51 protein-coding genes and 1 pseudogene (1 of these 52 running past the window's edge) are annotated in these 56888 nt (G+C 62.4%); 26 read left to right on the top strand and 26 right to left on the bottom strand.

Features of this window, described 5'->3' with window-relative positions; all coding sequences use genetic code 11:
* Nucleotides 1–585, top strand: the 3' portion of a protein-coding gene (locus tag E8Q41_RS01685) for a lactonase family protein (RefSeq protein WP_170976321.1). The gene continues 468 nt to the left of window position 1, outside the view; 585 of the gene's 1053 nt are visible here — the last part of the coding sequence; its start codon lies off the left edge, out of view; it ends in the stop codon at nt 583–585.
* Here the strand turns inward: E8Q41_RS01685 and E8Q41_RS01680 are convergent.
* The 7 genes from E8Q41_RS01680 to E8Q41_RS01650 form a co-directional block, all read right to left on the bottom strand.
* Nucleotides 579–1538, bottom strand: coding sequence for a glyoxylate/hydroxypyruvate reductase A (locus E8Q41_RS01680; protein WP_137153763.1), 960 nt, complete (start codon nt 1536–1538; stop codon nt 579–581). The two genes, E8Q41_RS01685 and E8Q41_RS01680, sit on opposite strands and share 7 nt — an antisense overlap.
* A 10-nt stretch (nt 1539–1548) precedes the next feature.
* Entirely contained in the window at nt 1549–3177 is a 1629-nt protein-coding gene (locus E8Q41_RS01675; RefSeq protein WP_137153762.1) for an ABC transporter ATP-binding protein, read from the bottom strand.
* Complete coding sequence (locus tag E8Q41_RS01670; protein WP_137153761.1) at nt 3174–3674, bottom strand: PIN domain-containing protein; 501 nt, start codon at nt 3672–3674, stop codon at nt 3174–3176. Before E8Q41_RS01670 ends, E8Q41_RS01675 begins: the two co-directional genes overlap by 4 nt.
* Nucleotides 3671–3934 (bottom strand): hypothetical protein, encoded by a 264-nt coding sequence (locus tag E8Q41_RS01665; protein WP_137153760.1) that lies wholly within the window; start codon nt 3932–3934, stop codon nt 3671–3673. Before E8Q41_RS01665 ends, E8Q41_RS01670 begins: the two co-directional genes overlap by 4 nt.
* Before the next feature lie 64 nt (nt 3935–3998).
* Nucleotides 3999–5123 carry an ABC transporter permease gene (locus E8Q41_RS01660; protein WP_137153759.1) on the bottom strand — a complete coding sequence of 375 codons (1125 nt, stop codon included), beginning with the start codon at nt 5121–5123 and terminating at the stop codon, nt 3999–4001.
* Nucleotides 5124–5125: 2 nt separating this feature from the next.
* On the bottom strand, nt 5126–6211 hold the full coding sequence (locus E8Q41_RS01655; protein WP_137153758.1) for a microcin C ABC transporter permease YejB: 1086 nt from the start codon (nt 6209–6211) through the stop codon (nt 5126–5128).
* 122 nt (nt 6212–6333) lie between these two features.
* Nucleotides 6334–8172 carry an extracellular solute-binding protein gene (locus E8Q41_RS01650; RefSeq protein WP_137153757.1) on the bottom strand — a complete coding sequence of 613 codons (1839 nt, stop codon included), beginning with the start codon at nt 8170–8172 and terminating at the stop codon, nt 6334–6336.
* A 201-nt stretch (nt 8173–8373) separates the two neighbouring features.
* Here E8Q41_RS01650 and mepA point away from each other — a divergent pair, with 201 nt between their 5' ends.
* The 6 genes from mepA to E8Q41_RS01620 all read left to right on the top strand — a co-directional run bounded on the left by mepA (nt 8374) and on the right by E8Q41_RS01620 (nt 16171).
* Nucleotides 8374–9432, top strand: coding sequence for a penicillin-insensitive murein endopeptidase (gene mepA, locus E8Q41_RS01645; RefSeq protein WP_137153756.1), 1059 nt, complete (start codon nt 8374–8376; stop codon nt 9430–9432).
* Nucleotides 9433–9584: 152 nt separating this feature from the next.
* Complete coding sequence (gene guaB, locus E8Q41_RS01640) at nt 9585–11081, top strand: IMP dehydrogenase (RefSeq protein ID WP_137153755.1); 1497 nt, start codon at nt 9585–9587, stop codon at nt 11079–11081.
* Nucleotides 11082–11296: 215 nt separating this feature from the next.
* On the top strand, nt 11297–13063 hold the full coding sequence (locus E8Q41_RS01635) for a calcium-binding protein (protein ID WP_137153754.1): 1767 nt from the start codon (nt 11297–11299) through the stop codon (nt 13061–13063).
* A 173-nt stretch (nt 13064–13236) separates the two neighbouring features.
* A complete protein-coding gene (locus E8Q41_RS01630; RefSeq protein WP_137153753.1) occupies nt 13237–14349 on the top strand; it encodes a patatin-like phospholipase family protein in 1113 nt (370 codons plus the stop codon).
* A 26-nt stretch (nt 14350–14375) separates the two neighbouring features.
* Nucleotides 14376–15158 carry a 3-hydroxybutyrate dehydrogenase gene (locus E8Q41_RS01625; RefSeq protein ID WP_137153752.1) on the top strand — a complete coding sequence of 261 codons (783 nt, stop codon included), beginning with the start codon at nt 14376–14378 and terminating at the stop codon, nt 15156–15158.
* A gap of 137 nt (nt 15159–15295) precedes the next feature.
* Nucleotides 15296–16171 (top strand): dienelactone hydrolase family protein, encoded by an 876-nt coding sequence (locus E8Q41_RS01620; RefSeq protein WP_137153751.1) that lies wholly within the window; start codon nt 15296–15298, stop codon nt 16169–16171.
* A 5-nt stretch (nt 16172–16176) separates the two neighbouring features.
* On the opposite strand, the gene E8Q41_RS01615 is transcribed toward E8Q41_RS01620, so the two are convergent.
* The 6 genes from E8Q41_RS01615 to E8Q41_RS25450 all read right to left on the bottom strand — a co-directional run bounded on the left by E8Q41_RS01615 (nt 16177) and on the right by E8Q41_RS25450 (nt 21273).
* On the bottom strand, nt 16177–17157 hold the full coding sequence (locus E8Q41_RS01615) for a VOC family protein (RefSeq protein ID WP_137153750.1): 981 nt from the start codon (nt 17155–17157) through the stop codon (nt 16177–16179).
* An 83-nt stretch (nt 17158–17240) separates the two neighbouring features.
* Nucleotides 17241–17477 carry a sulfurtransferase TusA family protein gene (locus E8Q41_RS01610; protein ID WP_137153821.1) on the bottom strand — a complete coding sequence of 79 codons (237 nt, stop codon included), beginning with the start codon at nt 17475–17477 and terminating at the stop codon, nt 17241–17243.
* Complete coding sequence (locus E8Q41_RS01605; protein ID WP_137153749.1) at nt 17477–18976, bottom strand: murein L,D-transpeptidase family protein; 1500 nt, start codon at nt 18974–18976, stop codon at nt 17477–17479. Before E8Q41_RS01605 ends, E8Q41_RS01610 begins: the two co-directional genes overlap by 1 nt.
* A 195-nt stretch (nt 18977–19171) precedes the next feature.
* Nucleotides 19172–20119: an acetyl-CoA carboxylase carboxyltransferase subunit alpha gene (locus tag E8Q41_RS01600; protein ID WP_137153748.1), complete on the bottom strand. Its 948-nt coding sequence runs from the start codon at nt 20117–20119 to the stop codon at nt 19172–19174.
* Nucleotides 20120–20171: 52 nt separating this feature from the next.
* Complete coding sequence (locus E8Q41_RS01595; protein ID WP_137153747.1) at nt 20172–21113, bottom strand: site-specific tyrosine recombinase XerD; 942 nt, start codon at nt 21111–21113, stop codon at nt 20172–20174.
* A gap of 10 nt (nt 21114–21123) precedes the next feature.
* Entirely contained in the window at nt 21124–21273 is a 150-nt protein-coding gene (locus E8Q41_RS25450) for a hypothetical protein (protein ID WP_170976319.1), read from the bottom strand.
* A gap of 179 nt (nt 21274–21452) precedes the next feature.
* Here E8Q41_RS25450 and E8Q41_RS01590 point away from each other — a divergent pair, with 179 nt between their 5' ends.
* The 7 genes and pseudogenes from E8Q41_RS01590 (at nt 21453) to E8Q41_RS01560 (ending at nt 29789) form a co-directional block, all read left to right on the top strand.
* Complete coding sequence (locus tag E8Q41_RS01590) at nt 21453–22049, top strand: shikimate kinase (RefSeq protein ID WP_137153746.1); 597 nt, start codon at nt 21453–21455, stop codon at nt 22047–22049.
* Complete coding sequence (gene aroB, locus E8Q41_RS01585) at nt 22046–23164, top strand: 3-dehydroquinate synthase (protein WP_137153745.1); 1119 nt, start codon at nt 22046–22048, stop codon at nt 23162–23164. The genes E8Q41_RS01590 and aroB overlap by 4 nt, the downstream gene beginning before the upstream one ends.
* A 136-nt stretch (nt 23165–23300) precedes the next feature.
* Nucleotides 23301–24035: pseudogene (locus E8Q41_RS01580) on the top strand (transporter associated domain-containing protein); the annotation flags it as partial.
* 54 nt (nt 24036–24089) lie between these two features.
* The gene (gene pgi, locus E8Q41_RS01575; RefSeq protein ID WP_137153743.1) at nt 24090–25703 is read left to right on the top strand and encodes a glucose-6-phosphate isomerase; all 1614 of its coding nucleotides are present in this window, start codon (nt 24090–24092) and stop codon (nt 25701–25703) included.
* Between the two features lie 52 nt (nt 25704–25755).
* The gene (locus E8Q41_RS01570; RefSeq protein WP_137153742.1) at nt 25756–26634 is read left to right on the top strand and encodes a LysR family transcriptional regulator; all 879 of its coding nucleotides are present in this window, start codon (nt 25756–25758) and stop codon (nt 26632–26634) included.
* A 148-nt stretch (nt 26635–26782) separates the two neighbouring features.
* Complete coding sequence (locus E8Q41_RS01565) at nt 26783–28684, top strand: hypothetical protein (protein WP_246660046.1); 1902 nt, start codon at nt 26783–26785, stop codon at nt 28682–28684.
* Nucleotides 28685–28793: 109 nt separating this feature from the next.
* Nucleotides 28794–29789: an adenosine kinase gene (locus E8Q41_RS01560; RefSeq protein ID WP_137153819.1), complete on the top strand. Its 996-nt coding sequence runs from the start codon at nt 28794–28796 to the stop codon at nt 29787–29789.
* Here E8Q41_RS01560 and E8Q41_RS01555 read toward each other — a convergent pair.
* Nucleotides 29779–30321, bottom strand: coding sequence for an SH3 domain-containing protein (locus E8Q41_RS01555; RefSeq protein ID WP_137153741.1), 543 nt, complete (start codon nt 30319–30321; stop codon nt 29779–29781). The genes E8Q41_RS01560 and E8Q41_RS01555 overlap by 11 nt on opposite strands.
* Before the next feature lie 166 nt (nt 30322–30487).
* On the opposite strand from E8Q41_RS01555, the gene E8Q41_RS01550 reads away from it, so the two are divergent.
* From E8Q41_RS01550 to E8Q41_RS01540, 3 genes are all read left to right on the top strand, one after another.
* A complete protein-coding gene (locus E8Q41_RS01550; RefSeq protein WP_137153740.1) occupies nt 30488–31492 on the top strand; it encodes a D-glycerate dehydrogenase in 1005 nt (334 codons plus the stop codon).
* A gap of 158 nt (nt 31493–31650) precedes the next feature.
* The gene (locus E8Q41_RS01545) at nt 31651–32355 is read left to right on the top strand and encodes a L,D-transpeptidase (RefSeq protein ID WP_137153739.1); all 705 of its coding nucleotides are present in this window, start codon (nt 31651–31653) and stop codon (nt 32353–32355) included.
* Between the two features lie 64 nt (nt 32356–32419).
* On the top strand, nt 32420–33175 hold the full coding sequence (locus E8Q41_RS01540) for an MBL fold metallo-hydrolase (protein ID WP_137153738.1): 756 nt from the start codon (nt 32420–32422) through the stop codon (nt 33173–33175).
* Between the two features lie 6 nt (nt 33176–33181).
* Here the strand turns inward: E8Q41_RS01540 and phaZ are convergent, their stop codons facing one another.
* Nucleotides 33182–34396 carry a polyhydroxyalkanoate depolymerase gene (gene phaZ / locus E8Q41_RS01535; protein WP_137153737.1) on the bottom strand — a complete coding sequence of 405 codons (1215 nt, stop codon included), beginning with the start codon at nt 34394–34396 and terminating at the stop codon, nt 33182–33184.
* 114 nt (nt 34397–34510) lie between these two features.
* Here phaZ and E8Q41_RS01530 point away from each other — a divergent pair, with 114 nt between their 5' ends.
* A complete protein-coding gene (locus E8Q41_RS01530; protein ID WP_137153736.1) occupies nt 34511–35164 on the top strand; it encodes a glutathione S-transferase in 654 nt (217 codons plus the stop codon).
* 32 nt (nt 35165–35196) lie between these two features.
* Here E8Q41_RS01530 and E8Q41_RS01525 read toward each other — a convergent pair whose 3' ends face one another.
* Together E8Q41_RS01525 and rirA are read right to left on the bottom strand one after the other, a co-directional pair.
* Nucleotides 35197–36123, bottom strand: a complete 927-nt coding sequence (locus tag E8Q41_RS01525) for a carbohydrate kinase (RefSeq protein WP_137153735.1) — start codon at nt 36121–36123, stop codon at nt 35197–35199.
* A 113-nt stretch (nt 36124–36236) separates the two neighbouring features.
* Nucleotides 36237–36698 (bottom strand): iron-responsive transcriptional regulator RirA, encoded by a 462-nt coding sequence (rirA, locus tag E8Q41_RS01520; RefSeq protein WP_137153734.1) that lies wholly within the window; start codon nt 36696–36698, stop codon nt 36237–36239.
* 192 nt (nt 36699–36890) lie between these two features.
* On the opposite strand from rirA, the gene E8Q41_RS01515 reads away from it, so the two are divergent.
* Nucleotides 36891–37919, top strand: coding sequence for a Fe(3+) ABC transporter substrate-binding protein (locus E8Q41_RS01515; RefSeq protein WP_137153818.1), 1029 nt, complete (start codon nt 36891–36893; stop codon nt 37917–37919).
* A 43-nt stretch (nt 37920–37962) separates the two neighbouring features.
* Here the strand turns inward: E8Q41_RS01515 and E8Q41_RS01510 are convergent, their stop codons facing one another.
* The 6 genes from E8Q41_RS01510 to E8Q41_RS01485 form a co-directional block, all read right to left on the bottom strand.
* Nucleotides 37963–39018 (bottom strand): M48 family metallopeptidase, encoded by a 1056-nt coding sequence (locus E8Q41_RS01510; RefSeq protein ID WP_137153733.1) that lies wholly within the window; start codon nt 39016–39018, stop codon nt 37963–37965.
* Nucleotides 39008–40099: a DUF898 family protein gene (locus E8Q41_RS01505; RefSeq protein WP_137153732.1), complete on the bottom strand. Its 1092-nt coding sequence runs from the start codon at nt 40097–40099 to the stop codon at nt 39008–39010. Before E8Q41_RS01505 ends, E8Q41_RS01510 begins: the two co-directional genes overlap by 11 nt.
* A 213-nt stretch (nt 40100–40312) precedes the next feature.
* Nucleotides 40313–41809: a CoA-acylating methylmalonate-semialdehyde dehydrogenase gene (locus tag E8Q41_RS01500; RefSeq protein ID WP_137153731.1), complete on the bottom strand. Its 1497-nt coding sequence runs from the start codon at nt 41807–41809 to the stop codon at nt 40313–40315.
* A 104-nt stretch (nt 41810–41913) separates the two neighbouring features.
* Nucleotides 41914–42435: a GNAT family N-acetyltransferase gene (locus E8Q41_RS01495; protein WP_137153730.1), complete on the bottom strand. Its 522-nt coding sequence runs from the start codon at nt 42433–42435 to the stop codon at nt 41914–41916.
* A gap of 10 nt (nt 42436–42445) precedes the next feature.
* A complete protein-coding gene (locus E8Q41_RS01490) occupies nt 42446–43006 on the bottom strand; it encodes an XRE family transcriptional regulator (protein ID WP_137153729.1) in 561 nt (186 codons plus the stop codon).
* 42 nt (nt 43007–43048) lie between these two features.
* Nucleotides 43049–43528 carry a hypothetical protein gene (locus E8Q41_RS01485; protein WP_137153728.1) on the bottom strand — a complete coding sequence of 160 codons (480 nt, stop codon included), beginning with the start codon at nt 43526–43528 and terminating at the stop codon, nt 43049–43051.
* A 145-nt stretch (nt 43529–43673) separates the two neighbouring features.
* Between E8Q41_RS01485 and polA the strand changes: the two genes are divergently transcribed.
* On the top strand, nt 43674–46664 hold the full coding sequence (gene polA / locus E8Q41_RS01480) for a DNA polymerase I (RefSeq protein ID WP_137153727.1): 2991 nt from the start codon (nt 43674–43676) through the stop codon (nt 46662–46664).
* A 13-nt stretch (nt 46665–46677) separates the two neighbouring features.
* Here polA and E8Q41_RS01475 read toward each other — a convergent pair whose 3' ends face one another.
* Nucleotides 46678–48096, bottom strand: a complete 1419-nt coding sequence (locus E8Q41_RS01475; protein WP_137153726.1) for a helix-turn-helix transcriptional regulator — start codon at nt 48094–48096, stop codon at nt 46678–46680.
* A 171-nt stretch (nt 48097–48267) separates the two neighbouring features.
* Here E8Q41_RS01475 and E8Q41_RS01470 point away from each other — a divergent pair, with 171 nt between their 5' ends.
* From E8Q41_RS01470 to E8Q41_RS01455, 4 genes are all read left to right on the top strand, one after another.
* Nucleotides 48268–49800 carry an acyl-CoA carboxylase subunit beta gene (locus E8Q41_RS01470; RefSeq protein ID WP_137153817.1) on the top strand — a complete coding sequence of 511 codons (1533 nt, stop codon included), beginning with the start codon at nt 48268–48270 and terminating at the stop codon, nt 49798–49800.
* Nucleotides 49801–49951: 151 nt separating this feature from the next.
* Nucleotides 49952–50260 carry a hypothetical protein gene (locus tag E8Q41_RS01465; RefSeq protein WP_205910350.1) on the top strand — a complete coding sequence of 103 codons (309 nt, stop codon included), beginning with the start codon at nt 49952–49954 and terminating at the stop codon, nt 50258–50260.
* A gap of 25 nt (nt 50261–50285) precedes the next feature.
* Nucleotides 50286–50630, top strand: a complete 345-nt coding sequence (locus E8Q41_RS01460) for a hypothetical protein (protein ID WP_246660045.1) — start codon at nt 50286–50288, stop codon at nt 50628–50630.
* Complete coding sequence (locus tag E8Q41_RS01455) at nt 50627–52630, top strand: acetyl/propionyl/methylcrotonyl-CoA carboxylase subunit alpha (RefSeq protein ID WP_137153725.1); 2004 nt, start codon at nt 50627–50629, stop codon at nt 52628–52630. The genes E8Q41_RS01460 and E8Q41_RS01455 overlap by 4 nt, the downstream gene beginning before the upstream one ends.
* 121 nt (nt 52631–52751) lie before the next feature.
* On the opposite strand, the gene E8Q41_RS25805 is transcribed toward E8Q41_RS01455, so the two are convergent.
* Nucleotides 52752–53102, bottom strand: coding sequence for a type II toxin-antitoxin system RelE/ParE family toxin (locus E8Q41_RS25805; protein WP_137153724.1), 351 nt, complete (start codon nt 53100–53102; stop codon nt 52752–52754).
* Nucleotides 53092–53361 carry a type II toxin-antitoxin system ParD family antitoxin gene (locus E8Q41_RS01445; protein ID WP_137153815.1) on the bottom strand — a complete coding sequence of 90 codons (270 nt, stop codon included), beginning with the start codon at nt 53359–53361 and terminating at the stop codon, nt 53092–53094. Before E8Q41_RS01445 ends, E8Q41_RS25805 begins: the two co-directional genes overlap by 11 nt.
* Before the next feature lie 111 nt (nt 53362–53472).
* Between E8Q41_RS01445 and scpA the strand changes: the two genes are divergently transcribed.
* The gene (gene scpA, locus E8Q41_RS01440) at nt 53473–55611 is read left to right on the top strand and encodes a methylmalonyl-CoA mutase (RefSeq protein WP_137153723.1); all 2139 of its coding nucleotides are present in this window, start codon (nt 53473–53475) and stop codon (nt 55609–55611) included.
* An 8-nt stretch (nt 55612–55619) separates the two neighbouring features.
* On the top strand, nt 55620–56030 hold the full coding sequence (gene mce / locus E8Q41_RS01435) for a methylmalonyl-CoA epimerase (RefSeq protein WP_137153722.1): 411 nt from the start codon (nt 55620–55622) through the stop codon (nt 56028–56030).
* Nucleotides 56031–56888 lie beyond the last annotated feature (858 nt).

The following is a 56888-nucleotide window of genomic DNA, read 5'->3' as shown; positions in this document are numbered from 1 at the left end:
AATCGCCGGCTTGTCGCTGTGGATCTCGGCGCGGACAGGCTGTTTTCCTATGCCTTCGATAGCGAGGCGGGTCGTCTCTCGCCCAAAGGCGAGACGAAAACGCCTGAGGGAGCCGGTCCCCGTCACGCGGCGTTTCATCCCAATGGCCGCATGCTCTATGTGACAGGCGAACTGGATTCGACGCTTCTCGCCTTTTCGGTGAGCGATGACGGACTTCAACTGGCCGCCCGCATGCCGGCTACGCAGCACGAGACCGACAGTCGAAACTATCCTTCCGGCATCTTGACGACGCCCGACGGCCACCATCTCCTGGTCGCCAATCGCGGCGCAGATACGATCGCCGTGTTCTGGATCGATCCGCAGAGCGGCTTGCCGACGCTGAAAGCCGAATATGATTGCGGCGGCGCCTTTCCACGAGCCATCCGCTTCGATCGCGCCGCGCGGCGGCTGGCCGTCGCCAACCAGAAATCAGATGGGGTCGCCCTGTTCGCTTGGGACTTTGCCGATGGAAAGCTGTCCGCGGAACCCACCAACATCGTGCCGGTGAAAGCGCCGCTCGACATGCTGTTCGTCAATCCTCAGTAACCAGTGTCTCGCGCCACGACATGCTCCAGCGCTTCGCCGCGCTCGAAGCGCTCGATCTGCCGCTCGACATGCGCAAACAGCGCCGAGACATCCGAATCCGCCGCCGAATGCGGCGTCAGGATCAAATTGGGCAGCGACCAGATCGCCGAGGTCTCCGGCAGCGGCTCGACCTCGAACACATCGAGCGAGGCGGCCCTGAGCAGGCCCGACTGCAGCGCCTCGATCACATCAGCTTCGACCTGGCTGCCGCCACGGCCGGCATTGATGAACACAGGACCGCCCAGCGCGCCGTCCCGCTTCAGCTTCGAAAACAGGTCGCGATTGAAGATGCCGCGCGTCTCCGGCGTCAACGGCAGCAGACCGACGAGGATGTCGGATTGGCCGAGGAACCGGTCGAGATCTTCGGCCGCATGCATGGCGACGCCGTCCACCGGCTTGCCGCTCTTCGACCAGCCGATGACATTGAAGCCCATGGTCTTGAGCTTGCGGGCGGCGTCAGAGCCGAGAACGCCCATGCCCATGACGCCCACGGTGAGATCCGCCGCCTCGGGCTGCGTCAAAGGTTTCCAGACGCGCCTGCGCTGCTGGGCGTCGTATGCGAGATGCTGGCGCAGATGCATCAGGCACTGCATGACCACCCATTCGCTCATCCGCGTCGTCAGCGTGTGATCGACGAAGCGCACCAGCGGCAGGTCGGGCAGGCCCGGCAGGGTCAGAACATGATCGACGCCGGCGCCGCCCGAAAACAGCACCTTGAGATCCGTCGCGCGTGAAAACAGATCGTCCAGCGGCTTCCAGAGCAGAGCGTAAGATATGCCCGAGAGGTCGCGGTCGCGCTGGGCGAGATCGGCGCGGTTGATCACCTCGCGCCCCGGAAAGGCCGTCTTCAAGCCCTCCGCCACCTGATCGGGATGAAAGCGGAGATCTACGATGATGGGGCTTTTGGTGCTCATGCGGAACCTGTCACTGGCGGATGGCTGCGGTCTTGACCGCCTCGATATTGAAGGCGGCGGCGAGAAGGGCCTTGGTGTACTCCTCGCGCGGATTGGCGAACAAGTCCCGCGCCGGGCCTTTTTCGACCACCTGGCCATTGCGCATGACGATGATGTCATTGGCGAGCGCGCGGACCACTTTGAGATCGTGGGAGATGAACAGATAAGCGAGCTGATGCTTGACCTGCAGGTCGCGCAAGAGATCGACCACCTGCGCCTGCACGCTCATGTCGAGCGCAGACGTCGGCTCGTCCAGCATCACGAATTTCGGCTTCAGCACCATGGCCCGGGCGATGGCGATGCGCTGGCGCTGGCCGCCGGAGAATTCATGCGGGTAACGATGCCGCGTCTCGGGATCGAGCCCTGTCTCGGCGAGCGCCTCGGCGACCGTGCGGTCGCGCTCCTCGGCCGTCAATTGCGGCTCATGCACGAGCAGCCCTTCGCCGACGATGTCGGCCACCGACATGCGCGGGCTCAGCGATCCATAGGGGTCCTGAAAGACGATCTGCATCTGGCGGCGCAGCGGCCGCATTTCGGCGAAGCTGCGCCCCTGGATGTCCTGTCCGACAAAGGCGATGCGGCCCTGCGACGAAATCAGCCGGGTGAGCGCCAAGCCTAGCGTCGTCTTGCCCGAGCCGCTCTCGCCGACGATCCCTAGCGTATGGCCGGCCTTGAGCTCAAGATCGACGCCATCCACCGCCTTCACATGATCGGTCACGCGGCGCAGGAAGCCCGTTTTGATCGGAAACCACACTTTGACGTCGTCGGCTGAAATCACGATCGGTTTGTCCGCATCGGGAGCCGGCGGCTGCCCCTTGGGTTCGGCGGCCAGCAGCTTGCGGGTGTAACCGTGCTGGGGATTGGCGAAGATCTCGGCGGTCGGGCCCATTTCGACGATCTTGCCCTTGGTCATCACACAGACCCGGTCGGCGATCTTGCGCACGATGCCTAAGTCGTGGGTGATGAACAGGATCGACATGCCATGCTCACTCTTGAGCTTGCCCAGGAGTTCGAGGATCTGCGCCTGAACCGTCACGTCGAGCGCAGTGGTCGGCTCGTCGGCGATCAGGAGTTCCGGCCGGTTGGCGAGCGCCATGGCGATCATCACGCGCTGACGCTGGCCGCCAGACAATTCATGCGGATAGGCCGTCAACCGTTTTTCCGGGTCGCGGATGCCGACCTGGGTCAGGAGTTCGATAACGCGGGCGCGGGTGGCGGCGGCCCGGATCGGCTGATGCAGTTCGAGGATCTCGCCGATCTGCCGCTCGATCGAATGCAGCGGATTGAGCGAGGTCATCGGCTCCTGGAAGATCATGGTGATGTCGTCGCCCCGCACCTTGCGCAGCGCTTCCGGCTGAGCGCTGAGCAGATCCTGCCCCTTGAACAGGATCTGGCCCGAAGGGTGCGAGGCCGAGGGATAGGGCAGCAATCTCAAAATAGAATTGGCGGTCACCGATTTGCCGGAGCCGGATTCGCCTACCAGCGCAACGACTTCACCTCTGTTGATGTCGAAACTGACATGATCGACGGCAAGTGCGGTCTGGCCGCCCTGATGAAAGGCGACGGAGAGATCGCGAATGGAAATCAGCGGCTCGGTCATCGTGTGAGATCCTCGAGAATGGCGGCCAAAGTCGGCGCATCGGGCCGGATCACCGGCGCAGGCGTCAGCGCGACGCTCGTTAGGGGATGAATAGCGGGCTCGCCGGCGGAGATGCCCTCGTCCTGCGTCAGAAAATGCGAACAGCCCGCCTGCATCGCGGTGGCGACATGAATGGCGTCGGGCAGCTTGAGCGACCGGCGGGCGGCGCGGAGAGCGGCGGCCAGGTCTAGAACTTGCTCCGAAACGGGCACGACCGAGAGCCAGTAACTGCCCGACCTCAGTTCTGCATAAAACTGGGCCGCGGCAAGTGCGCGTTCTCGATAGGGCTTAACCGGCAACTCCGAAAAAGTCAGCGCGCTGGTGAGAAACCGGGGATCGGTCTCCGACCGGCGATGTCCCGCGATCATCTCGCGCAGAGCATCGCCTTTTTCGAACTCGTCTTCGAGAAACGCGATCAAGATGTTGGTGTCGAGATACACCAGCGGGAACAAGGTCATTCCTCATCCCATTCATCGCGCAGGGCCCTGATATCCGCCACGGCGTCTCTTAGAGACCTGGGTTCTTTCAGCGAGGCTCTTGCTTGCTGCAGCGTCGCCCAGAAATCCTCACCCTCGCCACGACCCAACGGGGCATTCTCGGACTGTCGAGCAGCGCCCTCTTCGATCACCAGCCGCACCGTCTCCACGCCTGGAAACTGCGCGCGCAGATCCTCGGGCAATTGTGAGACGGGATAGTGCTCGCGCACGATCTTGTTCATCGGCGGCCTCCTGATGGGAACTGCGCCAAGTCTAGGGCCAAACCTGTCGGAAAGCGAGGGTTCCTCATCCGAAGGTCTTTCTGGGGTCGAATGCGTCGCGCACCGCTTCGCCGATGAAGATCAGAAGCGACAGCATGGCGGCGAGCGTGAAGAAGGCGGTAAAACCCAGCCAGGGGGCCTGCAGGTTCGACTTGGCCTGGCCGACCATTTCGCCGAGCGAGGGCGAACCCGGCGGCATGCCGAGACCGAGGAAATCGAGCGCCGTCAGCGTGCTGATCGAACCTGACAGGATGAAGGGCAGGAAGGTCAGCGTCGCCACCATGGCGTTGGGCAGAAGATGCCGCCACATGATCACGGCATTGCCGACGCCGAGCGCGCGGGCGGCCCGGACATATTCGAAATTGCGGGCGCGGAAAAATTCCGCCCTGACAATGCCGACGAAACTCGTCCAGGAAAACAGGAGCAGAATGCCGAGCAGCACGAAAAAGCCGGGCGGCAGGATCGAAGCCATGATCAGCAGGATGTAGAGCACCGGCATCGACGACCAGATCTCGATGAAGCGCTGCCCGATCAGGTCGGTCAGCCCGCCGAAATAGCCCTGCACCGCGCCGATGGCGACGCCGATCACCGCCGAGGCCGCTGTCAGCGCCAGACCGAACACCACGGAAAGCCTGAAGCCGTAGATGATGCGGGCGAGCACGTCGCGCGCCTGATCGTCGGTGCCGAGCCAGTTCATGTTGCCCAGCGTGCAATTAGGATCCTTGTCGGCGAGCGGATAGGCCGAGCAGCGCTGTTCCTCCGGCATGAGCCAGAAGGGTCTGGTCGGGGCCGAGGTCGGCACGAATGTGTTGGCGGTCAGGTATGAATAGCGGATCGGCGGCCAGATCATCCAGCCGTTTTCGTCGATCTTCTCGCGCACCAGATCGGTCTTGTAATCGGTGGTCGGCAGGAAGCCCTCGTCGCCGAGGAAGGTCGCCTCCTCGTAATCCCGGAGGATCGGCACATAGTATTCGCCCTTGAAGGAAACGAGGATGGGCCGGTCATTGGCGATCACTTCGGCGAACAGCGACAGGCCGAAAATCAGCAAGAAGATCCAGAACGACCAGTAGCCGCGCCGGTTCGCCTTGAAATTGGCGAGACGCCGCTGATTGACGGGAGAGAGCCAGGGTTTCTTGGTGTGCACTGCCATGATCACACCTCCCGCTTTTCGAAATCGATGCGGGGATCGACCCAGGTGTAAATGAGGTCGGAGAGAAGGCCGACGACCAGCCCGAGCAGTGAGAAGATGTAGAGGGTGCCGAACACGATCGGATAATCGCGCTTGATGATGGCGTCGTAGCCCATTCGGCCGAGGCCATCGAGCGAGAACAGGTTCTCGATCAGGAGCGAGCCGGTGAAGAAGGCCGAGATGAAGGCTGCGGGAAAGCCGGCGATCACGATCAGCATCGCATTGCGGAACACGTGACCATAGAGAACCCGATGTTCGGTCAGCCCCTTGGCGCGGGCCGTCACCACATATTGCTTCTTGATCTCGTCGATGAAGGAGTTCTTGGTCAGCAGCGTCGTGGTGGCGAAGGAGGAAATCAGCAGCGCCGAGATCGGCAGCGTCAGATGCCAGATGTAATCCAGGATCTTGCCGCCGATGCTCAACTGATCGAAATTGTCGGACGTCAGGCCGCGCAGCGGGAACCAGTCCCAGAATGAGCCGCCGGCGAACAGCACGATCAGCAGGATGCCGAACAGAAAGCCCGGCACCGCGTAACCGATGATCACCACGCCCGAGGTCCAGACATCGAAGCTCGATCCGTCCGACACCGCCTTGCGGATGCCAAGCGGAATGGAGATGGCGTAGGACAGAAGCAGCACCCAGACGCCGAGCGAGATCGACACCGGCAGCTTCTCGGCGATCAGATTGACGACGCTTTCGTCGCGGAAGAAGCTCTGGCCGAAATCGAACCGGGCGTAATTCCACACCATTTCGGCGAAGCGCTGCCAGGCCGGCTTGTCGAAGCCGAACTGCTTCTCCAGCTTGGCGATCAGTTCCGGATCGAGCCCCTGCGCGCCGCGATATCGGCCGGAACTGTCGGCCGCCTCGTTGAAGGACAGTTCGTTGCCGCCGCCGGAGAGCCGGTCGCCGCCGTTCTGGTTGGTCAGATCGGCGATCATCTGCTCGACAGGGCCGCCGGGGGCAAATTGCACGATGATGAAGGACAGGAGCAGGATCCCGAGCAGCGTCGGGATGATCAAGAGAAGCCGTCTCAGAATATAGGCGGCCATCTCAGCGTTCCCCTCGCGGGCCGCCGCCGGGCGGCGTGACTGTCAAGATCTGCAACGAGGTCTCCATGACGGATTTGGTCAGATATCGCGCTTGCATTAGCCTCACAGGCTTTCGCGAGGCTTCATTCGCCCTTGGCCCACCAGATTGACGGGAAGCCCGAGGAATAATGCGGCAGATCCTTGGGCCGCTCGAACTTGTCCCAGTAGGCGATGCGGCTCATGCGCAGCGTATAGGACGGCACGACATAATGATTGTGCAGCAACACGCGGTCCAGCGCCTTCACAGCCGCCACCTGCACGTCGCGATCAGGTGCAAAGATGATCTTGCGGATGATCGCGTCGATGGCCGGATTGGCGATGCCGGCGTAATTCTGCGTGCCCTCGGCGGCGGCGGCCTTCGAGCCCCAATATTCCGCCTGTTCAGCGCCAGGATTGAGGCTTTGGCCCCAACCGGTATAGATCACATCGAAATCGCGCTTGCGCCAGCGCTCGGTGAATTGCGAAGCGTCGACCGAGCGCACCGTGGCGACGACCCCGATCTTCTTGAGATTGGCGGCAAAGGGCAGCGCGACGCGTTCGATGATGTTGGAATTGAGCAGGATCTCGAACTTGAAGGGCTTGCCGGTTTTGGCGTTGACCATCTGCCCGCCCTTGAGCTCCCAGCCTGCTTGCTTGAACAGCCCCAGCGCCTTGCGCAGGTTCTGCCGGAGCTTGGCCTCGTTGCCGGCGACGGGGTTGACATAAGGTTCGGTGAAGACGCTCGGCGGCACCTTGTCCTTGAGCTCTGTCAGGATCTCCAACTCCTTGCCCTGCGGCAGGCCTGAAGAGGCCAGTTCCGAGCCGTAAAAATAGGAGTTGATGCGGCTGTACTGCCCGTAGAAGATCGTGCGCTTCAGCGTCTCGAAATCGAAAGCGTAGTTCAGGGCTTCCCGCACCCGCGCATCCTGAAACTGCTCGCGGCGAAGATTGGGAATGAAGCCGACCAGCACGCCGGACGAGCGGTAGTCGTTGGGCAATTCCTCTTTCTTGACCTTGCCCTGCTGCACGGCCGGGAAAGTATAGGCGGTCGCCCAGCGCTTGGCCTCGTTCTCGGACCAGAAATCGCTGTCGCCGCTGCGGAAGGCTTCGAACTGCACGTCGATGTCGGCGTAATAGGTGTATTCGATCGTCTTGAAATTGTTGTAGCCGATGTTCACCGGCAGATCCTTGCCCCAATAATCGTCGCGCAGCTCGAATTTGAGCGTCGAGCCGGGAGACACCGCCACCAGGTTGTAGGGGCCGGAGCCCATGACCGGCTCGAGCGTCGTCGCCCCGATATTGCGCTGGACGCCGCGGGCGTCCTTTCCCTCCCACCAATGCTTGGGCACGATGGTCAATTGCCCGATGGTGGCGACGAGGTCGCGATTGTTCTTTTCGTCGAAGGTGAAGGTTACCTCGCGCTCGCCGGTTTTCTCCGCCTTGACGACATGCTGGTAATAGAAGGCCTTGGCCGGGTCGAACTCCTTGGCCTTGTCGAAGGAGAAGACCACGTCCTCGACTGTGATGGGCTTGCCGTCGGCCCAGGCGGCCTTGGGATTGAGACGATAGGAAACCGAAGCGAAATCCTTGGGATAGGAGACGCTCTCGGCGATCAGGCCATAGGTGGACAAGGGCTCGTCCAGCGACGGCTTCATCAGCGTCTCATAGACCAGCGCCGCCACGGGCAAAGCAAGATTGCCCTTGTTGGGGATCGGATTGAGCGAATCAAACACGCCGAATTCCGATAGCCGCAACACGCCGCGCTTGGGCGCTTGCGGATTGACATAATCAAAATGGCTGAAGCCGGGCTTGTACTTCAATTCGCCCAAACTGGAGACGCCATTGGTCCAGAAACCTTCCTCTGAAAAGGCCGGCGCTGCGGCGAACCCCGCGATCAGCGCGATAACCGGAGTGAGTGTTCCCAAACGTGCGATAAAGCCCATGAAAAACGCCTGCTGTTCGATGTTCGAATCTTGCTATTGATCATATGTGAAAAAAGGATCGTGGCAAATTTGCCATTGCCGCGCGTCCTTTTCCTCGCAATTCGGCGCGGCGGCCAATTTCAGCCAAGTTTGATGTATTCTGATCCGCAAATCACTTGCCACAAGCGGCGGATGCTGCGGCAAACGAAGGATGCGCTCTTGATGCGGAAATTTATAAAGGCGGGACTGGCCGTGGTTTTGATGATGGCGAGCGCGCTCGGCGCTGTTGCCGAGGAAGCCACCCCCGCCAAGCAATTGTTCGGCAAGGTCACCCTGCCCTCGCGGGGCCAGGCCGCGTCGATCGGCTTCTACGCCAAGGGCTGCCTGTCGGGCGGCGTCGCCATTCCCGTCGATGGCCCTGCCTGGCAGGTGCTGCATCTGTCGCGCAATCGCCGCTGGGGCAATCCGCGCATGATCTCGTTGCTTGAACAGTTGTCGCATGACGGCCAGCAGAAGGCCGGCTGGTCCGGCCTCCTGGTCGGCGATATTTCGCAGCCGCGCGGCGGCCCGATGCTGACGGGGCACGCTTCCCACCAGATCGGCCTCGACGCCGATATCTGGCTGACGCCGATGCCAAACCGGCAGCTCTCCTACGAGGAACGCGAGAAGTTTCCGGAAAACTCCGTGCTCCGCAAGGGCGCGCTGACGGTCGATCCAAATAAATGGACTCCCGCGCATGCCCGTATCATCATGCTGGCGGCGAGCTATCCCGAGGTCGAGCGCGTTTTCGTGCATCCCGGCATCAAGAAGAAGCTCTGCGAGACCTGGCGCGGCGACCGCGCCCTGCTTTCCAAGGTGCGGCCGATCTATGGCCACCACTACCACTTCCATATCCGCATGAAATGCCCGCCGGGCGCTAAAGGCTGCACCGATCAGGCCGATCCACCCGATGGCGACGGCTGCGGCAAGCCGCTCGCCTGGTGGTTCACCGACGAGCCCTGGGGCAACAATAAGCCGAAGACGCCGCCGAAGAAACCGGTCAAGCCTGTGAAGCCCCGCCAGCTGACGCTCGCCAATCTGCCCAAGGCCTGCGCCATGGTGCTCGGCGCACCGTCGGTCGGCGTCGCCGCCAAGGCCGAATATGAGCCCGCAATGGGGGCGTCCGCCGATCCCACGCCGGTTGCCGCCTTCGCCGCGGCGCCATCGGCGGGCGACGACTTCTCGGCCTTTGCGCTTCTCGGCCCCGCGCCCATACCGCGGGCGCGACCGCTCGATCAGTAGCGCGCTCTTCGCGCCTGCGAAAATTCATGGAACTTTCATGTGGGAGGCTGTTCCCTTCCCGCATTTTCCGTGTTAGCAGCCCTCGTCATCTTCCGAAAGGTTTTCCCGCTTGCGGCGTCCCGGCCGCATCGGCCAGGTATAAGGAACATGGCATGGCCCGCATCATTGAGACCATCACCGGCCTAGAGGCCCTCACTTTCGACGATGTGCTGTTGCAGCCCGGACATTCCGAGGTCATGCCGGGCCAGACCAACATCACCACAACCATCGCCCAGGATATCGAACTCAACCTGCCGCTTCTGTCGGCGGCGATGGACACGGTCACCGAAGCCCGCCTCGCCATCGCCATGGCGCAGTCCGGCGGCCTCGGCGTCATCCATCGCAATCTTTCGCCCGAAGAGCAGGCCGAACAGGTCCGCCAGGTCAAGAAGTTCGAAAGCGGCATGGTGGTCAATCCCGTCACCATCGGCCCGGACGCCACGCTCGCAGAGGCGCTCGGCCTGATGAAGGCGCATGGCATTTCCGGCATTCCTGTGGTGGAAAACCACAATAGCGGTCGCACCGGACGTCTGGTCGGCATCCTCACCAATCGCGACGTCCGCTTCGCCAGCAATCCCAATCAGAAGATCTATGAGCTGATGACGCGGGAGAACCTGATCACGGTTCGCGAGAATGTCGATCAGGCCGAAGCCAAGCGACTGCTGCATCATCACCGCATCGAAAAGCTCCTGGTGGTTGACGACGCCGGCCATTGCATCGGCCTCATCACCGTCAAAGATATCGAGAAGTCGCAGCTCAACCCGAACGCCTCAAAGGACGCCCAGGGCCGCCTGCGCGCCGCCGCAGCCACCTCTGTCGGCGAAGACGGCTTCGAGCGCGCCGAGCGCCTGATCGACGCCGGCGTCGACCTGCTCGTCATCGACACCGCACATGGCCATTCCCAGCGCGTGCTCGACGCCGTGACCCGCGCCAAGAAGATCTCCAATTCCGTGCGCATCATGGCCGGCAACGTCGCAACGCCCGCCGGCACGCAGGCGCTGATCGACGCCGGCGCGGATGCGGTCAAGGTCGGCATCGGCCCGGGTTCGATCTGCACCACCCGTATTGTGGCAGGCGTGGGCGTGCCGCAGCTCGCCGCCATCATGGGCGCGGTCGACGTGGCCCGCAAGGCCGGCATTCCGGTGATCGCCGACGGCGGCATCAAGTTCTCGGGCGACCTCGCGAAAGCCATCGCGGCCGGCGCTTCGGCCTGCATGATCGGCTCGCTGCTCGCCGGCACCGATGAGAGCCCCGGCGAGACCTATCTCTACCAGGGCCGCTCCTTCAAGGCCTATCGCGGCATGGGCTCGGTGGGCGCCATGGCGCGCGGCTCGGCGGACCGCTATTTCCAGGCCGAAGTGCGCGACACGCTGAAGCTGGTGCCGGAAGGCATCGAAGGCCAGGTGCCATACAAGGGTCCGGTGTCGGCCGTGCTGCACCAACTCGCCGGCGGCCTGCGCGCCGCCATGGGCTATGTCGGCGGCGGCACCATCCCGGACTTCCAGGAAAAGGCCAACTTCGTGCGCATCTCCGGCGCGGGCCTGCGCGAAAGCCACACACACGGCGTGACCATCACCCGCGAAAGCCCGAACTATCCGGGCGGGGCGTGATCTCGACCTAATCCGCTCTTGAACAAAACCCCGCCAACCGAGTTGGCGGGTTTTTTTTTCAGAACCGCCAGAACCGAGGCCGAACCAAAGGCGCCCGACATCGAGATTTTTTGGAGAATGTCACCGACCTGTGTTGCCGTCATATGTCTATGTCAGCATAATCGATCACAACCTTAAATTAGTCTTTTGCGAATTATGACTGCAGGGAGATACGCATGATTTTCAACAAGGGTTTCGTGACCCGTGGCGATGACGCAGCCAACAAGCTGAGCTTAAAATACGTCACCCATGAGGACGAATCCATCGACGCCTACAACATCATTTATGCAGGCGGCGGCAATGACATACTCTGGGGAAATATCGACAGGGAATACAATGTCAGCGTTGCTCTCTATGGTGAGGACGGAAACGACATCATCTGGGATGGAAGCACTTCAGACACTCTTTCAGGCGGCCTCGGCGACGACACGATTCATTACGACGACGGCGACGATATAATTGATGGCGGCGAAGGATATGACGTGCTTGACCTGCACACGAAGACCAGTGACGATTTCACGCTGGATGACCTGAAGCTGCAGGGCATTGAGAAGCTCATCATTTCCGACAGGATGACGATCGGAAAAACCGGCCTGAACAGCTTTGACACGCTTGAAAGCAAAGACACCACTCTGTCAATTGTTTATTTGACGAACCAAACAACGATTGAGAATATCAATCTGATTGGCAAAAAAATGGAATGGTCCTTTATTGGATCGAAGTATGACGACGTTTTGGATTTTTCCACGAATACAGCCAAGATTGCCGCAAGTGGCAACAGCGGCGACGACATTATAAAGGTTGGCGCGAATAACTCGGCCTACGGAGGTGGTGGCAACGATCAGTTGTTTGGCGGATCAGGCAATAATCGGCTGAACGGCGATGGAGGAAACGACACTCTCATCGGCGGCGCCGGGAAGGACTATCTGTTAGGAGACAAAGGCGACGACAGGCTCGAAGGCGGCTTGGGCAGTGACACTCTCCGGGGAGGAAGCGGCAACGATCTGATTATCGGTGGCGCTGACGACGATAAAATTTATGCCGATGGAGGCGTCAATACCGTTATGGGCGGCGCCGGAAACGATTACATCTCCTATGGCGGCTCCGAGGGGCAACTCTTAAAGGGGGGCGATGGAGACGACGTGGTGAATCTGGGCCGAGTAGGAACCTCTGGCGTCTCGGTCTACGGAGGAGAAGGCACCGACCGCCTCGTCATTTCGAGCAGCGACGCGTTGAATTTGTCCGTTGAGGATGTCGAAATTCTCGATCTCACCAAAGTGTCGGTTCTGAAAGTGGATTCCGACCTGCTGGAGAGTTTCGACAAAATCCGCGCAGGAGATTTCGCGAAGACAATTTATCTCTCATCACAGGCTGACCTGACCTGGGAAAAGGGGTTCTCTAAACCTGACGATTGGAAGATTTTCGGCTCTGACGCGTCCGACAAGATTAACATGGCGGTTGCAGGCGGATCGGGCTGGACGGTCAATGGGGGCGCTGGCGACGACCTCATCATCGGATCTTCGAAGTCCACAGGGGGCACCTATCTCAGGGGTGGAGACGGCAACGACACGCTGATCGGCGGCGTCAAGGACGACATTTTTGATGGCGGAGCAGGAAACGACACTATCAAAAGCAATGGTGGGACCGATCAGATCAAGCTCAAATCCGGCGGCTCTGACCTGATCGTTCTCGAGAAAGGCTTCGATCAGCTTTTTGTCTACAACCTGTCAACGCAGGGTAAGGAACAGGATAAGATCGACCTCTCAAACTTTTCCGCTGTGAAGGATTTCGCGGACCTCACGAAGAACCACGCGGTCGAATGGTTCTACGACGCGGCGCTGACTAAGCTGGAATCCACCGAAATCGACCTCGGCAACGGTAGCGAACTGATCCTCAAGGGGATCGCCATCGAGGATCTCCGGGAATCGCAGTTCCTGTTCTAAGAGCGTGATGCAAATAAAATCCTCCGGAGGAATGGCGGCCTCCGGAGGGTATGCAAGGTGTTGATGTCAATGACCGCCCGGTCTGGGTTGCGACATTTTAATTTGTGCATCGCACACAAAAATCCCATATCCAGTGCTAGGAGTCAGTGTGACATCAACCGGCAGGACTGAGCATGGAGAATGGACACGACAAGAAGATCTTGGTGTTGCAGGGCGGCGGCGCGCTCGGGGCCTATCAGGCCGGAGCCTATGAAGCGCTGCATGCGAGCGGCGTCAGGCCGGAATGGGTCGCCGGGATCTCGATCGGCTCGATCAATTCCGCCATCATCGCCGGCAGTCCGCCCGAAAAGCGGGTGGAGCATCTCAGGCAGTTCTGGGAAAAAGTCTCGTCCGGCCCTTCGGCCCTGCCCTTCATGCTGGATCAGCCGGCGCGCAAATGGTTCAACGAATATTCCGCGGCGCTCAATGCGCTGACCGGCGTCAACGGCTTCTATCTTCCCCAGGCTTTCCTGCCCTTGCAGTATCTGACAATGCCCGAGGCGCGGATCAGTCTCTACGACACGACGCCGTTGATCGACACGCTCGATGAGCTCGTGGATTTCGACCTGATCAACCGGCGGAAGGTGCGGCTGTCGCTCGGGGCGGTCAATGTGGTCAATGGCAATTTCGCCTATTTCGACAATTTCCAGGACAGGATCACCGCCCGCCACATCGCCGCCTCCGGCGCGCTGCCGCCCGGATTTCCGCCTGTCGAGATCGACGGCAATTTCTATTGGGACGGCGGTCTCGTGTCCAACACGCCGTTGCAATGGGTGATGGACCAGCGCAAGACGTCCGACGATCTCTGCATCTTCCAGGTCGACCTGTTCTCGGCGCGCGGCCGCATGCCGCAGGATATTTCCGACGTGCTGGCGCGGGAGAAGGAGATCCGTTTTTCCAGCCGCACGCGCATGAACACCAACGAGGCGATGCGCAGCGAGCGCATCGACAAGGCGATCCGCCGTCTGCTCAAGAAGCTTCCGCCTGATCTCGCCGACGATCCGGACGTGAAATTCCTGCGGCGGCAGGAGGATATGGGCGCGGTGACCGTGGTGCACCTGATCTATCGCCGCAAGGCTTATGAGACCCATTCGATGGACAACGAGTTTTCGCGGCTGACCATGGAGGAACATTGGAAGGCGGGCTATGACGACGTCATGGAAACGCTGTCCTGCGAGAGCTGGAAACATCGCCAAATTCCCCAAGATGGCTTCGTCGCCATCGATCACTGGAAGAGCTGGGCGTGACGCTCGGCGAGCATGAGGAGAAAGCCATGACACTGAAGGACAAAGTCGCCATCGTCACCGGCGCCGCGAGCGGCCTCGGCTACGGCATCGCCAAGCGCTATGTCGAGGAAGGCGCGCGCGTCGCCATCGCCGACCTCAAGATCGACGCCGCCAACGCCGCCGCCGCGGAGCTCACAAAGCTCGGACCCGGCGAAGCGATCGGCGTAGAGATGGACGTGACCAATGAGGACGCGGTCAATGCCGGCGTCGCTAAGGTGGCCGCGACCTGGGGCCGCGTCGACATTCTCGTCTCCAACGCCGGCATCCAGATCGTCCACAAGATCGAGGAATTCCCCTTCGCCGACTGGAAGAAGATGCTGGCCATCCATCTCGACGGCGCCTTCCTCACCACAAAGGCCTGCATTCCGCTGATGCAGAAGCAGGGCGGCGGCGCGATCATCTATATGGGATCGGTTCATTCCAAGGAAGCCTCGCCGCTGAAGGCCGCCTATGTGACGGCCAAGCACGGCCTGCTCGGCCTCGCCCGCTCGGTCGCCAAGGAAGGCGGTCCGTTCAAGATCCGCTCCAACGTCATCTGCCCGGGCTTCGTGCGCACGCCGCTGGTCGAAAAGCAGATCCCGGAACAGGCCAAGACGCTGGGCATCTCCGAGGAAGAGGTGGTCAAGAAAGTGATGCTCGGACAGACGGTGGACGGCGAGTTCACCACGATCGAGGACGTCGCCGAAGTGGCGCTGTTCTTCGCGGGCTTCGAGACCAATGCGCTCACCGGTCAGTCGGTCATCGTCAGCCATGGCTGGCACATCGAATAACTTAGTGAAACGATCCGGGCCCCTTTCCGGTTCCATCACTTTGTTTTGTCGAAAGCGCTGGCATTCTCCGGCGCTTTCGCCTCGATTTTCGCGCCTTGTCCGGGTCAATGTGCTGTTCAACAGCGAAGGAGGCCGCCATGGACAAACCGAAAATCACGCAGGCGATGATCGACGCCTATGACGAATACACTCATCTGACCCTCGACCGGCGGGATTTCATGCGCAAGCTACAGCTCTTGGCGGGGTCCGCAGGCGCGGCCGCCGCCATTGCGCCGCTCATCGCCGCGAGTTCCGCCCATGCCGAGATCATTTCCCCTGACGACGACAGGCTGGAAACCACCATGACCGCCTATCGCGGCGCGCCGGGGGAAATCTCGGCCTATATCGCCGCGCCCAAGGACAGGCCGGGCAAGCTGCCGACCGTGATCGTGATCCATGAAAATCGCGGCCGCAACGATCATATCAAGGATGTTTCACGTCGCTTGGCGCTTGAAGGTTTCCTCGCGGTCGCGCCAGATCTTCTGTCGCCCTCGGGCGGCACGCCGGCCAATGAGGATCAGGCGCGGGAAGACATTTCCAAGCTCGACCAGCAGATGACCGCGTCTAACCTGATGGCGGCCATGGCGTTCCTGAAGACGCATCCGCGCTCCACCGGCGCGATCGGCGCCGTCGGCTTCTGCTGGGGCGGTCGGCAGGTCAATCTGCTCGCGGTCGCCGCGCCGGAATTAAAGGCCGGCGTCGCCTATTATGGCGCGCAGCCGCCTGTCGAGGACGTCCCCAAGATCAAGGCGTCGCTTCTCCTGCACTATGCCGGCCTCGACGACCGCATCAACAAGGGCATCGACGCCTACAAGGCGGCGTTGGAAGCCGACAAGAAGGATTTCCAGATCTTCATCTATGACGGCGTCAATCACGCCTTCAACAATGACACGTCGGCGGCGCGCTATGACAAGAAGGCCGCCGATCTCGCCTGGTCGCGAACCGTGGAATTCCTCAAGGCGAAACTGGTTTAGCCGCCTCAGACGACGACGAAGCGGATACGGCTGCCCCAGGGGTCGAGCGTGTCGACCCCGCCGCCCGTTTCCGCATGGTCGAGTCCACGGGCCCTGAGGCGGCCCCGCAGCCCTTCCATGAGGTCCGGCGCGCAGGCGAACACCGTCTCTTCGAGGCCCGACATGCCCTCTGGCCGCTTGCCCGCGCCATTGCTCTGCCAGATGTTGGAGCCGACATGGTGGTGATAGCGGCCATTGGCGAAGAAGGCGGCGGAGCTGTCGGGCAGGAGCCGCATCAGATCGAGGCCGGCCGCGCCGATGTAAAAATCCTGCGCGGCGGCGACGTCGCCGACGCGCATATGGATATGCCCGATGCGGAGACCCGAGGGCGCTGAATAGTTCGGCGTCGGCGTTCTCGGCAGGCCCGCCACGAGGCCGTCCATGTCCAGTTCCTCGGTCGCCATGACCACGCCGCCCTTGTCCCACGCCCATTGCATCGGCGAGCGGTCGGCATAGACCTCGATGCCATTGCCTTCGGGATCGTCGAGATAGAGCGCTTCCGACACGAGATGATCGGCAAAGCCCGTAAAGGCCGCGCCGCTGATATAGGCGTGAATGAGCCAGGCGCCGAGCGCCCGGCGATCGGGCATCAGAAAGGCGGTGTGATAGAGGCCGGCAGACACTTTGTCGTCGGGTTTGTCATCGGGCCTTGCGAGCAGCGTCAGCAACAGCGCGCCATCTTTGCCGAGTTCGGATTTTCCGGCGTCGCGCGCCAGAAGGTCGAGGCCGATCACCTCGCGGTAATAGCGGGTCATGCGGTCGAGATCGCGGACCCGAAGCGTCACCGAACGCACATGGATCGGCGTCGTCACCGCGAAGGATTTCGACGGGGCCGCAGAAGGCGTCTTTTCCGTCGCGCGCGCAGCGAACGTGCCGCCGGACAGGACGATCGCGCCCGTCGTAATGAAATGCAAAAGCGCCCTGCGGCCGATCCTATTGGCGTTCATGGTCTTTATCCCCGTTTTTTCCGCGATTAGCAGGTCGGAGCGAGGACAGGAAGGAGAGGCGCCATCACGATCGGTTGAAGAGGTCAGGCGCGGCGGATGAGGAAGACATGCCCCTGGTCGCTGCGCTCCTGCGCGAGCAGCGCATGTCCATCCTCATGGCAGAAATGCGGGATGTCGAGACCGGCGAGAGGATCGGTGGTGAGAACGCGCACCAAAGCGCCGCTGGTCAGCGACGCCATCGCCTTGCGAGACTTGAGAACCGGCAACGGGCATTTCAGGCCCTTGAGATCGAGCACGAGGTCGGGCTCGTGCGCCTCCATCACCAGACTTTCCAGAACGGCTTTTTCTGCTCGGGCGCGGGGGCGGTCTGGACTGGCGCGGCGGGCTGCTCGGCGGCAGCGACGTCGCCAGCCGGCTTTGCGACAGTCGTAACGGGCTTAACAGTGCCGGTGTGAGCGGCTTTTTGCTGAGGCGTCGCCGCGGCTGTGGCCTGCGGCAGAGCGGCTGCGGCCGGATCGGCGCTCGCCTGCTGGGTCGGCGCGCTTGCAGGCGGCTTGCGGCGGAAGAAGGACCAGACGGAACCGTCGTCCTGCGCCGCCGGCTGGGCGGCGGCCTGCATGACCGGCTTGATCGGGTTGGGCTGAGGAATCGGCGCCTTCACGCGACCCTGGGCCTTGGCGAGCCGTTCTTCTTCCTTGCGCTTGGCTTCCTCGGCCTTCTTGCGCGCTTCTAGCTCGGCGACCGAAATGTACTCGACCTTCGGCGGCTCGTTGTTCTTGATCGCCTCGACCTTGGCGTAAGCCGCCGAATAGCTGGTGACGGTGTCAGAGGTCGGGGTCAGCTTGGCGGAGGGGTCGACAAGCACATATTCGGCGTCGTTCGGAATGTTTTTCTTCTTGCCCTTCCGGCGCTCGAGGCGTTCCTGCGCCTTGCGGTCGAATTCCGCGACATCCTTCCAGTCGTTCGGGCCCCATTTGGCGGAGGCCTTGGCGAATTCAGTCTGATAGGTCTTGTCATAGGTGGCGTAAGCGCTGAGCAGCGCCTGCGGCGTGGAATCGGCCGGGCACTTGCCCGTGGCGCTGAAGCGACCGCCGGTCTGATTGAAGACATATTTCTTCTCGCAGACCTCGACTTCCGGAGGCCGCTTGGTGATCTCGAAATAGTCGTAGCCGGTCTTGAGATTCTGCCAGAACGGATAATGTTCCGAATAGCGGTGCTTGGCCATGTTCTCCGCCGTCATGCGGAAGGGGAAGGCCTGGATCTGGAAGGCTTTCTGGCCGCTGCGGAAGGCGTCGCGCGCAAAAGCGTAGATCTGCAGCACGGCGGCGTCCGACATCGAATAACATCCGGACGACGAGCAGGCGCCATGCACCATCAGATTGCTTCCCGACCGGCCATAGGCGCGGTCATATTTGTTGGGATAGCCGATGTTGAAGGACAGATAATAGCTGGAATTCGGGTTCATCTGGCCCGGCGTGACGGTGTAGAAGCCTTCGGGCGCCTGGCGGTCGCCTTCCTTCTTCTTCGGGCCCAACTGGCCGGACCAGGCGCAGATCGGATAGGTGGCGACCAGCTGGTAGCGGTTGTTCACATCCGCCTTCCAGATCTCCATCACCTCTTCTTCCTTGAAGATGCGCATCATGATCGGGGACGACAGCGAGATGTTCAGCTTGCGCAGCTTCTGCTGCATCTTGGCCGGAAGCGGATGTTCGAGGCGATTGTTGACTGCGACGATTTCCAACGTGTCCTGGGTGCAGCCACTCAGCGCCCCGAGCGCGAGAGCCATCGCCAAACCCATGCCGATACGCTTTGCAACCATGTCCGCCATCACTTCAAGAGCCCAATCCGGGCCGGGAATCACGTCATTTACGCCTTATAGGACAGAATCTGTTAACGGAATATTCACGTCCCGTTAATCATATCAAAGCCCTAGCGTCACAGAGACGCCCTTTCGGCGGCGCTATGAAAGAGCGGCGCGAATATGGCCGAGTTTTGGCGCGGTTCCGCGAAAACCTTACAGATTGCGGCCCATTTCGAGAAATTTCTGCCGGCGCTCGGCGCGCAGGTCATTTTTCTGCGCCAGATCGGCCAAGGCGCCCGCGATCACGTCGCCGGTGGCGGCGATGACGCGTTCCGGGTCACGATGGGCGCCGCCCACCGGCTCGGCGATGATGCCGTCGATGACGCCGAGCGCCTTCAGATCCTCGGCGGTGATCTTCATGTTGGAGGCGGCCTCCTTCGCGCGGGCGGAATCGCGCCACAGAATCGAGGCCGCGCCTTCCGGCGAAATCACCGAATAGATGGAGTGTTCGAGCATATAGACGCGATTGCCGGTGGCGATGGCGATCGCGCCGCCCGAGCCGCCTTCGCCGATGATCACCGAGACGATCGGCACCCGGGCGTTCAGGCACATTTCGGTCGAGCGGGCGATGGCTTCGGCCTGACCGCGCTCCTCGGCGCCGACGCCGGGATAGGCGCCCGCGGTGTCGACCAAAGTTACGATCGGCATGTTGAAGCGATCGGCGAGTTCCATGATGCGGATCGCCTTGCGGTAGCCTTCCGGACGCGCCGACCCGAAATTGTGCTTGAGGCGCGACTTGGTGTCGTTGCCTTTTTCCTGGCCGATCAGCGCCACCGGCTGGCCGCGAAAGCGGGCGAAGCCGGCCTGGATGGCGTCGTCATTGGCGAATTTGCGGTCGCCGGCGAGCGGCGTGAATTCCGTGAACAGCGCCTTCTGATATTCGACGAAATGCGGCCGCTGCGGATGGCGGGCGACCTGCGTCTTCTGCCACGGCGTCAGCTTGGAATAGATGTCGGCCATGGCGTCGCGCGCGCGGGCTTCCAGCCGGCCGATCTCTTCCGACGTGTCGATGCTCTCATTCTCTGTCGCGATATTCTTCAGTTCGAGAATCTTGCCTTCGAGATCGGAGATCGGTTTTTCGAAATCGAGATAATTGTACATCAGCTTCCGTTCCGGCTTTCCAGTTCAGCGTCTGGCCGTGGGTTTTGCGGGTCTAATCCCTGTTTTTGGCCTGTTTGGCAAGAGGGTGATGCGTTTCCACCAGTTCCCTGAGCTTTTCATCCAATACATGGGTATAGATTTGTGTCGTGGAAATGTCGGAATGTCCCAACAGTTCCTGCACCACGCGGAGATCCGCGCCATGGGCGAGCAGATGGCTGGCAAACGCGTGGCGGATCACATGCGGCGACAGCTTGTCGGCGGAGATTCCCGCCCGCGCGCCGAGCGCCTTGAGATCGCGGGCGAAAACCTGGCGGGCAAGATGGCCCGAGGCGCTGTCGGCGGGAAACAGGAAATCGAACTCGCGGTCGCCATGGATGCGCCGCAACTCCTCTCCGAAGGCCGCGAGCGCAGAGATCGCGGCCCGGGTCAACGGAACCAGCCGATCCTTGTTTCCCTTGCCTTTAATGATCAGGAAGCGCCCTTCTTCAGCCAGAACGCGGGCCGGCAGCGAGACGAGCTCGCTCACCCGCATGCCGGTGGCGTAGCAGAGTTCGACGAGCGCGAGCAGCCTGAGACGGTCGAGCCTGCCCGGCCCTTCCGCTTTCGCCTCTTCGGCGGCCAAAGCCAGCAATCTGTTGACGTCGGTCTCGCTCAGCGTTTTCGGCAGCGCCCGGCCCTTTTTCGGCGCGTCGAGAATGCCGGTGGGATCGTCGCCGCGGAGGTTTTCCGCATAGAGAAACTTGTAGAACTGCCGGATCGCCGAGAGCCTCCGCGCCTGGGAGGACGCCTTGTAGCCCTCCTGGGTCATATAGGAGAGAAAAGCCTTTAGATCGTCCGAACTCGCCGTCAACAAAGTAGCGCCGCGCGTTTTCAGGAAGGCGCGGACTTCGTCGAGGTCCTTTTCATAGGAAACGAGCGTGTTGTGCGCCGCGCCGCGCTCGGCGCTCATCATCTCCAGAAAGGCCTCCGCATGCGCCGCCGAGAGATCGTTCATCGCACCTGCCTCATGGCGTGGGATTGGTGCGGGCGGCCGGGATTTCGATCACCGCCGGCCGTTCGCGCGGCTCCACCAGATAAGCGAGCGAAAACAGGATGGCGTAGACGAATCCGGCGAGAATGGCGCACCAATAGAGAAATCTGAAAAGGGTGGGCATGGGCCTCGACATCCGGCGGACTTCTGGACAGACCGCGAAACTAGTTCCCAAACTCTTTACAGAGTCCTTCGAAATTGAGCAAATCCCGGTGGTCCTTTCCGCCGCCGCTTGACGCAAGCGCGAGTTTTTCCGATAGGAACCGGGGATGATGGCGGTCGCGAGACCGTAGAAGGGGTCAAATGGACGTGTTCAGCCACGCCGGCAACGAAAGCGCCGAACGCGCGCGCCGGGCGCTCGGCAAGCGCAATCTCGTTCTCGTCGGGCTGATGGGGGCGGGAAAATCGGCGATCGGCAAGATCGTCGCCCATGAACTCAACATTCCCTTTGTCGATTCCGACCATGAGATCGAGCGCGTTTCGCGCATGACCATCTCCGAACTCTTCGCCGCCTATGGCGAACCGGAATTCCGCAAGCTCGAAAGCCGGGTGATCCGGCGGCTCCTGCGCACCGGTCCGCGCGTGCTGTCAACAGGCGGCGGCGCCTTCATGACGGCCGAAACCCGCGACGCCATCCGCAACAACGGCCTGTCGCTCTGGCTCGACGCCGATCTCGACACGCTGTGGGAGCGGGTGAGCAAACGCGACACGCGGCCGCTGCTGCGCACGGAGAACCCCAAGAAGACGCTCGAAGACCTGATGATCGCCCGCTACCCGACATATGCGCAGGCGCATCTGAAAGTGAAATCGCGCGATGTGAAAAAAGAGCAGGTGGCGGACGAGGTGATCGCGGCGATCGCCGGAACCCTTCCTAAGCCCGAGAATGGAAAAGACCCATGAGCATTGAGGCTGCCCGCACCGTTCACGTCGATCTCGGCGACCGCGCCTACGACATTCTGATCGGCCCCGGCCTGATCGCCAAAGCCGGCGAGGCCATCGCCAGCCGCCTCAAGGGCAAGCGCATGGCCGTGATCACCGACGAGCATGTCGGCGCGATTTATCTCGGCCAGCTGACCGACAGCCTCGCGGCCCAGGGCATCTCGGTCTATCCGCTGACCCTGCCCGCTGGCGAGAAGACCAAGAGCTATGAGCATCTGATGGCGGTCACCGACCACGTGCTCGACGCCAAGATCGAGCGAAACGACGCAGTGATCGCGCTCGGCGGCGGCGTGATCGGCGATCTCACCGGCTTTGCCGCCGGCATCGTGCGCCGCGGAACCCGCTTCATCCAGATCCCGACCTCGCTCTTGTCCCAGGTCGATTCCTCCGTCGGCGGCAAGACCGGCATCAATGCGCGGCAGGGCAAGAACCTGATCGGCGTCTTCCACCAGCCCGATCTCGTGCTGGCCGACACGGACACGCTGACCACGCTCACGCCCCGCGAATTCCGCGCCGGCTATGCCGAAGTCGCCAAATACGGCCTGATCGACAAGCCCGACTTCTTCGAATGGCTGGAGGCGAACTGGCGCGACGTCTATGCCGGCGGCGACGCCCGCATCCACGCCATCGCCGTGTCCTGCCAGGCCAAGGCCGATGTCGTGGCCAAGGACGAGCGCGAAAACGGTTTGCGGGCGCTGCTCAATCTCGGCCACACCTTCGGCCATGCGCTCGAAGCCGCAACCGCTTACGATTCCGCCCGACTTGTGCATGGCGAGGGCGTATCGATCGGTATGGTGCTCGCGCATCAGTTTTCGGCGCGCATGAATCTCGCGAGCCCCGATCTGGCGTCCCGCGTCGAGGCGCATCTCAAGGCCGTCGGCCTGCCGACGCGCATGGAGGAAATCCCAGGCGAACTGCCGCCGGCGGAGGCGCTGCTCGAGGCCATAACCCAGGACAAGAAGGTCAAGGGCGGCAAGCTCACTTTTATCCTGACCAGGGGCTTGGGCGAAAGCTTCGTCGCCGACGATGTGCCGGCTTCCGAAGTCCTGTCTTTCCTTAAGGAAAAGCGAGGCTGAGATCATGCGCGACACCGGCTTCTGGGGACGTCTCTGGCTGTCCCTGATCGGGCGGCCCGACCCTGTCGCCGAAGCCGAAGGCCATGACGAAGGCCCCGCCTCGCCGCAGAACGGGCGGAACGGCGCCCAGAACGGCCGCGACAAGCCGCAGGGCTGGGCCGAACTCGACGAGCGCGAGATCGCTGACATCCTCATCCACCGCACCCGGATGAAGGCGCTCAACGCCGACGATCCGCCCGAGATCAATATCAGGGCGATCCTCGACAGCCCCTTCACCCGCATGCCGGTCTGGCGCGGCTCGATCGACAATATCATCGGCGTCTTGCATTCCAAGGATCTGCTCAGAGCGCTCGCCGAGCCCGGCGCCACCGCCGAGACGCTCGATATCGTCAAGATCTCCGACAAGCCCTGGTTCGTGCCCGAGACCACCAGCCTGCGCGACCAGCTCGGCGCTTTCCTCAAGCGCAACACGCATTTCGCCATCGTCGTCGACGAATATGGCGACATGCAGGGCATGGTCACCATGCAGGACATTCTCGAAGACGTGCTCGGCGACATGACCGACGACCGCGACATCGGCCTGCAGGGGGTGCGCAAGGAGGCGGATGGCTCCATCGTCGTCGATGGCGCGGTCACCGTGCGCGATCTCAACCGCGCGATGGGCTGGAGCTTGCCGGACAGCGAAGCCACCACCATCGCCGGCCTCGTCATTCACGAGTCGCGATCCATTCCTGACGAACGTCAGGCCTTCACCTTTCACGGCAAGCGCTTTATCGTGATGAAACGGCTCAAGAACCGCGTCACGCGCCTCAGAATCCGCCCTGCAGAGGCTGTCGCGACCGCCAAGACCAAGCGCGCGACGCAACCTTGATTTAATCGATTGAAATGGCTAGTTTCCGGCCAGCATGAACACCGGGAGAAGACCGTGACGACCATCCTCGAAAAGTTGAAGGACGCAGCCCAGGCCACCAAGGCCACCGACATCCGCGCCGCCTTCGCCGCCGACTCCGGCCGATTCGACGCCTATCACGCCTGGTTCGAAGACCTGCTGATGGATTATTCGAAAACGGCCGTGAACAAGGAGATCATGGCGCTCCTGACCGAGCTCGCCGCCGCCGCCGATGTCGCGGGCAAGCGCGAGGCGATGTTCAAGGGTGAGATCATCAATTTCACCGAAGGCCGCGCCGTTCTCCACACCGCGCTCCGCAACCGCTCCAACGCCCCCGTGCTCGTCGACGGCAAGGATGTGATGGGCGACGTCAACGCCGTCATCGCCGCCATGGGCAAGTTCGCCGAAGGCGTGCGCTCAGGCGCGATCACCGGCGCCACCGGCAAGACGATCACCGACGTCGTCAATATCGGCATCGGCGGCTCCGATCTCGGCCCCGTCATGACGACGCTGGCGCTCGCGCCCTATCACGACGGCCCGCGCCTGCATTACGTCTCCAATATCGACGCGGCCCATATCGCCGACACGCTGAAGCTTCTCGATCCCGAGACCTCGCTGTTCATCGTGGCGTCCAAGACCTTCACCACCATCGAGACGATGACGAATGCGCAGACGGCGCGCGCCTTCATCGCCAAGGCGCTCGGCGAAGGCGCCGTGCAGCATCATTTCGCCGCCGTCTCGACCGCGCTCGACAAGGTCGCCGCTTTCGGCATCGACCCCAACCGTGTGTTCGGTTTCTGGGATTGGGTCGGCGGCCGTTACTCGATCTGGTCGGCCATCGGCCTGCCGCTGATGATCGCCATCGGCGAAAAGGCGTTCGGCGAATTCCTCGACGGCGCGCATGCGATGGACAACCACTTCCGCTCGGCGCCGCTCAACAAGAACCTGCCGCTGATCCTCGGCCTGATCGGCTTCTACCAGCGCAACGTTCTCGGCTACACCTCGCGCGCCGTCATTCCCTACGACCAGCGCCTCAGCCGCTTTCCGGCCTATCTGCAGCAGCTCGACATGGAATCGAACGGCAAGGGCGTGACCATGGACGGCAGCCCCGTGAACGGCTCCTCCGGTCCCGTCGTCTGGGGCGAACCCGGCACAAACGGCCAGCACGCCTTCTTCCAGCTCCTGCATCAGGGCACCGACACGATCCCGGTCGAATTCATGATCGCCAAAACCGGCTTCGAACCTGAGCTGCGCTATCAGCACGAGCTCCTGATGTCGAATTGCCTGGCGCAGTCGCAAGCGCTTCTGAAAGGCCGCACGCTCGCAGAAGCCAAGGCGCAGCTTTCCGGCATGGGCTGGGATCAGGCCAAGATCGACCATATCGCCCCGCATCGCGTCTTCACCGGTAATCGTCCGTCGATCACCTTCGTCTATGATCGCCTGACGCCCTTTGCGCTCGGCCGCCTGATCGCGCTTTACGAACATCGCGTCTTCGTCGAGGGCGTGCTGTTCGGCATCAACTCCTTCGACCAGTGGGGCGTCGAACTCGGCAAGGAACTCGCGACCGGCCTCCTGCCGGTGGTGCAGGGCAAGAAGGGAACCGAGGGACTCGATTCCTCGACCGCCGGCCTCGTCGCCGCTTTGTCCTGATCATGATCCTGCGCGGGAGCATGCTGTTCCCGCGCTACTCCGGTGAGCGCCGATGAACTGGGACGACATCCGCATCTTCCTCGCCGTCGCCCGCACCGGCCAGATCCTCGCCGCCTCGCGCCGTCTCGGGCTCAATCACGCGACGCTGTCGCGGCGGTTGACGTCTCTGGAAGAGGCGCTGGAAACCCGCCTGTTCATCCGGCGCACCAATGGCTGCGAGCTCACCGCCGAAGGCGAAACCTTCCTTCTCTCCGCCGAGCGGATGGAAACCGAAATGCTGGAGGCGCAGGCTCGGCTGGGCCGCACCGATGCGGCGATTGCCGGCACCGTGCGCATCGGCGCCCCCGACGGCTTCGGCGTCTCTTTCCTCGCCCCGCGCATGGGCCGGCTGATCGAGCGCCATCCGGAACTGCGCATTCAGTTGGTGCCGGTGCCGCGCTCCTTTTCGCTCTCCAGCCGCGAGGCCGATATCGCCGTCACGCTCGAACGGCCTGAGCAGGGCCGTCTCGTCTCCTCCAAGCTCACGGACTATACGCTGGGCCTCTACGCCTCGCGCAGCTATGTCGACCGTTTCGGTCTGCCTGTCGACGCCGAGGACCTCAAGTCTCATCGACGCATCGGCTATGTGGAAGACCTGATCTTCTCGCAGTCGCTGAATTTCACCGGCGAGGTGATGCGCAACTGGTCGGCCGGCTTCGAGATTTCCTCGGCGATCGGCCAGACCGAGGCTGTCCGGGCCGGCGCGGGCGTCTGCATTCTGCACAATTACATCGCCCGCCAATATCCGGATCTGCTGCGGGTGCTGCCGGAGATCTCGATCACCCGCAGCTACTGGACGATCTTCCACGAAAGCGTGCGCGATCTCGCCCGCGTCCGGATCGTCGCGGACTTCCTGCACGAGATCGTGCGCGAGGAAAAAGGGGCCTGGTGAGACCGTTTCACGCCGGCTCGGCCCGTTAGCCGGCGAATAAACCATCGATATTAACCGTCATTTCTGGGTATGGTTTCAAAAGTCTTGCGCTTTCGGCGGCGATAGTGCTGTAAGGCCGCAAGAGCCGCAGTCGTTTTCGGGGGCACGCGTGAAAAACAACGTCAAATTCACCAGCAAACTTCGCTACTGGTTCGACCAGACCATGGCGGCCGGCACCGGCGCGCTGATCGGCTGGCTCGGAATCATCTCGCTGGTCATCATCATGGTGTTCGGCGCGATCATATCGGTAACCGGACTGACCCAGGCGGATGGCGAGGCGCTGACTTTCGCCGAAGCCATGTGGGAATCGCTGATGCGCACGCTCGACGCCGGCACCATGGGAGGCGACACCGGCTGGATGTTCCGCTTCGTCATGCTGCTGGTGACGCTGGCCGGAATCTTCGTCGTCTCGACGCTCATCGGTATTCTCTCGTCGGGCATCGAGAGCAAGCTGGACGAGCTGCGCAAGGGCCGCTCGCAGGTGCTGGAAGAAGAGCACACGATCATTCTCAACTGGTCGCCGTCGATCTTCGACGTGATCTCCGAACTGGTCATCGCCAATGAGAGCCGCCGCAATCCGCGCATCGTCATCATGGCCGATCGCGACAAGGTGGAGATGGAAGACGACATCGCCGCCAAGATCGACGACCTCAAGAACACCAAAGTCATCTGCCGCTCGGGCGATCCGACCGATCTGACCGATCTCGCCATCGTCAACCCCAACGCCTCGCGCTCGATCGTCATTCTCTCGCCCGACGCCGCCGATCCCGATTCCAGCGTCATCAAGACGATCCTGGCGATCACCCAGAATCCGAACCGCCGGACCGACAAATACCGGATCGCGGCTGAGATCCGCGACATCCACAATGCCGAACTGGCGAACATCGTCGGCGGAGACGAAACCCAGCTGGTGCTCGCCGACGATCTCATCTCGCGCATCGTCGTCCATTCCAGCCGCCAGCCGGGCCTGAGCGCCGTCTATACCGAGCTCCTCGATTTCGACGGCTCAGAAATCTATACGATCACAGCCGAACAGCTCGCCGGCCGCTATTACGGCCAGGGTTGCCTGGCCTTCGAAACCTCGACGCTGATCGGCCTGGTCACCACGGACGGCAAGGTCGAGCTGAACCCGGCCAAGGATCGGAAGATCCTCGCCGAGGAGCGCCTGATCGTGATCGCGGAGGACGACGACGCCATCGAGATCAAGGGCCTGCAGAACAGCATCGACACCTCGATGTTCAACGCTGCCCGCACCGATACGATCAAACCGGAACGAACTCTGCTGCTCGGCTGGAACCGTCGCGCCCCGATGATCGCCACGGAACTGTCGCGCTTCGTGGCGCCGGGCTCGGTGCTGACCATCGTCGCCGACACCCCCGACCTCGCCGGCAAGACCGCAGGCATCCGCCTCGCCTCCGACAATCTCACGCTCGATATCCGCAACGCCAATTCGTCGTCGCGCGCCGAGATCCGCGCGCTGGATCCCTTGTCCTACGATCACATCCTGGTGCTCGGCTATAACGAGGACCTCGATCCGCAGCCCGCCGACACCCGCACGCTGGTGACGCTGCTGCATCTGCGGCAGGTGGCCGAGGAAGCCGGTCGCCGCTCCAGCGTCGTCTCGGAAATGATCGACGTGCGCAACCGCGAACTGGCCGAAGTCTCCAAGGCCGACGATTTCGTGGTCAGCAACAAGCTGGTCAGCCTGATGCTGGCGCAGGCCGCCGAAAACGAATTCATGTCGCGCATCTTCGGCAGCCTGCTCGACGAGGAAGGCGCGGAACTCTATCTCCGTCCCGCCTCCAACTATGTGCAGCCCGGCGCCACCGTGGATTTCTACCAGCTGACCCTGGCCGGCCTGATGCGCGGCGAGACCGTGATCGGCTATCGCCAGCGCGGCGTCAGCGCCGACGACCGCCGCCTCGGCGGGGTCAAGATCAACCCGGTCAAGTCCCAGAAAGTCACCTTCTCGGAAGGCGATCAGGTGGTCGTGCTGGCCTCCAACGGCTGAGACGGCGATATTTCTGCGGAGGGCGGCGTTTCGCGCCGCCATCCGCCCTTTTCCGGGTCTCGGAAATAGGCCATAGCTTGCATGAAAAAGAACCATGCAAGGCTTGGCAATGACCGCTTTCGATGTGCTCACGATCGGCAATGCGATCGTCGACATTCTCTCCCGCTGCGAAGAAGATTTTCTCGTCGACAACCAGATCGCCAAGGGCGCGATGAATCTCATCGACGCCGAGCGGTCGGCGCTTCTCTATTCGCGCATGGGGCCGGCGATCGAAGCCTCGGGCGGCAGCGCCGGCAACACCGCCTCGGGCGTCGCGAGCTTCGGCGGCAAGGCGGCCTATTTCGGCAAGACCTCAAAAGACAAGCTCGGCGAGATCTTCGCCCATGACATGAAGGCGCAGGGCGTGCATTTCGCCACTCCGCCGCTCGGCGGCACGCCGCCCACCGCAAGCTCGATGATCTTCATCACACCCGATGGCGAGCGTTCGATGAACACGTTTCTCGGCGCCTGCGTCGAACTGGGCGTCGAGGATGTCGAGCCAGAGGTGGTCGCCAATTCCAAGGTCACCTATTTCGAAGGCTATCTCTGGGATCCGCCGCGCGCCAAGCAGGCGATCCGCGAATGCGCACGCATCGCCCATGAGCATGGACGCGAAATGTCGATGACGCTGTCGGACAGTTTCTGCGTCGACCGCTGGCGCGACGAATTCCTGGACCTGATGCGCTCGAAGACGGTCGACATCGTCTTCGCCAATCGCGCCGAACTGCTGGCGCTCTACCAGACCTCGGATTTCGACGGCGCGCTCGACCAGATCGCGCGGGACTGCGACCTCGCCGCCGTAACGCTCAGCGAGGAAGGCTCGATCATCGTCGCCAAGGGCGAGCGCATTCCGGTTCAACCGCTTGCGGTGGACAAGGTGGTGGACACGACGGGCGCCGGCGATCTCTATGCGGCCGGCTTCCTGTTCGGCTACACCAACGGCTTCGGTCTTTCCGATTGCGGTCGATTCGGCAGCCTGGCCGCCGGCCTGGTGATCCAGCAGATCGGTCCGCGCCTGCAAACCTCGCTGCGGCAGGCCGCTCGCGACGCCGGCTTTATTTTGTGAAGGCCTCGCCCGGATAAGCGCCCCAGATCTCGGCCTGGCTCACCCAGCCTTCGACGCCCTGCGCCTCGCCGTGGCACCATTGGCCATTGCATTCATCGATCTTGAGAACCACGCCCGGCTGCAGCCGGGCGACGACGGCGGCGCTGTCGCGCGAATCGCCGCGCATATTGACGAACACGTCTTCGCCCTTGTTGCGCATCCACGGCGCGGCCAGCGCGCTGCGATCGCCCGACAGGAGCGAGTGGAACACCCAGCCTTCCGCCCCCTCGGCGTCGCGAATGCGCCGCCAATTGTCATATTCCTGGATGACCTCGACCGGCAGGCCCGATTTCGTATAGAGCCAGGACACCGCGTAATCCTGCCCGGGCCCGACGCGCAGATTGACCTTCCTGGCCTTGAGCGACACGAAACGCGGCAGCGGCAGCCCGCTCGAACCCTTGGCCGCCTGGGCGAGCGCATCCAGCGGCCCGACGAGACCGACAAGAAGGGCGAGGACGCCGGCGGTGAAAGCAACGGATTTGCGTTTTGTCATGTCTATGCTCCGGCCAGACCAAACGCCGGGGAAGAACGGGGCCAGACGCTGTCCTCGAAAAAGGAAGCGATTGTTTTCACAGGCGGGTCTGATTAAGACTATGCTTACCGCTGGGAGCATCGCCCAACTTGGTTAACGGGCCGTCAACAGGATCGCGGAAGCAGGCATGCCGAACAAGAAAAAGCCTCTGGTCTATATCACCCGCAAGCTGCCCGATCCGGTGGAAACCCGGATGCGCGAATTGTTCGAGGCCGAGCTGAATATCGACGATGCGCCGCGCTCGCGCGAAGAACTCGCCGCCGCCATGACCCGCGCCGACGTTCTAGTTCCCACCGTAACCGACCGGATCGACGCCGAACTGATCGAGGCCGCCGGCCCGCAGCTGAAGCTGATCGCCAGTTTTTCCAATGGCATCGACCATGTCGACGTCGAGGCCGCTGCGCGTAAGGGCATCACCGTCACCAACACGCCGAATGTGCTCACCGAAGACACCGCCGACATGGCGATGGCGCTGATCCTCGCCGTGCCGCGCCGGCTCGCCGAAGGCGCACGCGTGCTGACCGACCGCAAGGGCGACTGGGAAGGCTGGTCGCCCACCTGGATGCTCGGCCACCGGATCTGGGGCAAACGGCTGGGGATCATCGGCATGGGCCGCATCGGCACGGCGGTGGCCCGGCGCGCCAAGGCCTTCGGCCTCGCCATCCATTATCACAATCGCCATCGGGTCAGCCCGCAGACCGAGGCGTCGCTCGAAGCGACCTACTGGGACAGCCTCGACCAGATGCTGGCCCGCGTCGATATCGTCTCGGTCAATTGCCCCTCGACGCCCGCCACCTATCATCTGATGTCGGCGCGGCGGCTGGCGCTGATGCAGCCGACAAGCTATCTGGTGAACACCGCCCGCGGCGGCGTGGTGGACGAAACCGCGCTGATCAAATGCATCCGCGAGGGCAAGATCGCCGGCGCCGGCCTCGACGTGTTCGAGAACGAACCGATCGTCAATCCGAAGCTCTTGAAGCTCGCGCATGAGAACAAGGTTGTGCTCCTGCCCCATATGAGTTCGGCGACGATCGAAAGCCGCATCGACATGGGCGAGAAGGTGATCATCAACATCCGCACCTATTTCGACGGCCACCGGCCGCCAGACCGCGTCTTGCCGCGGCGGGCCTGAACCGCGACCGCAAAGATCTGCTGTTACGTTGAGGTAACAGCCGGCTGCGGAAGCGGCCCGATGCCGGAAATGTGATGGGTCTTTGAAAGACGCCGCGGAAAGGGCGGCGCTAGACAGAGGGGGAATTCACCCTCCCCGGAAATTGCACCGAGTCCTTTATGCCCACAGAGATCGTCACCACGCGCCGCGCCATGCTGGCCGGCATGGCCTCCGCCACAGCTTTTCTTGCCGGCTGCGCCACAGACCGCACCCGCATCGCCAATCCGCCTGCGCCGCAACCGGTCATGCGGCCTGTGAACGCTCCCACCGAGGCGGAACTCGCTGTGATGTACGGCCCGGTCTCCGATGGCGGTTTCCTGATTCCGGCCATCCCTTATCAGCAGATGGATCCCAAATACTATCGCCAGCGCGTGATCGATCCGACCGGCGCAGCGCCCGGCACGGTGGTGGTCGACACGCCGAACCGCTTCCTCTATGTCGTCGAGCCCGGCGGCACCGCCATGCGTTACGGCGTCGGCATCGGCCGCGAGGGTTTCGCCTGGCAGGGCGAAGGCGTCATCCACTGGCGCCAGCCCTGGCCGCGCTGGAAGCCGCCGCAGGAAATGGTGGCGCGCCAGCCCGAACTTCAGCAATATTCGATCGAGAACGGCGGCATGGAGCCGGGTCTCAAAAACCCGCTCGGGGCGCGGGCGCTCTATATCTTCCAGAATAACCAGGACACGCTTTACCGCCTGCACGGCAATCCCGACTGGCGCTCGATCGGCAAAGCGGTATCATCAGGCTGCGTCCGGCTGATCAATCAGGATGTGATCGATCTCTATGAGCGCGTGCCCTATCACGCCCGGATCGTGGTGCGGCAGTAAGTATGAGATTTGGGCGGTCTCGGCGGGGCGGACGAGATCGCGGGAACGCCGGTACGGGAGTATCATGGACCTGCAACTCATTCGGAACGCGACATTGAAGCTTCGCTATGGCGGACTGACCATTCTCGTCGATCCCTACTTCGCCGACCGGCATAGTCTGCCGAGCTATACAGGCCGTTCGCCCAATCCCGCGGTCGATCTGCCGATGAGCATCGACGCTATTCTTTCCGGGGTCGATCTCGTCATCGTCTCTCATCTGCATTCCGATCATTTCGACGGCGTCGCCAAAGCCAGGCTTCCCAAGACGACACCGATCCTGTGCCAGCCGGGCGACGAGGATCAGATCCGCGGCGCCGGCTTTGTCGACGTGACGCCGCTCGACGACCGCGTGACCCGTGGAAAGGTCAGGTTTCACCGCCGCGCCGGCAGCCATGGGCTGGGCGCGGTGCTGGCCGAAATGGGGTCTGTCATGGGTTTCAGCCTCTCCGCCGAGGGGGAGCCGTCGCTCTATTGGGCGGGAGACACCGTGCTCTATCCGCCAGTCGCCGACACGATCGCGGACCTCAGCCCCGATGTGATCGTGACCCATTCCTGCGGCGCCCTCTGGAATGGCGATCCCATTGTCATGGACGCGGAAGAGACGCTGGCGGTTTGCAGATCGGCGCCCTGGGCCATCGTGGTCGCCACCCATCTCGACACGCTCGATCACGCCACGGTGTCGCGACAGGATCTGCGCGCCGCAGCAGACGCCGCAGGCGTGTCGCCTCAGCGTCTGGTCATTCCCCAGGACGGCGAAACGCTGCGTTACTCCCGGCTTTAGGCGCGGTCACTCCATCATCAGGATGTGATTGCGGACGACGGGATAGATCTCGTTGTCCCAGCGGCGACCGTTGAAGACGCCGTAATGGCCGACATTGGCCTGCAGGTGATGACGCTTGAGATGCGGGCGCAGCGACGAACAGAGATCATGCGCCGCCGCCGTCTGGCCCAGCGCGCAGATATCGTCGCGGCCGCCCTCGACGGTGAGCAGCGCCGTGCGGCGGATCTTGCCGGGATCGACCTTGCGGCCGCGATAATGGAACTGGCCGGTCGCCAGTTCGGCGCGGTGGAAGATGCGATCGATCGTCTCGATGTAGAATTCCTCGGTCAGGTCGAGCACGGCGAAATATTCGTCATAGAATGTCTTGATCTTTTCGGCCGCCTCGACCTCGCCGGCGGCCAGATGATCATAGAGCTTCTGATGCGCGGTCTTGTGGCGGTCCATGTTCATCGCCATGAAGGCGGTCAATTGCAGGAAGCCGGGATAGACCCGCCGTCCGCCGCCGCCATACCGATAGGGCACCGGCGAAATCACCGACTGTTCGAACCAGGCGAGCGATTTCGACACGGCGAATTCGTTGACCTCGGTCGGACTTTCGCGCGGATCTATCGGCCCGGCCATCAGCGTCATCGAGCGCGGCGTGGCCGGATTGTTGTCCTCCGACATCACCGCCACCGCGGCGAGACCCTGAACGCAGGGCTGACAGACAGCCAGAATATGCGCGCCCGGACCAATCTCCTCCAGAAAGCGGATGATATAGGCGATGTAGTCCTCGACCCCGAACTCGCCGGCAGAGAGCGGCACGTCGCGGGCGTTCTTCCAGTCGGTGATGTAGACGTCATGGTCGCGCAGAAGCGTTTCCACCGTGCCGCGCAGCAGGGTGGAGAAATGGCCCGACAGCGGCGCGATCACCAGCACCTTGGGCTGCGGCATTTCGATATCCTTGCGGAAATGCAGGAGATCGCCGAAGGGCAGGCTGAGGGCGACCTCCTCGGTCACATGGGCGTCGGCATTGCCTGTCGGCACGCGCTTGATGTCGAATGGCGGGCGGGCATGGGTGAGCTCATAACGCGACACCATTTCCAGCGTCGCGAGCCAGTGCCGGCCGAGCGCATGGTCGCGGACGGGGAAATTGGCGGAGAGCCAGTCCATCCATCCGCGCGCCATCATTCGGAGCGGGGCGACCATGTCGTCCTGGAGCTGGTAGGCCTGATAGAGCATCGCCACACCTCTGCTTCGGCTGCGAAAGCCATTGTGCATTGCAAAAAACTAGTGCATTTTTACGGGCAAGACCAGCAAATACTGCGTGCAGTCAGCCGCGGGCGGGAGGCCGTGATGAGCGAAACAACCCTGACCCTATCCTCGAAGAACTATTCGTCCTGGTCCATGCGCGGTTGGCTTCTCTGCCGCATGGCCGGCCTGGAATTTCGCGAACAACCCGTCGACATCGATGAAGGGGCGCGGCGAGAATTGCTGCTGCTGTCGCCATCGGTGCTGGTGCCGCGCCTGAGCCACAATGGCGTCAGCGTCTGGGACACGCTGGCGATCGCCGAATATCTGGCGGAAATCAAGCCCAAGGCGGGACTGCTGCCCAAGGATCCCGTCGCCCGCGCCCATTGCCGCGCCGTCTCGGGCGAAATGCATTCCGGCTTTCACAATCTGCGCTCGGCGCTGCCGATGAACATCAAGGCCCGGCATGAGCGCTTCAAGGTCTTTGCCGGCGCCCGCCCAGATATCGAGCGGATCAAGGCGATCTGGACCGAATGTCTCGCAACTTATGGCGGCCCCTGGCTGTTCGGCGACAAGCCGACCGTGGCCGACGCCATGTATGCGCCGGTCTGTTCGCGCTTTCTGACTTACGCCGTCGATCTCGAAGCCCCGCTCGCCGCCTATCGCGACCGGGTGATGGACTGGCCGCTGGTCAAGGAATGGATCGAGGGCGCAAAGACCGAGGCCGACGAGATCATCGAACTCGAAGTCGAGTTCTGAGACGCCGCAAGGGCGTCTCAGCCTTTATTCGATCAGAGACCGATTTCATGCGCCCAGGGCGGATTGGCGCCGGCGCGCGACACGGTCACGGCCGCCGTCTTGGCGCCCAGCGCCAGCGCATTGCGCACCGCCTGTTCCGAAAGATCGGCGACCGACGCCTTGGTGAGCAGGCCGTCGCGCTTGAGGGAGGCGAGAACGCCCGCGTCGAACGTGTCGCCGGCGCCGATCGTGTCGACCACCGTCACCTTTTCGCTGGGAACCTCGACTTTCAGCGTGTTGGTGTAACCGACAGCGCCCTCGGCGCCCTTGGTGATCACCACCAGCTTGGCGCCCATGGCGATCCATTCCTTGGCGAGCATATCGTGATCGCCGGGCATGCCGAACCATTCGAGATCTTCGTCGGAAAACTTCAGAATATCGGATTTCGCCGCCATGCGCAGGATGCGCGCCATGTGATGCTGCTTGTCGTTGATGAAGCCTGGGCGGATATTCGGATCGAGCGAAATCACACGGGCGTCGGCCTCTCGCAGCAGCAGGGCCTCGTAAGCTGCGCCGCAAGGGTCGGGGATCAGGCTGATCGCGCCGAAATGCAGCGCTTCGCAGTCCTCGCCGAGCGCGGGAAGATCATCGATCGACAGCATCCGGCCGGCAGTGTTCTCGTCATAGAAGGCGTAAGTGGCCGAGCCGTTGACGAGCTTGACGAAGGCGACCGTGGTCGGGCGGTCCGACAGCGCGCAGAGGCTGAAATCCACCTTCGACGCCGTCAGCGTCTCGCGCAGCACATCGCCCAGCATATCGTTGGAGAGTCCGGTGAAGAAGGCGGTGTCGACGCCGAGGCGACCGAGCGCAATCGCCGTGTTGAAAATCGCCCCGCCCGCATAGGGCGCATATGCATTTTCCCCGAGCGTCGTCTGCCTCGGCAGCATGTCGATCAGAGCTTCGCCGCAGCACAGGATCATATCTCTTCCTCCCAGGGTCGCTGTTCACTTCAAACGATTTAGATCAGCGAACAAAAAAAATCCAGATCCTTTGGACCTGGATTTTGGCATTTGCTCATCGTTTGAGTATTTGCTCAAGCCGCAGCATTGGCAGTCGGCAGTTCTTCGAGCCCGAGCAGGAAGTTGATCTGCGGCCGCGCCTTGACGAGGTCGTCGATCGTATATTCCGACAACACCTCGAAAAAGGCGTTGAGCGCGCGACGCAGCGCCGAGTTCAAGCCGCAGCTGTCGATCAGCGGGCAATCAGCGGCGCCGTCGTCGAAGCATTCGGCCATGGAGAAATTCTCCTCGGTCACGCGAACAACATCGAGCAAGGTGATCTTGTCGGCGGCGCGACCCAGGCGCACGCCACCATTGCGGCCGCGCAGCGTCTCCACCAGTCCAGCCTTGTGAAGCGGCTGCAGGATCTTGAAAAGAAACAGCTCCGAGACATTGTACGCCCGGGCGATCTCCGGAATGCGGCTCAGATTCGGATGATTGGCGGCGCAATACATCATGATGCGCACCGCGTAATTGGTCTGCTTGGTCAGCCGCATGCAAAGGCTCCCTGGCTGGTTTCTCGCCTCTATATAGACCCTCCCGTAGTTTGGAACAATTCCAAAAACGTGAAAATCACAATCATGTTATGGACTTTTCGACGTATTGACACACTCCGCCGCCAGCCATTACCGAAGTCTGCTAAAATAAACGCGAATAGTCAACTTTAGGAGGAAGCCTTGCGCGGGAAAATGAAACTGGCCGGAGTCCTTGCGGGTCTCATGACGACCTTGAGCGCCGGCGCAGCCTTTGCCGATGGCGAAGTCAACATCTATTCCTATCGCCAGCCGGAGCTGATCCAGCCGCTGCTCGACGCCTTCACCAAGGAAACGGGAATTGCGACCAATGTCCTGTTCCTCGACAAGGGCCTCGTCGAGCGCATCCAGGCCGAAGGCGAAAACTCGCCGGCCGACGTCATCCTCACCGTCGACATCGCCCGCCTGACCGAAGCCAAGGAAGGCGGCGTGACGCAGTCCGTGGTGGACGAGACGATCAACAAGGATATTCCGGCCAAATATCGCGACGCCGACAATCAATGGTTCGGCCTCACCACGCGCGGCCGCGTCGTCTACGCCTCCAAGGACCGTGTCGCACAGAACGAGATCACCTATGAAGAGCTCGCCGATCCCAAGTGGAAGGGCAAGATCTGCATCCGCGACGGCCAGCATTCCTACAATATCGGCCTGTTCGCCTCGATGATCGCCCATCACGGCGCCGACTATACCGAAAAGTGGCTGACCGGCCTCAAGAACAATCTCGCCCGCAAGCCCAACGGCTCCGACCGCAGCCAGGCGAAATCCATCGCCGCTGGCGAATGCGACATCGCGCTCGGCAACACCTATTATGTCGGCGTCATGATGACCAACGACAAGGAGCCGGAACAGAAGGAATGGGTGAAGGCGATGAAGGTGCTCTTCCCCAATGCCGGCGATCGCGGCACGCATGTCAATATTTCCGGAATGGCGCTGGCGAAATACGCCCCCAACAAGGACAACGCCATCAAGCTGATGGAATTCCTGTCGTCCAAGCCCGCCCAGGAAATCTACGCCGAGCAGGTGTTTGAATATCCGGTTCTACCGGGCGCAGAACCCTCCGCCGTGGTCAAGAGCTTCGGGACCATCAAACCCGACCAGATGCCGCTGACCGACGTCGCCAAGTACCGCAAGCAGGCCTCCGAACTGGTCGACAAAGTCGGCTTCAACGACGGCCCGTCACAGTAAGTCCAACGAGGAGACCAGGCGACCGGGCTACCGGTCGCCTGCATCATTTTTTGGTGTTCAGCTGACGGGCGTAAGCCTCGACGGCCTTGCGCCGTTCCGGCGTGGCGGGATGGGTGGACAGCATGTTAGGTCCCTCGCTATTGCCGAATTTTGCTTCGAGAATCGCGAAAAACCGTCCGATCGCCGCAGGATCGCGTCTTGCTTTCTTCATCAGCTCGACGGACGTCCGGTCCGCCTCCTCCTCCGCCGCGCGCGAATTCGAAAGCGTCAGCAGCGCCGCGCCGTTGGTGAGCATATCTTCGGAGGCGCTGCCTATGTCGCCGGCGATCAGCGTGATCAACGCCGCGGTGCCGGCCACGCGGTAAACCTGTCTCAGGGAATGCTTGTGGTCGACGTGACCGATCTCATGCGCCAGCACGCCGAGTATCATTTCGTCGTCGCCCTTGGCGAGATCGACCAGTTGATCCGTCAGCACGATGACGCCATTCGGCAGGGCGAAAGCGTTGGGTCCGATATAGCCGCCGTCGCGGAATTCGAGATTATAGCCATCGGCGCCGCGCTCGCCATTCGCCGCCAGCTCATAAAACTCTTCCAGGATCTCGTCTTGCCTGTCTTCCGACAGCGCGCTTTGGGATAACAAGGTCCGATCGAGGGATTGCAGCGCGCCCTCCGCCAGCAGATCGTTGACAACAGGCGGCGTCACCCGGACGGCAACCTCGACCAAAGCCGGTAATCCGTAGCTATAGATCCCGAACGCCAGCAGAATCACGGCCAGGGCGAAAAGGACCAGACGAGGGCGAGACCGTTCCAGCCCGTGAATCCAGCCGCTGCGATCGGCCCGCGCGGCTCTAAGGAAGACATCCACGCTTTCATTGTCGGGCGTTTCGAACAGACCGCCATTGATAAAGGCAAAACGGCGGGGAACCGATCCGATCCGGTCCGATATGCGCACGTCCCCCAGCGGCGCGACTGCCTGCACCACGCCGTCGGCGGTCTTGACCTCCAGGCGATCGGTCCCGCCGCTCAGCTCTGCCGGCGTCGCCAAATTGGCGCCGGGTGGATGCCAATGGCCGGAAAGACGAACCCCGTCAGAAGCCAAAGTCGAAGCCCTCCACGTCCAGAAGTTCAGAGCTTACGGCCGAGCCTTCGCTTTGCAACCCCGTCACGACGGTGGTGAGCTCGCCATTCGGCTGCAGTCCCGTGCGCTCGACGACATAGCGCCATTCACGCACCGCCGCCCAGGGGCGCATGAGGCTCAAGGTCGCCAGGGTCACCACCACGTTGGAGATGGCCACCCAGGCGTAACCAAATCTCGGCACGGCGCTGGACAGCCGATGACCTCCATCGATTTCGCTGTGGGAAAGGACGATGTTGCGCACGCCGATGCGATAGACAATCCCGGCGACGATGTAGAGCAGCACCACCGGAAGCATGGCCAGATAGAAGAGACCGACGATCACGGCGATGCGCTGGTTCTTCTCCATGTCCATCGAGTTTTGCTGGAATTCGGCAATATAGGGAAAAACGGTCACCGCGCCGATCACGATGAGGATCGCCATACCGACCACGAACATCAAGGCAGGCAAGAGCCACCCGCGATAGATCTGTCCCACCCTTACATCGGTCGAGAACGACTTGCCGCCATAGCGCAGATTGTTGATCATATAACGATAGGCCCAGCGGCTGGCGAAGGGCGCCAGAATTCCCAGCGAAAGGCCGGCGACGAGCCCGCCCAGGAAAAAGGACCGGAAGGCGCCCCAGGCGCCGCCGACAAAGTCGAACCTGAGATTTCGGTAACTCGTGACCCGCGCATTGAAGCGCAGGCTGCGAACGATGATCCATGGCAGCAACACCAGAAAGCCGAGCGCAAGTAGGCCTCCGATGATCGGCGACAGATTGATCGCGATGTTGTAGGCGACGAAATAGGCGAATGTGATCAGGCGCCCGATCAGGATCTGCTTACCTTTGGCGTGATAGTCGAAGCCGAAGCCGTCAAGCACGGTGTTGCCGTAAAAATAGCGCAACCGCCTGACCTTCGCCCAGGCGGAATAGATGCCAACGGTCACGATCGTCAGCAGAACATTGACGATCCAGATGCCGAAATATTCGCGGGCCGATCCGCGGAATTCAAATTTGAGCAGCGGCGACGTTCCGGCCGCCTGCAAGTCTGTCGACGTCATGCGCAATCCATTGAAGTAAGCGGTTTGTCCAAAAGGACAGTCCCCGCAACGTCCGCCTCATCGAAAAATGCGCATGCGAATGACTGTTCCCAGCTCCGTAAAGTGCAATCATATCTCGTCTAGATTGTAAACCCGAGCTCTCAAAAACACTCCAAATAAAAAACCCGCCGGAATTGAGCTCCCGGCGGGCGTGTACGATTTCTGCGTCTGCGCTTACTTCATCGTCGGCATGACGAATTCTGCGCCGTCCTTGATGCCCGAAGGCCAGCGGCTGGTGACCGTCTTGGTGCGGGTCCAGAACTTGATGGAGTCAGTGCCGTGCTGGTTGAGGTCGCCGAAGGACGAGGACTTCCAGCCGCCGAAGGAGTGGTAGGCGAGCGGCACCGGGATCGGCACATTGACGCCGACCATGCCGATATTGATGCGGCTGGCGAAATCGCGGGCGGCGTCGCCGTCGCGGGTGTAGATCGCAACGCCATTGCCGTATTCGTGCTTCATCGGCAGCGACAGGGCTTCTTCATAGTTCTTGGCGCGCACGACCGAGAGGACCGGTCCGAAAATTTCGGTCTTGTAGATGTCCATCTCCGGCGTGACGTTGTCGAACAGGCAGCCGCCGACGAAATAGCCGTTTTCATAGCCCTGCAGCTTGAAGCCGCGGCCATCGACGACGAGGTTGGCGCCTTCTTCCACGCCGCGGTCGATCAGGCCGAGAATGCGGTCGCGCGCTTCCTTGGTGACGACCGGGCCCATATCGGCCTTGTCATCGGTATAGGGGCCGATGCGCAGGCTTTCGACCATCGGCGTCAGCTTTTCGATCAGGCGGTTGGCGGTGTCTTCGCCGACCGGGACAGCCACCGAGATCGCCATGCAGCGCTCGCCGGCCGAGCCGTAGCCTGCGCCCATCAGCGCGTTGGCGGCCTGGTCGAGATCGGCGTCCGGCATGATGATCATGTGGTTCTTGGCGCCGCCGAAGCACTGGGCGCGCTTGCCGTTCATCGCCGCCGTGCCATAGACATAGCGGGCGATCGGGGTCGAGCCGACAAACGAGATCGCGCCGATATCCGGATGGGTGAGCAGGCCGTCGACAGCCGACTTGTCGCCATTGACGACGTTGAGGATGCCCGCCGGCAGGCCGGCTTCGATCATCAGTTCGGCGAGACGGATCGGCACGGAGGGATCGCGCTCGGAGGGCTTCAGGATGAAGGCGTTGCCGCAGGCGATCGCGGGCGCAAACATCCACATCGGGATCATGGCCGGGAAGTTGAACGGCGTGATGCCCGCGCCGATGCCAACAGGCTGGCGGATCGAATACATGTCGATGTTCGGGCCCGCGCCTTCGGTGAATTCGCTCTTCGAAAGATGCGGAATGCCGATCACGAATTCGCAGACTTCCAGGCCGCGCACGATGTCGCCCTTGGCGTCTTCGATGGTCTTGCCGTGCTCGGAAGAGAGCAGCGTGGCAAGCTCGTCCATGTTGTCGTTGAGCAGCTGGACGAATTTCATGAACACGCGGGCGCGGCGCTGCGGGTTGGTGGCGGCCCATTTCGGCTGCGCGGCCTTGGCGCTTTCGACGGCGGCGTTCAATTCGTCGGCGCTCGCGAGCGCCACTTCCGCCTGGACTTCGCCGGTGGCGGGATTGAAGACCGACTGCTTGCGGCCGGATGCGCCCGCAACATGCTTGCCGTCGATATAGTGACCGATCTGACGCATGGATGTTCCTCCTTGATTATCGATGGCGACATCATGCGCTATAATTTCAACAAAACAAGAAGAGGCTTCGCGCATCCATTGTGCGAATTTTATAGCTCCATGTCTCAGGCGAGCTGCTTGTACATATAGGTGCAGGCGTCATAGACATCCGCGAAAGGGTCGCGGCTATAACCGGGGATGACACCCGCGACCTCGAAGCCCGAGGCGCGATAGAGCGGCTCGCCCTTGTCGCCGGAGCGGGTGTCGAGCGTCAGCAGCGTCAGCCCCTTGTCGCGCGCCGCCTGTTCCACCGCCGCCATCAAGGCCTTGCCGATGCCGCGGCGCTGGAAGGCGGGATGCACCAGCATCTTCTTGACGTCGGCGCGATGGGCCTGGTTGGGCGGGGTGTCGGCGTCGAGTTGCACCGAGCCGACGACGCGGCCGCCCTCCAGCCAGCCGAGCACGGTCAGCAAGCCGTCGTCCATCCGCGCCAGCACCTTCTTGCGCCAGAAGCGTTCGGCGTCCTCGATCGCATAGGGCGTGATGAAATTGACGCTCGCGCCCTCCATCACGCAGGCATGCAGGAGGTCCGACAATTCGGGAAGACGCGCTTCGATATCGGCGGCGGAGAGAGGGACAATGCTCATGTGAAAAACCTCAGACGATGAACAGGAAATAATGCGCGCCGTCCGTCTCCGAGGCGCGAAAGCTGGAAGGGCCCGATATCTTGTAGCGCAGGCAATCGCCGGGCCCGATGTCATAGGTCCGGCCTTCGATGGTCAGCGCCAGGCCGCCCGCGACCATGATCAGGTGATGTTCGAGGCCGGGGCGCGGCGGCAGTTGGTAATCGATGCGGGCTCCGGGTTTCAGCCGGCATTCCACCGCCTCCCCCGACAGGCTCGCAGCCGGCGGCGAGATCGAACGGCGCTCGAAGCCGAGGCTGGGGTCGGTCCAGACAGGCTGGTTCTCCGGCCGGACCAAAGGCGTAAACGCGTCCTCCACCATGCGCATCAGCCTGGACATCGGCATGCCATAGGCGCCGCAGAGGCGGCCGAGAACATTGGCGGTCGGGCTCACCTCGGCCTTTTCGAGGCGGGACAGCGTGGCGCGACTGACGCCGCTTCTTTCCGCAAGGTCGTCGAGCGACCAGCCGCGCTCGGCGCGCAGCGCTTTCAGTCGTTGGGCAAGTTGGGCGTCGAGGGGATCAATTTCTTCCATAAACGAGAAATAATCTCATTTATGAGAAATCGTCAAGCCTGATCACATCACGAGATGGGCGAGCCTGTCCGCATAGGCTTTGGCCGCATCGTCATCGGCAAAGCCGACGAACAGCATGGCGTAGCGGATTTCCCTGGGCTCGCCGCGCCTGCGGCTGGTCATGTCGATCTGGAAGGTGGGATGCGCGAAATTCTCGCTCAGCGCCTTCATCGGCGGCACGCCGCGGGCAATCGGCGCGCGACCGTTCCAGGCGAGGAACTGGCCATTGGCCATGAAGGCGTCGAAGGCTGCGAAGAAGGCCTCGCGGTCGGAGGCGAACTTGCCCTTGTAGGCCTCGTCGCCGATCTGGAAGCGCTCGTCGCGCATGGTCGGCTTCACCGTGACCTTGCTGATAATGGGCTGGCGGTTGAGCGCCACGCCGCATTCCATGGCGAATTTCACCAGAGCGGGCGAGCCCGCGCGATAATCCCCGACCGTCTCGGCGATCGTGCGAACCAGTCCCGCCTGCAATGCGAAGGCCATGCGTCTTCCCCTTTAGTGATCGGCAAGGACATAGCACACCTGGGGGAGCGGGCAACAGCCGCGCCGTAGCGGCCTCGCCCATTTCTCGGCGCCGCCGGGCCGCGTCGTCTTTCCGACTCTGCCGCCGCATGCTAACAGCAGACCCATGAAAAACGGTGATCATCTTTTCCTCGTCGACGGGTCCGGCTTCATCTTCCGGGCCTTCCATGCGCTGCCGGCGCTGACCCGCAAGTCGGACAAACTGCCCGTGGGCGCGGTGTCGGGCTTCTGCAACATGCTGTGGAAGCTGCTCGTCGATGCGCGCAACACCGATGTCGGCGTCACGCCTACGCATTTCGCGGTGATCTTCGACTATTCCTCCGCCACCTTCCGCAAAGAGATCTATCCCGACTACAAGGCCAACCGTTCCGCGCCGCCCGAGGATCTGATCCCGCAATTCGGGCTGATCCGCGAGGCGACGCGCGCTTTCAACCTGCCCTGCATCGAAACCGAGGGCTATGAGGCCGACGACATCATAGCCACCTATGCCCGCCAGGCCGAGGCGCTCGGCGCCGAGACCACCATCATCTCCTCCGACAAGGACCTGATGCAACTCGTCACCCCGCGCGTGCATATGTATGACGCGATGAAGGACAAGCAGATCTCGATCCCGGAAGTGATCGAGAAATGGGGCGTGCCACCCGAAAAGATGATTGACCTGCAGTCGCTCACCGGCGACAGCACCGACAATGTGCCCGGCGTGCCCGGCATCGGCCCCAAGACAGCGGCGACGCTGCTCGAACAGTTCGGCGATCTCGACACGCTGCTCGCCCGCGCCTCCGAGATCAAGCAGGAGAAGCGCCGCGAAAGCATTCTCGCCGCTCGCGATCTCATCCAGGTGTCGCGCCAGTTGGTGACGCTGAAGACCGATGTGCCCGATCTCGCGCCACTCAAGGATCTTGTGCTGCATCCGCAGGACGGGCCGCGCCTCGTCGCCTTCCTCAAGACGATGGAATTCACCACGCTGACCCGCCGCGTCGCCGAGGCGACCGGCGCTGATGCCGCCGAGATCGAACCGGCGCCTGTCAAGATCGAATGGAACAACGCTGCCCACGGCCCGGATCTCGATCCGACGGCCGCCGACGGCAAGCCCGCAAAAGCAGCCTCCGCTGCGGCCAAGCCTGCGAGCGACGCGTCGGCAACAGGCGTCGGCGGCGACCCCGTCTTCACCCCGAAGGCGCTGGCGGATGCCCGTATCCAGGCTTTCGCCTCAAGCCCGATCGATCCCTCGACCTATGAGACCGTGCGCGACGCAGCCCGACTGGAAGCCTGGGTCAAGCTAGCCCGCGAGACCGGCCTCGTCGCCTTCGACACCGAGACGACCTCGCTTGATCCGATGCAGGCGGAACTCTGCGGCGTCTCGCTCGCCGTAGCCGACAATGCCGCCAATTCGTCAGGCGCCGTGATCCGCGCCTGCTATATCCCGCTCGGCCACAAATCCGGTCGCGGCGATCTGCTCGGCGGCGGCATCGCCGAGGGCCAGATCCCGCTGCGCGACGCGCTCGCCATCTTGAAGCCGATGCTGGAGGATCCGGCGATCCTCGTCGTCGCCCAGAACATCAAATATGACTGGCTGATCATGAAGCGCCACGGCATCGAGGTCGCCCGTTATGACGACACGATGCTGATGTCCTATGTGCTCGACGCCGGCGCGACGCTGCACAATATGGACACGCTGTCAGAGCGCTGGCTCGGCCACAAGCCAATCGCTTACAAGGATGTCACCGGCTCCGGCAAAAGCGCCGTGACCTTCGACATGGTCGACATCGACAAGGCCACGGCTTACGCCGCCGAGGACGCAGATGTGACGCTGCGTCTCTGGCATGTGCTGAAGCCGCAGCTCGCCGCCAAGAGCCTGACGCGGGTCTATGAACGCCTGGAGCGACCGCTCGCCACCGTGCTCGCCAGCATGGAAGCGCGCGGCATTTCCATCGACCGGCAGATTCTCTCGCGTCTGTCGGGCGAACTCGCCCAATCCGCCGCCCGCATCGAGGACGAAATCTATCAGCTCGCCGGCGAACGCTTCAACATCGGTTCGCCCAAGCAGCTTGGGGAAATCCTGTTCGGCAAGATGGGTCTGGATTCCGGCGGCGGCAAGACCAAGACCGGCCAATGGTCGACCTCGGCGCAGGTGCTGGAAGACCTAGCCGCCGCGGGCCATGACCTGCCGCGCAAGATCGTTGACTGGCGCCAGATCACCAAGCTCAAGAGCACTTACACCGATGCGCTGCCGTCTTATGTGAACCCTCAGACCAAGCGGGTGCACACCTCCTACGCCATGGCCGCCACCACCACGGGCCGGCTGTCGTCGTCGGAGCCGAACCTACAGAACATCCCGGTGCGCACCGCTGAGGGCCGCAAGATCCGCACCGCCTTTGTGGCCGAGCCCGGCCATGTTCTCATCTCGGCCGACTATAGCCAAATCGAACTGCGCGTGCTCGCCCATGTCGCAGACATCCCGCAGCTGACGCGAGCTTTCGCCGAAGGCATCGACATTCATGCGATGACGGCGTCGGAAATGTTTGGCGTGCCGGTCGAGGGCATGCCGTCGGATGTGCGCCGTCGCGCCAAGGCGATCAATTTCGGCATCATCTACGGTATTTCCGCCTTCGGTCTCGCCAATCAGCTCAGCATCGAGCGGTCGGAAGCCGGCGATTACATCAAACGCTATTTCGAGCGCTTCCCCGGCATCAAGGCCTATATGGAAGAGGCCAAGGCCAAGGCGCGCGAATTCGGCTATGTCGAAACCATTTTCGGCCGCCGCATTCATTATCCCGAGATCCGCTCGTCCAACCCGTCCGTCCGCGCCTTCAACGAGCGCGCCGCGATCAACGCGCCGATTCAGGGGTCTGCGGCCGACGTCATCCGCCGCGCCATGATCAAGATGGAGCCGGCGCTGGATGCGGCGAAGCTCAAGGCGCGCATGCTGTTGCAGGTGCATGACGAACTGATTTTTGAGACCACCGAGGACGAGGCCGAGCGCGCCATCCCCGTCATCCGCGAGGTGATGGAAAACGCCGCCTTCCCGGCCATCGAAATGAGCGTGCCGCTCGCCGTCGACGCCCGCGCCGCGAAGAACTGGGACGAGGCGCATTGAAGGTGAGACGCCTTCAATTCTCCCTGAGCGCGTAAGGCAGCGCGGCGCGGCGGTCGTGATCGATCACCAGCCGCCCCTTGAGCGGCGGCATGGCGCGGCTGGGACACTGGCCGCGCGCGCAGATGCGGCAGGAGATGCCGATCGGATCGAAGGCGGCGCGGTTGTCGAGGTCGAGATCGTCGGCATAGACGAAGCTGTCGGCATAGGAGATCTCGCAACCGAGCGCGAGCGCGTAATGCTGCTGCGGCTTGCGGAAGCCCCGTCCGCCCTTGGAAATCTGGGTGGCGAAGCAGAGATAACGGACACCGTCGGGCGTCTCCGCCAGTTGCCGGATGATGCGGCCCGGCTGCTCAAAGGCCTGATGCGCGTTCCATAGCGGACAGGCGGCGCCGAAACGGGCAAATTGCAGCTTGGCGGCGGAATGCCGCTTGGTGATGTTGCCGGCCCGGTCGATGCGGGCGAAGAAGATCGGCACGCCCTTGGCCCCCGGCCGCTGCAGCGTCGACAGTCGATGACAGACCTGCTCCAGGCTCGCGCCGAAACGCATGGCCAGCAGATCGAGATCATGCCTCAGCGCCCGCGCCGCCTCCATGAACACCCGATAGGGCAGGATCAGCGCGCCGGCGACATAGTTCTGCAGGCCGATACGACAGATCTCGAAAGCTTCCGTGGTGCGGAAGCCGGCATTGCGGGCGATCTGGTCGATCATGTCGGGCAGCGAGAGTTGCGCGATCTGCAGCGCCATCTGAAAATCGCGGGTGGCGGCGGGCAGATAGGCGTTGAGCGTCAGGATCTTGGCCTGCCGGTCATAGCTGCGGATCATGTCGTCTTCAGTGAGCGCCTTGCGAATGCGCACCCCATGCGCCCGCTCCAGAAAAGCGGCGAGCGGCGCGCTCGGATCGGCTTCCCCGAGCCCGATCTCTGCGGCTAGACGCTCGGCGGCGATATCGAGATCATGGATGTAATTGTCGACGAAGTGAAAGAAGTCGCGCACTTCCTCATAGGGCGTGTTTTCCGCAATGCCCGGCGAACGTCCCAGCGTGTCGTCGATGCTGGCGAGCTGTTCGGAATTGTGCCGGTAGGCGCGATGGCAGGCGATCAGCGCATGCGCCACGCCAGGCGCATTCTGCGCCACCAGCTTCAACTCCTGCAGGCTGGCCGATTGCGCCTCGAACAGTGGATCGTTGAGCGCCTCTGTGAGCGCCGAGAGCAACCGATCGCCTTCGCCCGCCGAGAGATCGGAAAGATCGACGCGGAATTTCTCCGCCAGCGCGATCAGCACAGCGGCGGAGACCGGGCGTTGATTGTTTTCGATCTGGTTGAGATAGCTGACGGAGATGCCGATACGCTCGGCGAATTGCGCCTGGGTGGCCTTGTTGATCTGCCGCAATTCGCGAACCTTGCGGCCGATATAGAGTTTTCCGATCGCCATTGTCGCATCTCTCCGCCATTGTCCGTGTCAGACTTGCGCATTTTTCGCAAATTCGCAATTCTCAGTTCGTCGTATTGCAAACAGCACAAGTTCGCCTGTTCAACTCTAGGAGCAGGCGCGGTTCGGACGTAAAGGAAAACGAACATGCCGAGCGGGAAGGGTGGGAGCCATATGCGCGAGATTCTCGAACAGCTGGAAGACAGACGGGCCGCTGCAAAGTTGGGCGGCGGCGAACGCCGCATCGCCACCCAGCACTCCAAGGGCAAGCTGACCGCGCGCGAGCGGCTGGACGTACTGCTCGACGAAGGCTCCTTCGAAGAATACGACATGTATGTCACCCATCGCTGCGTCGAATTCGGCATGGAGCAGGACAAGATCCCCGGCGATGGCGTCGTCACCGGCTGGGGCACCATCAATGGCCGCCTCGTCTATGTCTTCAGCCAGGATTTCACCGTATTCGGCGGCTCGCTGTCGGAAACGCATGCCCAGAAGATCTGCAAGATCATGGACATGGCCGCCCGCAACGGCGCGCCGGTGATCGGGCTCAACGATTCCGGCGGCGCGCGCATCCAGGAAGGTGTGGATTCGCTCGCTGGTTACGCCGAAGTGTTCCGCCGCAACGCCGAAGTCTCCGGCGTCATTCCGCAGATCTCGGTGATCATGGGTCCCTGCGCCGGGGGCGCTGTCTATTCGCCCGCCATGACCGACTTCATCTTCATGGTGCGCGACAGCTCCTACATGTTCGTGACCGGCCCCGACGTGGTGAAGACCGTCACCAACGAAATCGTCACGGCCGAAGATCTCGGCGGCGCCAAGACCCATACGTCGAAATCCTCCGTCGCCGACGGCGCCTTCGACAACGACATCGAGGCGCTCCTCAAGATCCGCGATCTCTTCGATTTCCTGCCGCTCAACAATCGCGAAAAGCCGCCGGTGCGGCCCTTCCACGACGACCCGAGCCGGCTGGAAGCGCGGCTGGACACGCTGATCCCCGACAGCGCGACCAAGCCATATGACATGCGCGAACTGATCCTGGCGATCGCCGACGAAGGCGATTTCCACGAGATCGGCGAGGCCTTCGCCCGCAATATCCTCACCGGCTTTATCCGCATCGAAGGCCAGACCGTCGGCGTGGTCGCCAATCAGCCGATAGTGCTGGCCGGCTGCCTCGACATTGACGCTTCACGCAAGGCGGCGAAATTCGTGCGCTTCTGCGACGCCTTCAACATTCCGCTGCTGACGCTGGTCGACGTGCCGGGCTTCCTGCCGGGCACCGCCCAGGAATATAACGGCATCATCAAGCATGGCGCGAAACTCCTGTTCGCCTATAGCCAGGCCACCGTGCCGATGGTGACGCTGATCACCCGCAAGGCCTATGGCGGCGCCTATGACGTCATGGCCTCCAAACATATCGGCGCCGATGTCAATTATGCCTGGCCGACCGCCGAAATCGCCGTGATGGGCGCCAAGGGCGCCACTGAGATCCTCTATCGCGCCGAACTAGGAGACGCCGAAAAGATCGCCGAGCGCACCCGCGCCTATGAAGAGCGCTTCGCCAATCCCTTCGTCGCCGCCGAACGCGGTTTCATCGACGAGGTGATCTGGCCGCATTCCTCGCGCAAGCGCATCGCCCGCGCTTTCGCCATGCTGCGCTCCAAAAAGCAGGAGAGCCATTGGCGCAAGCACGACACGATGCCGCTCTGAGGGATCAGCCCGATGAGCCAGCCCCGCCTTTCGCGCAGCAGAATTGACAAGCGTCAAGCCTTTGATGCGCCTCAAAGTTTTTTAAGCGAACGCTTTACAACAGCGACAATCCGCCGCACACTGTCCGCCTGCTGCTTTCGGGAGGATGGCGATGGCGGAGAGAAAAATCCTGACGCGCGAGGAGGCGCGAAAGGACCACGAGGCGATGCTGCGCTTCATGGCGATGCGGTTTGGGCTGGGGCTGTTGTTCGGCCTGATCTGCGCGAGTTCGATTTTCCTGTTGGATGTCGGCGGCCTGGGCTCGCGGCTCGCGCGCGCTTCGGATCCGATCATTCCGGTATTTCTGATCGCGGTTCCCATGAGCCTCACCTTCGGCGCCGTGGCGGTCTGCATCGCCATCTGGGTGTTGCCCTATGAAGCGAAATATCAGGAACGCGAGACCGGTCGGGACCCCTTCTGACGCAACGCTTCGGGGGCGGGCCGCGATGAGGACCGCCGCCATGGGCATCAAGCCGAAACTCACCCCCACAGAAGCCCGCGCCGATCACTGGCGCATGCTGCGGTTCATGGGCCTGAACGCCGCTTTCGGCGTCTTTCTGGGCCTGATGATCGCGGCCCTTCTCATTCTGCTCGATATCGGCGGGATCGGCAGCCGCATCGCGCGCGCCGAGACGCCCATCCTGCCAATCATCCTGATCGCCGTGCCGCTCGCGCTGACCTTCGGCGCGGCGGTGACCGCTTCGGCCATCTGGATGATGCCCTATGACAGCAAATTTCGCGCGGAAAACGACAATAAGCCCGGCCGCGGCGAGGGAGACAAAGACGCATGATCAAGAAAATCCTCATCGCCAACCGCGGCGAGATCGCCTGCCGCGTCATCCGCACGGCCAAGAAGCTCGGCATCGCCACCGTGGCCGTCTATTCCGACGCCGATCGCGACGCCATGCATGTCAAGCAGGCGGATGAGGCGGTGCATATCGGCGCAGCGCCGTCCGCCCAATCCTATCTCGTCATCGACAAGATCATCGAAGCGATCAAGGCGACCGGAGCAGACGCCGTGCATCCGGGCTACGGCTTCCTGTCGGAAAACCGCGCATTCGCCGAACGGCTGGAAAAGGAAGGCGTGACCTTCATCGGCCCGCCGGTCGGCGCGATCGAGGCGATGGGCGACAAGATCACCTCCAAGAAGCTCGCCGCCGAAGCCGGCGTCTCCACCGTTCCCGGCTATATGGGCCTGATCGCCGACGCCGACGAGGCGGTGAAGATCTCCAACGAGATCGGCTATCCCGTGATGATCAAGGCCTCCGCCGGCGGCGGCGGCAAGGGCATGCGCATCGCCTGGAACGAGGCAGAGGCGCGGGAAGGCTTCCAATCCTCGAAGAACGAGGCGCGCAATTCCTTCGGCGACGACCGCATCTTCATCGAGAAATTCGTCGACCAGCCGCGCCATATCGAAATCCAGGTGCTGGGCGACAAGCATGGCGAGGTGATCTATCTCGGCGAGCGCGAATGCTCCATCCAGCGCCGCAACCAGAAAGTCGTCGAAGAGGCCCCCTCCTCCTTCCTCGACGAGACGACCCGCCGGGCGATGGGCGAACAGGCGGTCGCCCTGTCGAAAGCCGTGGGTTACCATTCCGCCGGCACGGTCGAATTCATCGTCGATGGCGCGCGGAATTTCTACTTCCTCGAAATGAACACCCGCCTGCAGGTCGAACACCCTGTTACCGAGCTGATCACCGGCATCGATCTGGTCGAGGAGATGATCCGCGTCGCCAATGGCGAGAAACTGCGGCTGACGCAGGAGGATGTGAAACTCAACGGCTGGGCGATTGAAAGCCGGCTCTATGCCGAAGATCCCTATCGCGGCTTCCTGCCGTCGATCGGCCGGCTCAGCCGCTACCGCCCGCCGCAGGAGGGCCATCTCGCCGACGGCACCATCACCCGCAACGACACCGGCGTGTTCGAGGGCGGCGAAATCTCGATGTATTACGACCCGATGATCGCCAAGCTCTGCACCTGGGCGCCGAACCGTGGCGAGGCGATCGAGGCCATGGCCCGGGCGCTCGACGATTTCGAGGTCGAGGGCATCGGCCACAACCTGCCCTTCCTCTCAGCGGTGATGGCGCATCCGCGCTTCTATTCCGGCAATATCACCACCGCCTTCATTGCCGAGGAGTGGCCGGAAGGTTTCCAGGGCGTCGAGCCCGACATGGATCAGGCCCGCATCCTTGCGGCCATCGCCACCTTCGCCCATCTCACCGACGAACAGCGCAAGACGAAGATCTCCGGCGCGCTCGCCAACCACGCCCGCGCCGTGGGGACGAGCTTCGTCGCCACCGGCGGGAAATATTACTGGCCGGTCGGCGCCAGCCTCGAGGCCGGCGCCATGGCGCTGAACTTCGACGACGACGTCGCCTTCACGGTGCAATCGGACTGGACGCCCGGCGACCAGCATGGCCGCTTTTTCATCAACGGCCAATCCTATGGCGTCAAGATCGCCAAGTCCTCCACCGGCTGGCGGCTACGCTTCCGCGGCATCGATCTCGTGCATCAGGTGATGACGCCGCGCCTTTTCGAACTGTCGCAATTCATGCCGGTCAAGAAAGCCGCCGACACCTCCAAGCAGTTGCTCTGCCCGATGCCGGGCGTCATCACCCAGGTGCTGGTGAAAGACGGCGACACGGTGGAAGCCGGCCAGAGCCTCGCCACCGTCGAGGCGATGAAGATGGAGAATGTGCTGAAGGCTGAGCGCCGGGCTGTGGTCAAGGCGGTGAAAGCCTCGGTCGGCCAGAGTCTGGCGGTCGACGAGGTGATCATGGAGTTCGAGTGAGATGGGATTTCGGATGACTGGGCTGACGACGCCGCTGCATTCTTCCCTCCCGGTCACCGTGACACGGAGCCTCAGGTCGGGCGATAAACTGGGTCTGCGTCACGAATTGGACTCGCACAGATCAAGGGGTTTGATGGAGGCGCTTCACGATGTGTTGCGCATGGTCCTGCCCTCCAAAAAAGACCGCAAGCACCTGTATCTGGCGAAGTTCGGCCTGGACCGAAAAATAGAATATCGCGCGGTCTTTGGTGACGCAGCGGAGATCATGCAGAAGTTCGGGCAACAATGTTCCCTGGTGCGGAGCCGCGCCGAGGCGCATCATCTCGGCTTCAATGCGACGCACGCGACGCTCGGCATTTTCAATAGCATCCGAAATGGGCTCGCCCAACGCGGTATAAGACGTCACCAGAAACCGCAATATCGACACGAGGTCTCGGTCGATCTCTTTGGTTCTGGTGACTTCAAAGACCATAAGTCGCCCGTTGTGCGGCAATCAGCTCGTCTAAATGCTTCTTGCTCTCTTCAGCGTTCAAGAAAGGCCCTTTTTGCCTCTCGACCAGCAGCTCCCTCAGGGCCGCAAGATCAGCCTCATGCGACTCGTGCCGTTCACGCAGGAGCTCAAGGCCCCTTTGCACAACGGCGCTCACGCTGGAATATTGACCTTCTTCGACCAGCCGCCTCGCAAAGCTGTCTTGCTGCTCGGAAATCGAGACCGACGCTTTCACTGACATTTCGCCGTCCTCCTGTTGGGGGTTCAAATTACTACTCCATAGCAAATGCGTCAATTCGGACATGGTTTTGCGCCGCGTGTCCTCGCTTGACGCCTGTCGAGGATTGATCTCATGTCCGCCAAGACCATCGACGACTGGAACCGTCTCGCCGAACGCGAACTCAAGGCCTCACCCGAGACGCTCCATTGGAAGACGCCCGAAGGCATCGACGTCAAGCCGCTCTACACCGAGGCGGACACGGAGAACCTCGGCCATCTCGGATCCCTGCCCGGCTTTGCGCCCTTCACGCGCGGCCCCCGCGCCACCATGTATGCCGGGCGACCCTGGACGATCCGGCAATATGCCGGCTTCTCGACCGCCGAGGAATCCAACGCCTTCTATCGCAAGGCGCTGATGGCGGGGCAGAAGGGTCTGTCGGTGGCCTTCGACCTCGCCACCCATCGCGGCTATGACAGCGACCATCCGCGGGTGACGGGCGATGTCGGCAAAGCGGGCGTGGCGATCGACAGCGTCGAGGACATGAAGATCCTGTTCGACAAGATCCCGCTCCAGGACATGTCGGTGTCGATGACCATGAACGGCGCGGTGATCCCGATTCTGGCCAGTTTCATCGTCGCGGGCGAGGAACAGGGCGTGGCGCGGGCCGATCTGTCGGGCACGATCCAGAACGACATTCTCAAGGAGTTCATGGTCCGCAACACCTATATCTATCCGCCCGAGCCCTCGATGCGGATCGTCGCCGACATCATCGAATATACGGCGCGGGAAATGCCGAAATTCAACTCGATCTCGATTTCCGGCTATCACATGCAGGAGGCCGGGGCGACGCTGGTGCAGGAACTGGCATTCACGCTGGCAGACGGCCGCGATTATGTGCGCGCGGCGCTGGCCAAGGGGCTCGACGTCGACGAATTCGCGGGACGCCTCTCCTTCTTCTTCGCCATCGGCATGAATTTCTTCATGGAAGCGGCCAAGCTGCGCGCTGCGCGGCTTCTCTGGTCACGGATCATGGCGGAGTTCAATCCGAAGAAGCCGTCATCCTCGATGCTGCGCACCCATTGCCAGACCTCGGGCGTGTCGCTGCAGGAGCAGGACCCGTATAACAACATCATCCGCACGGCCTATGAGGCGCTGGCGGCGGCGCTCGGCGGCACGCAATCGCTGCACACCAATTCCTTCGACGAGGCGATCGCCCTGCCGACCGAGTTTTCGGCCCGCATCGCCCGCAACACCCAGCTGATCCTGCAGCATGAGACGGGCGTGACCAAGGTCGTCGATCCCCTGGCCGGCTCCTATTTTGTCGAAAGCCTGACCTCGGAACTGGCGGAGAAGGCCTGGGCGCTGATCGAGGAGGTCGAGGGCCTGGGCGGTATGACCAAGGCGATCGAAACCGGCCTGCCCAAGCGGCTGATCGAAGAGGCCGCCACCCGCCGCCAAGCTGCGGTCGATCGCGGCGAGGAGGTGATCGTCGGCGTCAACAAATACCGGCTCGCCGAGGAAGCCGATATCGAGACGCTCGACATCGACAACCGCGCCGTGCGCGAGGCGCAGATCCGCCGGCTAGAAAAGACCCGGCAGTTGCGCGACGCCAAGGCCTGCGAAGCCGCGCTTGCCGCGCTCGAACAGGTCGCCAAGTCGGGTCAAGGCAATCTGCTCGCGGCGGCCGTGGACGCGGCGCGAACGCGGGCCAGCGTCGGCGAGATTTCCGACGCCATGCGCCGCATCTTCGGCGATTACGAGGCGGTTCCGGAAGTCGTGTCCGACATCTATGGACCGGCGAGCGCCGACGACCCGGAATACCGGCAGATCGCCAGTAGGTTGGCGGAGCATGTGGCGAAGCAGGGTCGCAAGCCGAAGATCCTCGTCGCCAAGCTCGGCCAGGACGGCCATGACCGCGGCGCGAAAGTCATCGCCTCGGCCTTCGGCGATATCGGCTTCGACGTGGTCGCCGGCCCCTTGTTCCAGACGCCGGCAGAAGCCGCCGATCTCGCCATCGGCAAGGGGGTCGATGTGGTCGGCGTCTCGTCGCTGGCGGCCGGGCACAAGACGCTGCTGCCGGAACTGGTCGAGGATCTCAAGGCCAAGGGTGCCGGCCATATCATCGTGGTCTGCGGCGGGGTCATTCCGCGCAAGGACTATCAGTTCCTCTATGACGCCGGCGTCGCCGCCGTCTTCGGCCCCGGCGCCAATGTGGTCGATGCGGCCCGCGCCGTCCTCGATCTCGCCGAAGGCAAATTGCGCAACGAATAGGAATGGCCATGCTCGGACGCATCAATCACATCGCGCTCGCCGTGCCCGATCTGGCCGTGGCGACGGCGCGCTATCGCGACAGCCTCGGCGCCAAAGTCTCTGAGCCGCAAGCGCTGCCCGAACACGGCGTCACCGTCGTCTTCGTCAGTTTCGAGAATTCCAAGGTGGAACTGTTGGAGCCGCTCGGCAAGGCCTCGCCGATTGCCGCCTTCCTGACCAAGAATCCCGATGGCGGCATGCATCACATCTGCTACGAGGTCAGAGACATCAGAGCGGCGCGGGATCATCTCGTGGCCGCGGGCGCCCGCGTGCTCGGCGGCGGCGAACCGAAGATCGGCGCGCATGGCAATCCGGTGCTGTTTCTGCATCCCAAGGATTTCTTCGGCACGTTGATCGAGCTGGAGGAAGTCGGCGCATAGGCGGCATTCCACGCGCGGCTCGGCATGACAGCGGCTATGTCGCTGTTGCGCTGCTTTGGCGTCTTCAAAAACAGGGTGGGTTCAAAGAGCGGGCGTGGTTCATCGCTCCGCCGCGTCATCCCGCCCGGAGTTCCGCCTCATTCTCTCGCTTCGCCCATAAGGGCTCGGCCGGGGCGCGAAGAACGCCTCGTTTGTTTAGTTTTAATTTGACGCTCGTCGCGCCCCGCATTCGGCGGTTTGTGCCTCGAACTTGACGCTCGTCGCCGCAGGTCGAGCCTGCGGGTAATCCGCCTCTAAAGCGGGCCTTACTATGACGTCCCTTGCGAGACGCCACTCTGGGGGACGCTTTCACGCCCAGGTCCCCAGTGTTCGGGGGTCGTCGTTTCTCGAAGCCCCGGAGAAAGAGGGTTCACGTCGTCCCTCTTCCCCCAGCGCCGGCCCCATCTCGCCGCGACGCCTCGCGGTGTAGCCGATGATGGGACGAGATGATGATAAGCGGCGTGGGATGGTGGGGGATGAAAATATTTTCGGGAGGGTGATTTTTTAAGAAAGACCCTCCCCCACCCCTCCCACAAGGGGAGGGGCTTAACCTGGAACTGCCGCCGGCGTCCCACAGTTCAGCCTAGCGGAGGAGAGGTGAATTGGGGTTGGAGGGTGCGGCAGCGTAGCCCCTCCCCCTTGTGGGGAGGGGTTGGGGAGGGGCCCCCCCCGCTCCGTAGTAATAATCGGCCTTGTGCCGAGGATCTGAGCCAGCGAGCAAAATAAAAGCGTTGCAGATGCTCGGGCCTGTCCCACTGCTGTCCGGTTCAGCTCAGCGGCAGTGGCAAAGCCAACTGTCGCGGGTCTCGGGGCGGCGGT

The sequence above is a fragment of the Rhizobium sp. FKL33 genome (assembly GCF_005222915.1).
Taxonomy (GTDB): Bacteria; Pseudomonadota; Alphaproteobacteria; order Rhizobiales; family Rhizobiaceae; genus Rhizobium_E.
The sequence above is the reverse complement of the archived record's forward strand: the minus strand, read 5'-3'. Positions and strand labels throughout refer to the sequence as shown.

What these genes read in the sequence shown, in the direction of transcription:
- E8Q41_RS01650 (WP_137153757.1), bottom strand. Translation starts at nt 8,172, where the DNA reads ATGGGCTTTATCGCACGTTTGGGAACACTCACTCCGGTTATCGCGCTG.
- E8Q41_RS01555 (WP_137153741.1), bottom strand. Translation starts at nt 30,321, where the DNA reads ATGACAAAACGCAAATCCGTTGCTTTCACCGCCGGCGTCCTCGCCCTT.
- E8Q41_RS01445 (WP_137153815.1), bottom strand. Translation starts at nt 53,361, where the DNA reads ATGTCAGTGAAAGCGTCGGTCTCGATTTCCGAGCAGCAAGACAGCTTT.
- E8Q41_RS01495 (WP_137153730.1), bottom strand. Translation starts at nt 42,435, where the DNA reads ATGAGCATTGTCCCTCTCTCCGCCGCCGATATCGAAGCGCGTCTTCCC.
- polA (WP_137153727.1), top strand. Translation starts at nt 43,674, where the DNA reads ATGAAAAACGGTGATCATCTTTTCCTCGTCGACGGGTCCGGCTTCATC.
- E8Q41_RS01600 (WP_137153748.1), bottom strand. Translation starts at nt 20,119, where the DNA reads ATGTACAATTATCTCGATTTCGAAAAACCGATCTCCGATCTCGAAGGC.
- E8Q41_RS01655 (WP_137153758.1), bottom strand. Translation starts at nt 6,211, where the DNA reads ATGGCCGCCTATATTCTGAGACGGCTTCTCTTGATCATCCCGACGCTG.
- E8Q41_RS01680 (WP_137153763.1), bottom strand. Translation starts at nt 1,538, where the DNA reads ATGAGCACCAAAAGCCCCATCATCGTAGATCTCCGCTTTCATCCCGAT.
- E8Q41_RS01630 (WP_137153753.1), top strand. Translation starts at nt 13,237, where the DNA reads ATGGAGAATGGACACGACAAGAAGATCTTGGTGTTGCAGGGCGGCGGC.
- E8Q41_RS01475 (WP_137153726.1), bottom strand. Translation starts at nt 48,096, where the DNA reads ATGGCGATCGGAAAACTCTATATCGGCCGCAAGGTTCGCGAATTGCGG.
- E8Q41_RS01595 (WP_137153747.1), bottom strand. Translation starts at nt 21,113, where the DNA reads ATGAACGATCTCTCGGCGGCGCATGCGGAGGCCTTTCTGGAGATGATG.
- phaZ (WP_137153737.1), bottom strand. Translation starts at nt 34,396, where the DNA reads ATGCTCTATCAGGCCTACCAGCTCCAGGACGACATGGTCGCCCCGCTC.
- E8Q41_RS01465 (WP_205910350.1), top strand. Translation starts at nt 49,952, where the DNA reads ATGGCGGAGAGAAAAATCCTGACGCGCGAGGAGGCGCGAAAGGACCAC.
- E8Q41_RS01675 (WP_137153762.1), bottom strand. Translation starts at nt 3,177, where the DNA reads ATGACCGAGCCGCTGATTTCCATTCGCGATCTCTCCGTCGCCTTTCAT.
- E8Q41_RS01525 (WP_137153735.1), bottom strand. Translation starts at nt 36,123, where the DNA reads ATGATCCTGTGCTGCGGCGAAGCTCTGATCGACATGCTGCCGAGGCAG.
- E8Q41_RS01500 (WP_137153731.1), bottom strand. Translation starts at nt 41,809, where the DNA reads ATGCGTCAGATCGGTCACTATATCGACGGCAAGCATGTTGCGGGCGCA.
- mce (WP_137153722.1), top strand. Translation starts at nt 55,620, where the DNA reads ATGCTCGGACGCATCAATCACATCGCGCTCGCCGTGCCCGATCTGGCC.
- E8Q41_RS01635 (WP_137153754.1), top strand. Translation starts at nt 11,297, where the DNA reads ATGATTTTCAACAAGGGTTTCGTGACCCGTGGCGATGACGCAGCCAAC.
- E8Q41_RS01530 (WP_137153736.1), top strand. Translation starts at nt 34,511, where the DNA reads ATGAGCGAAACAACCCTGACCCTATCCTCGAAGAACTATTCGTCCTGG.
- E8Q41_RS01505 (WP_137153732.1), bottom strand. Translation starts at nt 40,099, where the DNA reads ATGACGTCGACAGACTTGCAGGCGGCCGGAACGTCGCCGCTGCTCAAA.
- E8Q41_RS25805 (WP_137153724.1), bottom strand. Translation starts at nt 53,102, where the DNA reads ATGGTCTTTGAAGTCACCAGAACCAAAGAGATCGACCGAGACCTCGTG.
- rirA (WP_137153734.1), bottom strand. Translation starts at nt 36,698, where the DNA reads ATGCGGCTGACCAAGCAGACCAATTACGCGGTGCGCATCATGATGTAT.
- E8Q41_RS01550 (WP_137153740.1), top strand. Translation starts at nt 30,488, where the DNA reads ATGCCGAACAAGAAAAAGCCTCTGGTCTATATCACCCGCAAGCTGCCC.
- E8Q41_RS01620 (WP_137153751.1), top strand. Translation starts at nt 15,296, where the DNA reads ATGGACAAACCGAAAATCACGCAGGCGATGATCGACGCCTATGACGAA.
- scpA (WP_137153723.1), top strand. Translation starts at nt 53,473, where the DNA reads ATGTCCGCCAAGACCATCGACGACTGGAACCGTCTCGCCGAACGCGAA.
- E8Q41_RS01615 (WP_137153750.1), bottom strand. Translation starts at nt 17,157, where the DNA reads ATGAACGCCAATAGGATCGGCCGCAGGGCGCTTTTGCATTTCATTACG.
- E8Q41_RS01540 (WP_137153738.1), top strand. Translation starts at nt 32,420, where the DNA reads ATGGACCTGCAACTCATTCGGAACGCGACATTGAAGCTTCGCTATGGC.
- E8Q41_RS01590 (WP_137153746.1), top strand. Translation starts at nt 21,453, where the DNA reads ATGGACGTGTTCAGCCACGCCGGCAACGAAAGCGCCGAACGCGCGCGC.
- E8Q41_RS01490 (WP_137153729.1), bottom strand. Translation starts at nt 43,006, where the DNA reads ATGGAAGAAATTGATCCCCTCGACGCCCAACTTGCCCAACGACTGAAA.
- E8Q41_RS01455 (WP_137153725.1), top strand. Translation starts at nt 50,627, where the DNA reads ATGATCAAGAAAATCCTCATCGCCAACCGCGGCGAGATCGCCTGCCGC.
- E8Q41_RS01625 (WP_137153752.1), top strand. Translation starts at nt 14,376, where the DNA reads ATGACACTGAAGGACAAAGTCGCCATCGTCACCGGCGCCGCGAGCGGC.
- aroB (WP_137153745.1), top strand. Translation starts at nt 22,046, where the DNA reads ATGAGCATTGAGGCTGCCCGCACCGTTCACGTCGATCTCGGCGACCGC.
- guaB (WP_137153755.1), top strand. Translation starts at nt 9,585, where the DNA reads ATGGCCCGCATCATTGAGACCATCACCGGCCTAGAGGCCCTCACTTTC.
- E8Q41_RS01570 (WP_137153742.1), top strand. Translation starts at nt 25,756, where the DNA reads ATGAACTGGGACGACATCCGCATCTTCCTCGCCGTCGCCCGCACCGGC.
- E8Q41_RS01660 (WP_137153759.1), bottom strand. Translation starts at nt 5,123, where the DNA reads ATGGCAGTGCACACCAAGAAACCCTGGCTCTCTCCCGTCAATCAGCGG.
- E8Q41_RS01605 (WP_137153749.1), bottom strand. Translation starts at nt 18,976, where the DNA reads ATGGTTGCAAAGCGTATCGGCATGGGTTTGGCGATGGCTCTCGCGCTC.
- E8Q41_RS01560 (WP_137153819.1), top strand. Translation starts at nt 28,794, where the DNA reads ATGACCGCTTTCGATGTGCTCACGATCGGCAATGCGATCGTCGACATT.
- E8Q41_RS01610 (WP_137153821.1), bottom strand. Translation starts at nt 17,477, where the DNA reads ATGGAGGCGCACGAGCCCGACCTCGTGCTCGATCTCAAGGGCCTGAAA.
- E8Q41_RS01460 (WP_246660045.1), top strand. Translation starts at nt 50,286, where the DNA reads ATGAGGACCGCCGCCATGGGCATCAAGCCGAAACTCACCCCCACAGAA.
- E8Q41_RS01545 (WP_137153739.1), top strand. Translation starts at nt 31,651, where the DNA reads ATGCCCACAGAGATCGTCACCACGCGCCGCGCCATGCTGGCCGGCATG.
- E8Q41_RS25450 (WP_170976319.1), bottom strand. Translation starts at nt 21,273, where the DNA reads ATGCCCACCCTTTTCAGATTTCTCTATTGGTGCGCCATTCTCGCCGGA.
- E8Q41_RS01665 (WP_137153760.1), bottom strand. Translation starts at nt 3,934, where the DNA reads ATGAACAAGATCGTGCGCGAGCACTATCCCGTCTCACAATTGCCCGAG.
- E8Q41_RS01515 (WP_137153818.1), top strand. Translation starts at nt 36,891, where the DNA reads ATGAAACTGGCCGGAGTCCTTGCGGGTCTCATGACGACCTTGAGCGCC.
- E8Q41_RS01485 (WP_137153728.1), bottom strand. Translation starts at nt 43,528, where the DNA reads ATGGCCTTCGCATTGCAGGCGGGACTGGTTCGCACGATCGCCGAGACG.
- mepA (WP_137153756.1), top strand. Translation starts at nt 8,374, where the DNA reads ATGCGGAAATTTATAAAGGCGGGACTGGCCGTGGTTTTGATGATGGCG.
- E8Q41_RS01470 (WP_137153817.1), top strand. Translation starts at nt 48,268, where the DNA reads ATGCGCGAGATTCTCGAACAGCTGGAAGACAGACGGGCCGCTGCAAAG.
- E8Q41_RS01670 (WP_137153761.1), bottom strand. Translation starts at nt 3,674, where the DNA reads ATGACCTTGTTCCCGCTGGTGTATCTCGACACCAACATCTTGATCGCG.